The 57,671-nt window shown below is 39.8% G+C and carries 51 protein-coding genes, 5 tRNA genes and 1 riboswitch; of the genes, 42 read left to right on the plus strand and 14 right to left on the minus strand.

What is annotated here, in order from left to right:
- Positions 1-466: 466 nt before the first annotated feature.
- On the plus strand, positions 467-1,651 hold the full coding sequence (locus H4J63_RS05835; protein ID WP_182195208.1) for a polysaccharide lyase family 7 protein: 1,185 nt from the start codon (positions 467-469) through the stop codon (positions 1,649-1,651).
- A gap of 55 nt (positions 1,652-1,706) precedes the next feature.
- On the opposite strand, the gene H4J63_RS05840 is transcribed toward H4J63_RS05835, so the two are convergent.
- Complete coding sequence (locus H4J63_RS05840) at positions 1,707-2,678, minus strand: zinc transporter ZntB (RefSeq protein ID WP_076925088.1); 972 nt, start codon at positions 2,676-2,678, stop codon at positions 1,707-1,709.
- A gap of 285 nt (positions 2,679-2,963) precedes the next feature.
- On the opposite strand from H4J63_RS05840, the gene H4J63_RS05845 reads away from it, so the two are divergent.
- From H4J63_RS05845 to H4J63_RS05855, 3 genes are read left to right on the plus strand one after another with little or no spacing between them, the layout of a single operon-like run.
- Entirely contained in the window at positions 2,964-3,398 is a 435-nt protein-coding gene (locus tag H4J63_RS05845) for an ATP-dependent zinc protease (RefSeq protein ID WP_182195210.1), read from the plus strand.
- 2 nt (positions 3,399-3,400) lie between these two features.
- Entirely contained in the window at positions 3,401-4,306 is a 906-nt protein-coding gene (gene rimK / locus H4J63_RS05850; RefSeq protein WP_002961977.1) for a 30S ribosomal protein S6--L-glutamate ligase, read from the plus strand.
- On the plus strand, positions 4,293-5,351 hold the full coding sequence (locus H4J63_RS05855; protein ID WP_024596237.1) for a succinylglutamate desuccinylase/aspartoacylase family protein: 1,059 nt from the start codon (positions 4,293-4,295) through the stop codon (positions 5,349-5,351). The genes rimK and H4J63_RS05855 overlap by 14 nt, the downstream gene beginning before the upstream one ends.
- Positions 5,352-5,455: 104 nt before the next feature.
- Here H4J63_RS05855 and H4J63_RS05860 read toward each other — a convergent pair whose 3' ends face one another.
- The 4 genes from H4J63_RS05860 to recQ all read right to left on the minus strand — a co-directional run bounded on the left by H4J63_RS05860 (position 5,456) and on the right by recQ (position 10,089).
- A complete protein-coding gene (locus H4J63_RS05860; RefSeq protein ID WP_024605061.1) occupies positions 5,456-6,028 on the minus strand; it encodes a mechanosensitive ion channel domain-containing protein in 573 nt (190 codons plus the stop codon).
- A 64-nt stretch (positions 6,029-6,092) separates the two neighbouring features.
- Complete coding sequence (locus H4J63_RS05865; RefSeq protein ID WP_182195213.1) at positions 6,093-7,802, minus strand: BamA/TamA family outer membrane protein; 1,710 nt, start codon at positions 7,800-7,802, stop codon at positions 6,093-6,095.
- A gap of 171 nt (positions 7,803-7,973) precedes the next feature.
- Entirely contained in the window at positions 7,974-8,258 is a 285-nt protein-coding gene (locus H4J63_RS05870) for a DUF3630 family protein (protein WP_182195215.1), read from the minus strand.
- Positions 8,259-8,265: 7 nt separating this feature from the next.
- Entirely contained in the window at positions 8,266-10,089 is a 1,824-nt protein-coding gene (gene recQ, locus H4J63_RS05875) for a DNA helicase RecQ (RefSeq protein ID WP_182195217.1), read from the minus strand.
- Positions 10,090-10,222: 133 nt separating this feature from the next.
- Between recQ and H4J63_RS05880 the strand changes: the two genes are divergently transcribed.
- Both H4J63_RS05880 and rarD read left to right on the plus strand, forming a co-directional pair.
- Positions 10,223-10,678 carry a thioesterase family protein gene (locus H4J63_RS05880; RefSeq protein ID WP_024596241.1) on the plus strand — a complete coding sequence of 152 codons (456 nt, stop codon included), beginning with the start codon at positions 10,223-10,225 and terminating at the stop codon, positions 10,676-10,678.
- A gap of 51 nt (positions 10,679-10,729) precedes the next feature.
- Positions 10,730-11,647, plus strand: coding sequence for an EamA family transporter RarD (rarD, locus tag H4J63_RS05885; RefSeq protein WP_024596242.1), 918 nt, complete (start codon positions 10,730-10,732; stop codon positions 11,645-11,647).
- A 16-nt stretch (positions 11,648-11,663) separates the two neighbouring features.
- Here rarD and H4J63_RS05890 read toward each other — a convergent pair whose 3' ends face one another.
- Together H4J63_RS05890 and H4J63_RS05895 are read right to left on the minus strand one after the other, a co-directional pair.
- The gene (locus H4J63_RS05890; RefSeq protein ID WP_076925094.1) at positions 11,664-12,899 is read right to left on the minus strand and encodes a response regulator; all 1,236 of its coding nucleotides are present in this window, start codon (positions 12,897-12,899) and stop codon (positions 11,664-11,666) included.
- Positions 12,900-12,984: 85 nt separating this feature from the next.
- On the minus strand, positions 12,985-13,359 hold the full coding sequence (locus tag H4J63_RS05895; protein ID WP_002961378.1) for a DUF413 domain-containing protein: 375 nt from the start codon (positions 13,357-13,359) through the stop codon (positions 12,985-12,987).
- Between the two features lie 91 nt (positions 13,360-13,450).
- Between H4J63_RS05895 and H4J63_RS05900 the strand changes: the two genes are divergently transcribed.
- The 8 genes from H4J63_RS05900 (at position 13,451) to ung (ending at position 21,293) form a co-directional block, all read left to right on the plus strand.
- Positions 13,451-14,323, plus strand: coding sequence for a LysR family transcriptional regulator (locus H4J63_RS05900; protein ID WP_024596245.1), 873 nt, complete (start codon positions 13,451-13,453; stop codon positions 14,321-14,323).
- 166 nt (positions 14,324-14,489) lie between these two features.
- Positions 14,490-15,431, plus strand: coding sequence for a porin (locus tag H4J63_RS05905; protein ID WP_182195219.1), 942 nt, complete (start codon positions 14,490-14,492; stop codon positions 15,429-15,431).
- 62 nt (positions 15,432-15,493) lie between these two features.
- Positions 15,494-15,628: riboswitch (cobalamin riboswitch) on the plus strand.
- 246 nt (positions 15,629-15,874) lie between these two features.
- Positions 15,875-16,687 carry an ABC transporter ATP-binding protein gene (locus H4J63_RS05910; protein WP_182195221.1) on the plus strand — a complete coding sequence of 271 codons (813 nt, stop codon included), beginning with the start codon at positions 15,875-15,877 and terminating at the stop codon, positions 16,685-16,687.
- 1 nt (position 16,688) lies between these two features.
- Positions 16,689-17,693, plus strand: a complete 1,005-nt coding sequence (locus H4J63_RS05915; RefSeq protein WP_182195223.1) for an iron ABC transporter permease — start codon at positions 16,689-16,691, stop codon at positions 17,691-17,693.
- A gap of 4 nt (positions 17,694-17,697) precedes the next feature.
- A complete protein-coding gene (locus H4J63_RS05920) occupies positions 17,698-19,182 on the plus strand; it encodes a cobyric acid synthase (RefSeq protein WP_182195225.1) in 1,485 nt (494 codons plus the stop codon).
- Positions 19,175-19,774 carry a cob(I)yrinic acid a,c-diamide adenosyltransferase gene (gene cobO, locus H4J63_RS05925; RefSeq protein WP_007376484.1) on the plus strand — a complete coding sequence of 200 codons (600 nt, stop codon included), beginning with the start codon at positions 19,175-19,177 and terminating at the stop codon, positions 19,772-19,774. Before H4J63_RS05920 ends, cobO begins: the two co-directional genes overlap by 8 nt.
- The gene (locus H4J63_RS05930; RefSeq protein WP_182195227.1) at positions 19,774-20,634 is read left to right on the plus strand and encodes a cobalamin-binding protein; all 861 of its coding nucleotides are present in this window, start codon (positions 19,774-19,776) and stop codon (positions 20,632-20,634) included. Before cobO ends, H4J63_RS05930 begins: the two co-directional genes overlap by 1 nt.
- A complete protein-coding gene (gene ung, locus H4J63_RS05935; RefSeq protein ID WP_182195229.1) occupies positions 20,631-21,293 on the plus strand; it encodes a uracil-DNA glycosylase in 663 nt (220 codons plus the stop codon). The genes H4J63_RS05930 and ung overlap by 4 nt, the downstream gene beginning before the upstream one ends.
- Positions 21,294-21,400: 107 nt before the next feature.
- On the opposite strand, the gene H4J63_RS05940 is transcribed toward ung, so the two are convergent.
- Together H4J63_RS05940 and tal are read right to left on the minus strand one after the other, a co-directional pair.
- Entirely contained in the window at positions 21,401-21,589 is a 189-nt protein-coding gene (locus tag H4J63_RS05940; protein WP_007583746.1) for a DUF3545 family protein, read from the minus strand.
- A 223-nt stretch (positions 21,590-21,812) separates the two neighbouring features.
- Positions 21,813-22,763, minus strand: coding sequence for a transaldolase (gene tal / locus H4J63_RS05945; protein ID WP_007376481.1), 951 nt, complete (start codon positions 22,761-22,763; stop codon positions 21,813-21,815).
- A 225-nt stretch (positions 22,764-22,988) separates the two neighbouring features.
- On the opposite strand from tal, the gene yaaA reads away from it, so the two are divergent.
- The 4 genes from yaaA (at position 22,989) to H4J63_RS20520 (ending at position 27,173) form a co-directional block, all read left to right on the plus strand.
- Positions 22,989-23,768, plus strand: coding sequence for a peroxide stress protein YaaA (gene yaaA, locus H4J63_RS05950; RefSeq protein WP_182195231.1), 780 nt, complete (start codon positions 22,989-22,991; stop codon positions 23,766-23,768).
- A 121-nt stretch (positions 23,769-23,889) separates the two neighbouring features.
- Positions 23,890-24,846 carry a mechanosensitive ion channel family protein gene (locus H4J63_RS05955; RefSeq protein WP_182195234.1) on the plus strand — a complete coding sequence of 319 codons (957 nt, stop codon included), beginning with the start codon at positions 23,890-23,892 and terminating at the stop codon, positions 24,844-24,846.
- A 596-nt stretch (positions 24,847-25,442) separates the two neighbouring features.
- Complete coding sequence (locus tag H4J63_RS20255; protein ID WP_259365581.1) at positions 25,443-26,081, plus strand: hypothetical protein; 639 nt, start codon at positions 25,443-25,445, stop codon at positions 26,079-26,081.
- A gap of 42 nt (positions 26,082-26,123) precedes the next feature.
- The gene (locus H4J63_RS20520) at positions 26,124-27,173 is read left to right on the plus strand and encodes a methyl-accepting chemotaxis protein (protein WP_310734711.1); all 1,050 of its coding nucleotides are present in this window, start codon (positions 26,124-26,126) and stop codon (positions 27,171-27,173) included.
- A gap of 216 nt (positions 27,174-27,389) precedes the next feature.
- On the opposite strand, the gene H4J63_RS05965 is transcribed toward H4J63_RS20520, so the two are convergent.
- The gene (locus tag H4J63_RS05965; RefSeq protein ID WP_010553266.1) at positions 27,390-27,710 is read right to left on the minus strand and encodes a BON domain-containing protein; all 321 of its coding nucleotides are present in this window, start codon (positions 27,708-27,710) and stop codon (positions 27,390-27,392) included.
- Positions 27,711-27,981: 271 nt separating this feature from the next.
- Positions 27,982-29,208: an ATP-dependent RNA helicase SrmB gene (gene srmB / locus H4J63_RS05970; protein ID WP_007376476.1), complete on the minus strand. Its 1,227-nt coding sequence runs from the start codon at positions 29,206-29,208 to the stop codon at positions 27,982-27,984.
- Between the two features lie 75 nt (positions 29,209-29,283).
- Here srmB and H4J63_RS05975 point away from each other — a divergent pair, with 75 nt between their 5' ends.
- Together H4J63_RS05975 and H4J63_RS05980 are read left to right on the plus strand one after the other, a co-directional pair.
- Complete coding sequence (locus H4J63_RS05975) at positions 29,284-29,982, plus strand: tRNA1(Val) (adenine(37)-N6)-methyltransferase (RefSeq protein ID WP_182195237.1); 699 nt, start codon at positions 29,284-29,286, stop codon at positions 29,980-29,982.
- A gap of 120 nt (positions 29,983-30,102) precedes the next feature.
- The gene (locus H4J63_RS05980; RefSeq protein ID WP_182195240.1) at positions 30,103-30,549 is read left to right on the plus strand and encodes a DUF2147 domain-containing protein; all 447 of its coding nucleotides are present in this window, start codon (positions 30,103-30,105) and stop codon (positions 30,547-30,549) included.
- 2 nt (positions 30,550-30,551) lie between these two features.
- Here H4J63_RS05980 and H4J63_RS05985 read toward each other — a convergent pair whose 3' ends face one another.
- Positions 30,552-31,466, minus strand: a complete 915-nt coding sequence (locus H4J63_RS05985; protein ID WP_182195243.1) for a LysR substrate-binding domain-containing protein — start codon at positions 31,464-31,466, stop codon at positions 30,552-30,554.
- 189 nt (positions 31,467-31,655) lie between these two features.
- Between H4J63_RS05985 and H4J63_RS05990 the strand changes: the two genes are divergently transcribed.
- Entirely contained in the window at positions 31,656-32,579 is a 924-nt protein-coding gene (locus H4J63_RS05990; RefSeq protein WP_182195246.1) for a DMT family transporter, read from the plus strand.
- Between the two features lie 86 nt (positions 32,580-32,665).
- Positions 32,666-33,133, plus strand: coding sequence for a YHS domain-containing (seleno)protein (locus H4J63_RS05995; protein ID WP_182195249.1), 468 nt, complete (start codon positions 32,666-32,668; stop codon positions 33,131-33,133).
- 84 nt (positions 33,134-33,217) lie between these two features.
- On the opposite strand, the gene fldB is transcribed toward H4J63_RS05995, so the two are convergent.
- Entirely contained in the window at positions 33,218-33,739 is a 522-nt protein-coding gene (gene fldB / locus H4J63_RS06000) for a flavodoxin FldB (protein WP_182195295.1), read from the minus strand.
- Positions 33,740-33,833: 94 nt separating this feature from the next.
- On the opposite strand from fldB, the gene xerD reads away from it, so the two are divergent.
- The 16 genes from xerD (at position 33,834) to H4J63_RS06080 (ending at position 50,748) form a co-directional block, all read left to right on the plus strand.
- Positions 33,834-34,760: a site-specific tyrosine recombinase XerD gene (xerD, locus tag H4J63_RS06005; RefSeq protein WP_002961416.1), complete on the plus strand. Its 927-nt coding sequence runs from the start codon at positions 33,834-33,836 to the stop codon at positions 34,758-34,760.
- 63 nt (positions 34,761-34,823) lie between these two features.
- Positions 34,824-35,552, plus strand: a complete 729-nt coding sequence (gene dsbC, locus H4J63_RS06010; protein WP_182195252.1) for a bifunctional protein-disulfide isomerase/oxidoreductase DsbC — start codon at positions 34,824-34,826, stop codon at positions 35,550-35,552.
- Between the two features lie 81 nt (positions 35,553-35,633).
- Positions 35,634-37,355, plus strand: coding sequence for a single-stranded-DNA-specific exonuclease RecJ (gene recJ, locus H4J63_RS06015; RefSeq protein ID WP_182195254.1), 1,722 nt, complete (start codon positions 35,634-35,636; stop codon positions 37,353-37,355).
- A 143-nt stretch (positions 37,356-37,498) separates the two neighbouring features.
- Positions 37,499-38,597, plus strand: a protein-coding gene (gene prfB / locus H4J63_RS06020; protein WP_139016071.1) for a peptide chain release factor 2 whose coding sequence is annotated in 2 segments (ribosomal slippage) — positions 37,499-37,573 and positions 37,575-38,597 — 1,098 coding nt in all. Because the reading frame shifts where the segments join, the coding sequence is not laid out codon by codon here.
- 26 nt (positions 38,598-38,623) lie between these two features.
- Positions 38,624-40,159, plus strand: coding sequence for a lysine--tRNA ligase (gene lysS, locus H4J63_RS06025; protein WP_165735521.1), 1,536 nt, complete (start codon positions 38,624-38,626; stop codon positions 40,157-40,159).
- 323 nt (positions 40,160-40,482) lie between these two features.
- Entirely contained in the window at positions 40,483-40,665 is a 183-nt protein-coding gene (locus H4J63_RS06030; protein WP_024597674.1) for a hypothetical protein, read from the plus strand.
- 128 nt (positions 40,666-40,793) lie between these two features.
- A tRNA-Ser gene (locus H4J63_RS06035) sits at positions 40,794-40,886 on the plus strand.
- Between the two features lie 38 nt (positions 40,887-40,924).
- Positions 40,925-41,001: transfer RNA gene (locus H4J63_RS06040), tRNA-Arg, on the plus strand.
- 74 nt (positions 41,002-41,075) lie between these two features.
- Positions 41,076-41,152 (plus strand) — tRNA-Arg (locus H4J63_RS06045).
- 78 nt (positions 41,153-41,230) lie between these two features.
- Positions 41,231-41,307, plus strand: a tRNA-Arg gene (locus H4J63_RS06050).
- A gap of 116 nt (positions 41,308-41,423) precedes the next feature.
- Positions 41,424-41,500, plus strand: a tRNA-Arg gene (locus H4J63_RS06055).
- Positions 41,501-42,723: 1,223 nt separating this feature from the next.
- Positions 42,724-45,408 carry a TonB-dependent receptor gene (locus H4J63_RS06060; RefSeq protein WP_024606266.1) on the plus strand — a complete coding sequence of 895 codons (2,685 nt, stop codon included), beginning with the start codon at positions 42,724-42,726 and terminating at the stop codon, positions 45,406-45,408.
- Positions 45,409-45,482: 74 nt separating this feature from the next.
- On the plus strand, positions 45,483-46,259 hold the full coding sequence (locus tag H4J63_RS06065) for a family 16 glycosylhydrolase (RefSeq protein ID WP_182195257.1): 777 nt from the start codon (positions 45,483-45,485) through the stop codon (positions 46,257-46,259).
- 49 nt (positions 46,260-46,308) lie between these two features.
- On the plus strand, positions 46,309-48,837 hold the full coding sequence (locus H4J63_RS06070; RefSeq protein ID WP_182195260.1) for a glycoside hydrolase family 3 protein: 2,529 nt from the start codon (positions 46,309-46,311) through the stop codon (positions 48,835-48,837).
- 133 nt (positions 48,838-48,970) lie between these two features.
- Entirely contained in the window at positions 48,971-49,954 is a 984-nt protein-coding gene (locus tag H4J63_RS06075; RefSeq protein ID WP_165744128.1) for a sensor histidine kinase, read from the plus strand.
- Positions 49,954-50,748 (plus strand): LytTR family DNA-binding domain-containing protein, encoded by a 795-nt coding sequence (locus tag H4J63_RS06080; protein ID WP_165744127.1) that lies wholly within the window; start codon positions 49,954-49,956, stop codon positions 50,746-50,748. The genes H4J63_RS06075 and H4J63_RS06080 overlap by 1 nt, the downstream gene beginning before the upstream one ends.
- Before the next feature lie 187 nt (positions 50,749-50,935).
- On the opposite strand, the gene H4J63_RS20635 is transcribed toward H4J63_RS06080, so the two are convergent.
- On the minus strand, positions 50,936-51,073 hold the full coding sequence (locus H4J63_RS20635; RefSeq protein ID WP_409072675.1) for a hypothetical protein: 138 nt from the start codon (positions 51,071-51,073) through the stop codon (positions 50,936-50,938).
- A 69-nt stretch (positions 51,074-51,142) separates the two neighbouring features.
- On the opposite strand from H4J63_RS20635, the gene H4J63_RS06085 reads away from it, so the two are divergent.
- From H4J63_RS06085 to H4J63_RS06100, 4 genes are all read left to right on the plus strand, one after another.
- The gene (locus tag H4J63_RS06085; RefSeq protein WP_182195263.1) at positions 51,143-52,318 is read left to right on the plus strand and encodes an exo-beta-N-acetylmuramidase NamZ domain-containing protein; all 1,176 of its coding nucleotides are present in this window, start codon (positions 51,143-51,145) and stop codon (positions 52,316-52,318) included.
- A 9-nt stretch (positions 52,319-52,327) separates the two neighbouring features.
- The gene (pbp4b, locus tag H4J63_RS06090) at positions 52,328-53,986 is read left to right on the plus strand and encodes a penicillin binding protein PBP4B (protein WP_182195266.1); all 1,659 of its coding nucleotides are present in this window, start codon (positions 52,328-52,330) and stop codon (positions 53,984-53,986) included.
- Between the two features lie 191 nt (positions 53,987-54,177).
- Complete coding sequence (locus tag H4J63_RS06095; protein WP_182195269.1) at positions 54,178-55,554, plus strand: Na+/H+ antiporter NhaC family protein; 1,377 nt, start codon at positions 54,178-54,180, stop codon at positions 55,552-55,554.
- A gap of 237 nt (positions 55,555-55,791) precedes the next feature.
- Positions 55,792-57,534 carry a potassium/proton antiporter gene (locus H4J63_RS06100; protein ID WP_182195271.1) on the plus strand — a complete coding sequence of 581 codons (1,743 nt, stop codon included), beginning with the start codon at positions 55,792-55,794 and terminating at the stop codon, positions 57,532-57,534.
- The last annotated feature ends 137 nt before the right edge of the window (positions 57,535-57,671 follow it).

Consider the following 57,671-nt stretch of genomic DNA (forward strand, 5'->3'; position numbering starts at 1 on the left):
ATACCAGTCTGTTTTGATAACAATTTTATCATGAAATAACGGTGTTTATTCATAAGGCATTAAGTTTTGCGTTAAATATTGGTAATAGTGGTTTTTTTTAGGTACTACTATTTTCTTGAATTTAAAAATTATTACATAGTGTAAATAGAAATCACTACGTTTTTATCATTCTGTTTTTAAAGTGTTTTTTTGTATTTTAAATATATCCATTTAGCGGTTTTATAGTTTTCATGGTAACAATTAACTTGTTGACATATTGGTAACAAAAAATATAGCCTTGTTTTGCCGGTTAGGTGATCGTTTTGGTAATACCAATTTAAAGGTTTTTTATTTTCAAATTTTTTTTTGTTGTTACCAATTTTTTTGGGTTTAAAAGTCTGTTTACATGATGCGATCTAGGTTTGGTTTTTATCGCCAAGCTAAGCTGTAAGGTTGCTTATTATTCAGGTTTAAAGGAATAAAAATAATGGTTAAATTTAAAAAGTTACTTATTTGCTCTGCAGTTGCTGCAAGTACTTCTTTTGTGCACGCTGCCTCGATTGAAAATTCAGGTTTTGAAGGTGGCTGGAGTAATTGGAATGAAACAGAGCCTGCAGCGCTATCTTCAGATTCGTATAAAGGCTCTAAATCACTGAAAATACAAGGTAGCCCAGGGCGTGTTTATCAAAATGTAGATGTAGATCGAAATACTCAGTACACGTTAAGTGCCTATGTACTCGGTAAGGGGCAAATCGGGATCAATGATCTTAATGGTTTGTTTAAAAGTGAGAAATTCAATGTTTCTTCATGGACAAAAGTATCTAAAACTTTCACCACGGCTAACACTGGTTCACTACAAGTATTTGCTAAGCATGATAAGAGTTCAAGCGATGTTCGTTTTGATGACTTTTCGTTAACTAAGGGGAGTTCTTCTGGCGGTGGAGACACAGGTGGTGATACTGGCGGCGGTGATACGGGTAGTGGCTCTGGTATAGCGAGTAACATCACCAACGGTAGTATTTTTGATCTTGAAGGTAATGATCCTCATCCATTAGTAAATAGCGATACTTTGGAGTTTGTTCCTTTAGAAGCGCGTCATATCACTCCAAACGGGAATGGCTGGCGTCATGAATATAAAGTTAAAGAAAGTGCACGTGTTGCAATGACCGAAACCTATGAGGTTTTTGAGGCAACTGTAAAAGTTGAAATGTCAGATGGTGGTAAAACAATTATCTCTCAGCACCATGCTAGCGATACCGGGACAATTTCTAAAGTGTATGTTTCAGATACAGATGAATCTGGGTTTGATGACAGTGTAGCTGGAAATGGCATTTTTGACGTTTATGTTCGTCTGCGAAATACAAGCGGTAACGAAGAAAAATTTGCCCTTGGTACTATTACTAGTGGTGGCTCGTTTACTCTACGTGTTGAAAACAATTATGGCGATGTTGATGTTAGCGCACTAGGTCGCTCATTTGGTATACCTGTAGAAGATGACTCAGAGTCATACTTTAAATTTGGTAATTACCTACAATCACAAGACCCTGATACATTGGATGAGTGTGGGGAATCGGGTAATTCGGATTCTTTCAAAGAGTGCTTTGAAGATTTAGGGATTACAGAATCTAAAGTAACGATGACGAATGTTAGTTATACTCGAGAAACTAATTAATTAGCTACTCAATCATGGCCACTCAATTGAGTGGCCATACTAAAATTGCTTTAATTTATAGCCATTTTTTATTTTTAAAGTACACGCCAATACCACCAGTAAGTACAATTAAAAATATGACAAAAGCACTAAATGCATAAGGGCTTTCGGTACCCGGAATACCCCCTACGTTTACACCTAACAGGCCAGTTAAAAAGCCTAGCGGTAAAAAAAGTGCCGCTACTACTGACATAACATACATTCGCTGGTTTAACTGTTCAGAGACTTGGTTAGTGATTGTCTGCTGAATGATTTGCGCACGCTCAATCGAGCTATCAAGCTCCTCTAAATAACGAATAAGTAAGTTAGTCGTTTCATTAAGTTTTGCTTTATCGTCATCCAACAGCCAGGAATAGTGATTATTTACCATTGAGCTAAGGGCTTCTTTTTGCGGTTTTAAATAGCGTTTTAAGGCAATTGTTTGACGGCGTAACTGTGATAAACCTTGGTTATCAAACCTTTTACTAGGTTCATCTATTTCTTCTTCAAACTCATCGAGTGTTTCATCGAGTGAATCAATAACGCTTTGCATGCGAGAGGTTAGTTTTTGTGTAATGGAGCATACTAGCTCAGAAATATTACATGGACCTTTGTTTTCATTTAAACACGCAAGCGTATCTTGCACCGATAATAAACGGCGCTTACGGGTGGTAATAAGGATATTTTCACTAATAAATAAACGAATTGAAACCATGTCTTCAGGGCTTTGTGCTGGGTTTAAATTTACACCACGTAAAAATAACATGTGCCCATTAGTTGTTGCTGTAATACGTGGTCGTGTTTCATCAGCAATTAAAGAGTCTAATTCGTAATCGTTTAAATGAGGCTGTGCCTTGAGCCACTCAACCGCCTCACTTTGGCTATAGTCCATGTGCACCCAAAGTTTCCCTTGGCTTGGTTGCCAGCTATTTAGCTCATTCGTGCTTTCAATAGGGCGAGCGCCGCCTTGTCCATCAAGTACAAGTGCATGTAGTAAACCATTAATCATAATTATTTCTCATAATAGTGTATTTTTAATACCGTTAACTATAGTGTATCTACTTAAGTATTTTAAACTTACCTTTATTTTTAATAAGTTAAGTTTGAACAACTAAATAAATGCAGAGCCTCGGGGCTGAGCAAAGTAGCATAAAGTACTGTTCAGTAAGGCGTGCATTGTGTGACTAGTTGTTTAAAAAGATCAATTTAATTTACTAATCGACTAGATAAATTTATTTCGTTGGTGTTTTTTTACCTGTAGCGTATAAGTCACTTTTTTATTAAGGGCACATTTATGACAGCAAAGATTACAGTTGGTTGGCGTGAGTGGTTAAGTTTACCTGAGCTTGGTATTAACGATGTAAAAGCAAAAATTGATACAGGCGCTCGCACTTCATGTATTCATGCAATTAACATTGAAGAATACGAAGTTGACTCAGAGAAATGGGTTAAATTTACGGCCCAACCATTGCAGGATGATGAGCAAACGCAAGTCACTTGCAAGGCAAAAGTTAAAAAAATGAAGTACGTAACCAGCTCAAGTGGGCAAAAAGAGTTACGCTATTTTATAGAAACTACATTGCATGCAGGCGAGCATAGTTGGCCGATAGAGCTTACTTTAACAAGCCGTGCAACAATGAAGTTTAGAATGTTATTAGGGCGTACAGCCATGGAAAATCGTATAGTCGTTGACCCGGCTTTATCTCAACTATTAGGTCGTAAGGTTTAACTATGAAAATCGGTATTTTATCTCGCAACAGAAAACTATATTCAACACGTCGCTTAATTGAGGCGGCAGAAGCACGCGGTCACGAAGTTAAGGTGATTGATGCATTACGCTGCTATATGAATATAAACTCGGAGCAACCAGAAATTCACTATCGCGGTGAAAACTTAAAAGAATTTGACGCAATCGTCCCGCGTATTGGTGCATCGGTTACATTTTATGGCTGTTCGGTACTTCGTCAGTTTGAAATGATGGGTGTTTACCCAGTAAACGAATCAGTCGCTATTTCTCGTTCGCGCGATAAATTACGCTCACTTCAGTTACTTTCGCGCAAAGGCGTTGGTATGCCAGTAACAGGTTTTGCGAGCAAACCAGATGATGTAAAAGACTTACTAGAAATGGTAGGCGGTGCACCTGTTGTAATTAAATTACTTGAAGGCACACAAGGTATTGGTGTTGTACTTGCTGAAACACGCAAAGCGGCTGAAAGTGTTATTGAAGCATTTATGGGCTTAAAAGCTAATATTATGGTTCAGGAATACATTAAAGAAGCAGGTGGCGCGGATATACGTTGTTTTGTACTAGGCGATAAAGTAATAGCAGCTATGAAGCGCCAAGCACAAGAAGGTGAGTTCCGCTCTAACCTTCACCGTGGTGGTAGCGCTACGTTAGTTCGCATTACTCCAGAAGAACGTAAAACGGCAGTAGCAGCGGCTAAATCAATGGGCTTAAACGTAGCGGGAGTTGATTTACTTCGCTCATCTCGTGGACCACTTGTGATGGAAGTTAACTCATCACCAGGTTTAGAGGGCATTGAAATAGCAACAGGTAAAGACATTGCAGGCATGGTGATTGATTTCATCGAAAAAAATGCTTCAAGTAAAGGAACAGCAACACGTGGCAAAGGTTAAAATTAACCGTCCTTTTTCCTTATTAGGAGAGAGTGTAGGCGTAGGCGAGCGTAAAACACTTGCCTTAGAGGCAGCTAAACTTTATACCCATTCACCACTTAATATTCCTATTGAAGTGGTTAACGGTGTAATGGAAGGTCCTGTGCTTATGGTGTGTGCAGCGATTCATGGTGATGAGCTAAATGGCGTAGAAGTTGTGCGTCAGTTAATTGCTAAAATAGACCCAAGCCAACTGCGTGGTACGATAATAGCTGTGCCTATTGTGAATGTGTTTGGCTTTATTCATAAATCGCGTTATTTACCAGACCGACGCGATATGAACCGTAGTTTCCCAGGTTCTGAGCGTGGCTCACTTGCTGGGCGTATGGCTTATATGTTTTTTAATCAAGTGGCAGTACATTGTACTCACATTATTGATTTACATACTGGCGCTATTCATCGAACTAACTTACCGCAAATTCGCGCTAATTTAGAAGATGAAGCAACGGCTGATATGGCTAAAGCATTTGGTACACCAGCGGTAATAAATGCATCATTGCGTAATGGCTCATTACGAAGTGAAGCTGCAAACCTAGGTATACCGGTTATAACCTATGAAGCAGGTGAAGCACTGCGTTTTGATCCTATAGCTATTGCGGCAGGTGTGCAGGGTGTTGATTATGTTATGCGTCATTTAAAAATGATCCGTGGCAAGCGTCCTAAAAAGTTACCAGATCCTATCATTGCAGGTTCGACTAGTTGGATACGTGCAGAGGTTGATGGCATTGTGCGTGCACAAGTATCACTAGGTGAGCATGTGACTAAAGGGCAAGTACTTGCTTATATTAGTAGCCCATTAGGCGACTCTGAGCTTGAACTTTTAGCGCCCAAAGGCGGGATTGTTATTGGTCAGCAAACTATGCCATTAGTAAATGAAGGTGACGCGGTATTCCACCTTGCTTACTTTGCAAATGACAATAGTTTAGTAGAGCAGCAACTAGAGAACTTTATTGATGAAATAAATGATTTAGATGACGAGCTTAAAACAGCTGAACTAAATAACTAATAGCTAAACTAAATTCTGTTTAGCTAAGCATTAAAAAGCCGCAGTAGGTAATTACTTACTGCGGCTTTTTTGTGGATATTGCTTTATCAACGATGCTTTTTAAACTATGTTTTTTTAGGACCAATAATACGCTTTATAACAGGGGGTTTAGTTGGCTTTGGTTCTTTATTTAAAACCATGACAGGACGGGTCACAAATAAATTGTTAGGGTAAATTACACGGTGCCCATCAATATGTTCAAGTACTACATTCATTAAGCCCATTTCAACAATGCGCCCTTCAACATGATTCGCACCATCAATAATTCGTACCCAATAACCAACGCGGCAATCGTTTTGAATAAACATCAGTAAAAATGCGGTGAGGTTACTCAATAATGACCAAGCGGCAAAAAGCGCTACCCCTAACATGGCAAATAAAGAAGAGCCTAAAACCAATAAACCACGCAGCTCTATACCCCAAAATACTAAAACCAAACACAGTACTACAAAGGCGAGTATAATTTTTAGTAAAAGCTCTGCACGGTATTTTCGGTGTAAATCTACTTTGCCTTTAATCGCTTTTTCGAGTAGTTTTTTGGTTATTTTTAATAGAAGAGGGAAAACCAAAATAGCGATTATAGTTACAACTAACTTATATTGTGATGCAAACAATTCTAAAACTTCTATTATTTCCACATTAGGTCCTGAACTTTCATAACAATTTAATGCAATTGGTATTAGTTTAACGTGTTTGTATTATTTAAAAAGTGTTTTTAACGCTTACTAGCCACTGGACTGAGTCTACATCGTCGTAGCTATCGACTGGGGCTGCAATATCAATGTGGATCATGGTTCCTGAATTTGCACGACTTGGTGCTAAACGAAGACCCACGCCTATATTTTTTAATACATGTGCGTTTTCGCCATTATCTTTATCGTTAAACCATGCTCTGCCTACATCTACAAAAGCTGCGCCACCCACTTTAAATAATTGTAGTAAGTCGTACTCCCAGTAATAGCGTTTTTCTAGATTAACTAAAAAGCTACGGTCGCCATGTTGATAATCCATAGGGTAACCACGCAGGCCTGTTTCGCCGCCTAAAGTAAGTTGTTGATCAGCAGTCAGGTTTTTTGCGTATTGCACGCGGGCTTTAACATACCAAGATTGGTCTTCACTGGTATTTAAATAATATTGTACTTGGCTGGTGGCCATAAAGTTTTCGAGTTTTTTCTGTTCTTTATTCCAATAGCCATCAATATCAGCACTAAAACGCCATAAGGTATTATCGTTAGTAAAGTGGGCTTTTTTAAAGTTAAAAGAATACACCGCGCGGCTGTCGTCATTACTTAATGACTCATCTGAATAGCCAATTAAGCTTTTAATATTCCAACCTAAATTTAAATCTTCAGTGCGAGATATACTGTCAAAATTGCGTACCTTTATGTAGTTATCTTCAAACCAATGGCCGCTTATAAAGGGGTAACTTAAACTTCTGTCATCGGCAAGTGGTGCAAATGTGGTGTCTATAGCTTCAAAGGTATGCTGCTCGTCGGTATAGCCTAACGTTAGTCGCTGGGTCCAATTATTATTAAGCGCTTTAGAGTGTCCTATAAATACACGGTTTAAATCGGTAGTTTGATCAAATTCGCTAAACTCTTCGCCGCGTTTATATAGTGACTCTTCGCGCTGCTCAGAATAGCTTAAAATACCGTAACTAAAGGGGGTGTCAATTGCGTAAAATGGATAGGTTAGCTCAAGCAAATGGCGCTTGCCGTCGCTGTTATCGGCGTACTCTAAACGGCCTCGGTAGCGAGTAGATAAAATATTAGGATCGTCGTAAACAAATAAGTAACCGCTGCGATCGCTGTCAGTCGTGCGCGAAAAAGAAAGGCGCTTACCCCAGCCAAGCAGGTTAGATTCTCTAAAACCTATACTCGATTTGTTTTCTCCACCGCTCCGACTAAAGTTCACTTCAGGTAAAAGTGTCCATAAATCACGGGTAACCACTTCTACATTAACGTCGCCGTCGCAGTTTTCGGTAGCACTAATTTGTGCATCATATAAGTAGCTTTCTTTGCGAAGTAAACGCTCAGATTCTGCGAGCTTTTTAGCGTCGTACTTGTCACCTGGGGAGAATAATAAAAGGTTATTAATGACATCGGGCTCTGTTTGAATGTGAGCGCGATTAGCAAAACGGAATAAAGCATTATTTTCCTCTTCAAGCTCAGTATTAAATACATTAAGTTGCTTGAGCTTTATTGAGGCTATTTTAGCGTTACTATTACTGTGCGTGAGGGTTGTTTTGTCTTGAACTTCTCGGCGTAAGTTTTTATTTGTGCTTAAATCTGTCTGTTCTACAAGGCAGTTATCAGTTTTCGTTGAAGATTGTTGTGCGAATGCATTAGGCACATAAAAGCTTAAAACCGTTAAGCTAATACAACATTGTGCTATCCATTTCTTGTTCACCATTAAACCTCTTTACTGCTACGTAGCAAATGACTATCGTAATATCAGCTTACATCATTGTTATTATAATGTAAGTAAAAGGTATGGATTTTGAAACTAATTAATTGTTACTCATATTCACTTATGTTAATAACCAACCTGGTTTAGAACCGCCTGTGGGCGGGGTATTAAAAGCTAACTTAAATAAAATGCTAAAGCGGCGAGTAAGTGTTCAGCTTCATGACCTACGGCATTAATCCAAATACTTTGGCTGTAATGCTCATAGTTTAAATTAAAGGTCTGCTGATTATAGGTAAAGCGGACTTGATGGCGATCGGCGCCTGCAGAATACTCATTGAGTGTTACATCGTCCGAGTGTAAAAAGAGTGTGCTCCACAGTTCAAAGTCCTCATCGTGTGGAGGCTCGACTGGCGTAATTAAAATGTATTTATGGGCGTGGTCATATTCTATTTGGGTCATAACATTCTTAATTTGTAGCTAGGTAATTGCGAATTGCAGTTAAAAATTCGCCGCCGTACTTATTTAACTTAGTAAAACCCACACCCGACACTTTTAAAAATTCACTGTCGTTTGTTGGCATAAGCTGCGCCATTTCGGCTAACGTTTTATCATTAAATACCACATAAGGTGGTACATCATCGGCATCAGCAAGTTCTTTACGTAGTGCGCGCAGGCGAGCAAACAGTTTTTTGTCGTAATTAAATTGCGCTAACTTATCTTGATAAACGTGTTTGGCTTGCAGGCGTGGCTCGGCTAATTGCAGTGCGTATTCACCTTTTAAAATTACACGAGCGGCTTCTGTTAATCTAAGTGACGCACCTTGTGTTATATCTTGGCTAAGTAAGCCTTGATGAATAAGTTGGCGTAAAATACTGAGCCAAAACTCACTGCTTTTATCTTTACCTATGCCGTAGGTACTTAACTCATGATGATTATTATCGCGGATGCGGCTCGTGTTTGCACCGCGAAGTAATTCAACAATATAACCAAGTCCAAAACGTTGTCCCGCTCTGTACACACACGAAAGTGCTTGCTGGGCGACTAACGTACCATCAAAGCTTTTTGGCGGATTTAAGCAAATATCGCAGTTGCCGCAAGGTTCGCGTTGATATTCACTAAAGTAGTTAAGTAATATTTGACGACGACATGTTTGCGCTTCGGCAAAGCTTGCCATTGCGTTAAAGCGTTGTTCTTCTACGCGGCGGCGTTGTTCGTCGTCTATGTCTTCAAAAAAGCGCCTTACGCGACCAATATCAGCTGGATCAAAATACATTATAGCTTCTGCGGCAAGTCCATCTCGCCCAGCTCGACCTGTTTCTTGATAGTACGACTCTATACTTTTTGGAATATCGTAATGCAGTACAAAACGCACATTAGGCTTGTTTATGCCCATGCCAAAAGCAACGGTTGCGACCACTATCTGTATATCGTCACGGGCAAACCCGGTTTGTACAAATTGTCGTTGCTCGTTACTCATACCAGCATGATAAGCGGCAGCGTTTAGTCCTGCATCTGCAAGCTTTTCAGCAATGTCGTCTACGCGTTTACGGCTGGTGCAATAAATGATACCGCTTTGGCTTTTTTGCTCCTTTAGGTAGCGAAGCAATTGCACCATAGGTTTAAATTTTTCTTCTATGGTGTAACGAATATTGGGGCGATCAAAGCTGCCAGTATGAATATAAGGCTGTTGTAGTTTTAATTGCTCAACTATATCAAACCGTGTGGCTTTATCGGCGGTGGCGGTTAATGCCATCATTGGGACATGTGCAAAACGTTGCTTTAATTCGTTTAAGCGAAAGTAATGAGGTCTAAAGTCATGACCCCAATGCGACACACAGTGCGCTTCGTCAATAGCAAATAAACTCACATTTAAATGCGATAAACGCTCTAAAAATTCGTGTTGTAATACTTTTTCAGGCGCCACATATAAGAGCTTAATTTGCCCCTGATGAAGCTGTTGATACACCAATTGCTGTTCTTCTCGTGCTAAGCTGTTATTAACGTAAGCGGCTTTTACCCCAAGAGCTTGCAGTTGCGTTACCTGATCTTGCATTAGCGATATAAGCGGAGATATAACAATGGTTACGCCTTCGAGTACTAAAGCAGGGATTTGGTAGCACACCGATTTTCCGCCGCCAGTAGGAAGCAATACAAGCGAGTCTTGACCGTTAATAGCGGCATCAATAACTGCTTTTTGACCGTCGCGAAATTCACTGTAGCCAAACACTTGTTTGAGGACAGTTTCGGGTTTACGCACAAGGGTGCTAGAAGGTGGAGTTGATGTATTCATTGGCGGGTATTTTAGTGGTTTTTTAGTGAGATGTCTTTAGCTGAGTTACTTGATAAATTATTTAAGTGGAGTCTCGTAGTTTTACACTATGTATGTTTTACTCATCTTACCTGTTTTGACATAGAGAATAATAATGAATAAAGAAATGTTAATTGAACAAGTGGGCGCGTTATTTGTAAATGGCATGCCGTTTAACCAGTTTTTACAAATATCGGTTGAGTCGTTAAGCCCTGAACAGGCCAAAATTACGTTCCCGTGGCAGGATGTACTAATTGGTAATCCTGCGCAAAAAATACTCCATGGTGGTGTTATTTCAGCCGTACTTGATAATGTAGGCGGTATGCTCGCTGCAGCAAGTGTAATTGATAAACTCACCGATTTAGATATCACAAGTGTGCAAACAAAATTAGCCACGCTTGGGACTATCGACTTACGTACTGATTATTTGCGCCCTGGTAAAGGAGAGAGCTTTACTGCCAGCGCAACACTTATTCGTTCAGGTAATAAAGTATGTGTATGCAGAATGGAATTACATAACGAACAGTCTGTTCAAATTGCTTTTGGAACCGGTACGTATTTAGTTGGATAAAACGCGCGTGGCAAGTAAACTAGCGGCCTTTTAAATCACTAAGTGTTTATTATGTCGATTGATACCGAGCAGCGTAAAGGTGCTATTTTTGCTTGTCTTGCTTTTTTTATGTGGGGTCTTGCGCCAATATACTTTAAGTTAATTCAGCATGTTACTGCCTTTGAAATTTTAATGCATCGGGTTGTTTGGTCGGTTGTATTTTTAGTACTGGTAGTAAGTATTTTAAAGTATTGGGACAAAGTAAAACGCATCATTGTTCAGCCTAAGCTTTTGCTTATGCTTGTCATTACCTCTGCACTGCTTGGGTTTAACTGGGGTTTATTTATATGGGCTATAAATAATAACCATATGCTTGATGCGAGTTTGGGCTATTACATAAACCCTCTTTTAAATGTATTGCTGGGAATGCTCTTTTTAGGTGAACGCCTGCGTAAGTTTCAAGGCGTAGCAGTAGCACTTGCCTTTAGTGGTGTTGTACTGCAGCTAATTAGTTTTGGCTCGTTTCCGGTAGTTGCATTTTCATTGGCTATATCGTTTGCGCTTTATGGTTTAATACGTAAAAAGTTACCTGTTGAAGCTCTGCCTGGTATTTTACTTGAAGCACTTATATTACTGCCTGTTGCACTCATCTATTGGTGGTTAATGGTGCCTACAGCAACATCAAGCCTCCCAGCCAACGATTGGCATACAAATGCATTACTGATTAGTGCCGGTATTGTAACTACATTACCCCTGCTGTGTTTTACCGGTGCAGCTAAGCGCTTACAATACACTACACTTGGTTTTTTTCAGTACATTGGACCAAGCCTAATGTTTATATTGGCAGTGGTGTTTTACGGTGAAATTTTTGATGCGGAGCGTGTAGTAACGTTTGCATGTATTTGGAGTGCATTAGCTATTTTTAGTTGGGATTCTTATCATCAATCACGTAAACGTAAAAAAGCGGCGATTACAGCCGCAGAAGTATAATTAACTAATAAAATGGTTAACTAACTACTTTATTACGACCAGATTCTTTAGCATCGTAAAGTTTTAAATCGGCCTGTTTTAATAGTTCATCAATTTGATAAACAGGCCCGTTTGAGAAGCCAATAGAGATAGTAAATTTAATTTTAGCTTTACTAAATTCTTGGCTATTCATTTCTATAAAATACCTAAAACCTTCAAGCCTTTTTAGTGCTTCTTGTTTATCAGTGTCGGCAAAGTACACTGCGAATTCTTCACCACCTAAACGCGCTACTAAATACTTTTTAAAATATTTACTAAAGCAAATAGAAAGCCCTTTTAATACTTCGTCGCCTACATCATGTCCGTGTGTGTCATTAATCACTTTAAAATGATCAATATCAAGCATTGCTAAGGATCCTGAACCTTGCTTACTTTTAATCTTTTTAAGTGACTTATTGGTTTCTTCAAAAAAGTAACGGCGATTAGGTAAATTAGTTAAATAATCAGTGTTAGCTTGCCGTTTTATTGTGGCCATGAGCTCTAACATATCGACGTTTTGGCTTAGACGACAATAAAACTCTTCATTATAAAAAGGTTTACGAAGGTAGTCGTTTGCACCATTTTTTAAAAACAACGTTGATAAATCAGACGAGTCTGCGGCAGAAACACCAATAATCACTTTTTCATCGTTGTCATATAAACGACGAATTTCAGTGCATAGTTCATCACCATTCATGTTTGGCATTTCGTTATCAGTAATAATTACAGATATATCAGGTGAGGCTTCAAGCGCGGCTAGTGCTTCTATACCGTCTTCGGCTTGTAGAATTTGATATTTATGACGTGCAAGCAAGCTGCAAATGTAAGTACGTGTAGATGCAGAATCATCAACAACAAGCACTTTTACATTTTCGTTGCGAGTTAATCTAAGTAATTGTCTTTCGAGGTATTGATACGCTTGTTTGTTTTCTTTAATGATGTAATCAATGATTGGATATTTTTCGACTGTATCGCGGGTTTGTTTATCAATATTACCCGTCATTACAATAGTTGGAATGTCAGCCTTAACAGTACACGGTACTGCTTCACCAGATGGGGCATCAGGTAATATAAAGTCGACTACAGCACAAAAGTAGCTATTTTTACTTATAAGCTCTTTTGTTTGTGCTAATGACTCAGCTATATCAACTTCATAACCTGCTTTAAGCGCGATGTGCTTTTGCACTCGCGCCATTGCAGGTGTATCTTCAACTATTAGTATTTTTCGCGTCACGTAACACCTTGTTTATATTTTGCAAAAATATTTGCTTATACAAGTTGTAACTGTTAAAACGCAAAAAAGCAAATAACTTAAGTACTTACAGGTTATCCGCTTCTGAATAATACTCTTGGCTAATTGGTGCTGGCCCTGACATTTTTGAACGGCCAAATAAAGTATGAAATTTAGTTTTACAGGTCGTTAGCTTTAAGTATTTTACCCAAGCTCGTTCGATTGGGTTAGTAGGTTCTTGTGAGCCAGTTACGACTGCTACAAACTGTTCTTGGTGTTCGTTTTGCGGCTCAATTGTTTTACTGTATAAGCCTTTTAAAACAACTCCGTGTTGTTCAAGTATGCTGGCTTCTAATAAGGTGAAGTTTCCGCTGCGGCTAAAGCCTCGTGGAAAGTTTTGATCATCATAAAATTGACGTTGGCTAACAAATGCTTGGCGTAGTAATGAAATGTTATTGCTCATAGCTTTATCCTCATACCTTAGTAATTAGATGGAGTATGATGCAAGTTTGGCAATTTATTAAACAAATTATTTTTATCGTGAGGATAAAAAATTGGATATCGATTTATTAAAAACATTCGTTGAGGTAGTGCGTACGCGTCACTTTGGTAAAGCGGCCGAAAACCTTTATATTACGCAGTCTGCAGTGAGCTTTAGAATTCGCCAATTAGAGCAAGGGCTTGGTGTTAATTTGTTTATTCGCCAGCGTAATAACATTCAACTTACAGCACCTGGCGAGCGCTTATTACCGCACGCGCAAATGATTATTACAGGTATGCAGCGCGCCAAAGTAGATGTTGCGCTTGCCGATAATATGCATAAGCAAATTAGCTTAGCAGGAACGCCTAATATTTGGGATGCTTTTTTACAGTTTGGTATAACAAATATTGTATCGGCGATGCCGGGCGTGTCGTTGGTTGCAGAAGTTAAAGCACAACAAGAAAGCACTCGACTATTATTAGAGCGCACGCTTGATTTGGCAATATTGTTTGATCCACCAAAAGTAGACGAGTTAGTAGTAGAGCGAATTTGTGAGTTGCCAATCATTCCTGTAAGCGGATATGACACAGCAACCAACGAAAACTTTTTTGATAATCAGTATGTATATGTTGATTGGGGAACTACTTTTTCTCTTTGGCATGCACGCCAGTTTACAGGAAAAACGCCACCTTACTTTAGAACTAGCACAGGACGTATTGCACTTGATTTAATACTGCAATGTGGCGGCAGTGCATTTATACCTCAAGTATTGGTAGAAGGGCATTTAGAAAAAGGTGAACTGTTTCATGTTAAAGATGTAGAAAATACCTCGCGAGACGTGTTTATAGCGTATCACAGAGACAACGAGCAAAAAGAGTTAATAGAAACCTTAGTTAATTTACTATCGCAAATGACGCCAAGCTTGTCATTAAAGAAAAGTAAGTAAGTTCGGCCGTTTATTAGGCTTTCATGTTATTTTGATTTCAAATTTAATGCATTTTTATTAACAAAAAAAGACATTAATATTTCCATTGTAATATTACTGTCATTTAGCGGTGACAAAATGCAGCAGTTTTAAAAATTAGTCTTTTGTGATTATCCAAGGAAATAACATGAAATTTGTAAAATCGAGCTTATGCTTAGCACTATTAAGTGGTTTATCTTTTAATGCACTTGCCGACGTAGACATTTACGGTAAAGCGAATGTAACAGTGCAATCATCAGATGATGGCGAAGGGTCTTTTACTGAGATAAAAAGTAATGCATCTCGTCTTGGTGTTAAAGGTTCTGAAAAAATAAATGATAGTTTAGAAGCGGTATATAAGTTTGAGTTTCAAGTTGATGTGTCTGATGCTGATTCAAAAGGCGATAACGACGATAACGACGATAACATTTCTGCGCGTAACCAATACGTTGGTTTAAAAGGTGCGTTTGGCCAAGTGGTTATTGGTCGTAACGATACTGCGCTTAAGCAATCTCAAGGCAAGTTGGATTTATTTAACGACCTTGAAGGCGACATTAAAAATGTATTTAAAGGTGAAAACCGCTTAGGAAATACAGTTAGTTATTCATCAAACTCATACGAAGGCTTTAAAGTACTTGCTACTTTTGTAGCTGAAGATGATGTAGACGCTGATAACGGTTACTCAATGGCAGTGACCTACGGTGACGTGGCACTTAAAAAGAGCGCGGTATACGCCTCTATTGCAGCCGATAGTGAAGTAAATGGCTACGATGTAGTACGCGCGTCAATCCAAGGTAAAGTTGAAAACTTTAAGTTAGGTGCAATGTACCAAACACAAGAAAAAGTTGACGGCAGCGCAGAAGCGGATGGTTATCTATTAAATGCAGCTTACAGCATGGGTAACAACACATTTAAAGTACAATACCAAGACATGGACTTTGACGACAGCGACGATAAGTCAGCAATATCAGTTGGTCTTGATCACAAATTAAATAAAAACATTAAAGTATTTGGCTTTTACTCAAGCTTCGACATGGACAACAACGTTGACCAAGACTACGTAGGCTTAGGTATGGAATACAAGTTTTAACTATTCGCTAAATTAGTTAAAACACTCCCTTTTTAACCGCGCTCTTTTGAGTGCGGTTTTTTTTTGCTTTAAATTATTTACTTAGCCGCCCATAATAGAGCTTCATTTGGAATGAGGTGCGAGTCCTCGACTGTTCCCGCAACTGTAATTAGCGCAAAGCTTTAAGTCAGATACAAATGGTATAATACCAATTTTATTAAAAACATGATCTTTCTAGCGAATTAAATAACTTACTAACTTCGTTAAAAATTATTCATATAGAACAAGTATATGTCATAATTTCCGCCTTGTTATTAAGCTATTTATTTGTCGCTATAATAAATCACTAATTTAATGCAATTGGTATGAATTCTTTTAACGAGCGGCTTTACTCATTTTTTCTTGTAGTGCATTAGTATTTTTATCGCATTTTTAGTGAGTTTAATCCCGTCTAGGACTGACTATTGCACACTCAAACGCCATTAAATACACCATTGCTAAACGTTAAAAACGTATCGTGGGATATTGGCAATAAAACGATTCTCAAAAAAATAAACCTTAAAATAACCACAGGTAAATTTGTTGGTTTGATTGGTCCCAATGGCGCAGGTAAATCGAGCTTATTGCGTTGTCTATATCGTTTTAATAAACCAAGTAATGGCGTTGTAGAATTTAACAGCACAGATATTTGGCAGCTAAAAAGCGATGAGTACGCAAAAAAAGTAGCGGTTGTTTTACAAGAAACCCCGTCGCAATTTAACTTAAGCGTATTTGATGTTATTGCGCTTGGGCTAACGCCTCATAAATCGCTATTTAGCTCAGTAACTAACACTGATAAACAAAAAGTTATTCAAGCTATCAATACCGTTGGGTTAGTAGATCATAGTGATCAAAGCTTTGAATCACTCTCAGGCGGTGAAAAGCAACGTGCCTTGATAGCCCGCGCCATAGTTCAGCAACCTCAACTGTTAATAATGGACGAGCCAACTAGCCATTTAGATGTTAAATACCAAATACAGGTGATGGAGCTTGCTAAATCGTTGGGTGTAACGGTGTTTGCATCGTTTCATGATTTAAACTTAGCCTCTGCAATGTGCGATGAACTAGTGGTTATTAAAAATGGTGAAATTACGCATTCAGGTGCGCCAAGTGAGGTATTAACCGAAAACATTCTAGGTGAGGTTTTTGGTGTCTGCGCTCAAGTAAATAACCACCCGCAAATATCGAAGTCGGGAAATAACATTCCTCATATCACTTACTTTTATGGTTACAAATAATATGAGCACAGTTAATACTCGCCAATCACTTGCGCTATTTATAAGTGCTGCAGCTGCTTTATTTAGCTTATTTGCAGCACTTAGTTTTGGCGCAGCAGATACCTCACTACAAGATGTACTTAATAGTTTTTTGCTCTCAAATGATGCCTCTTTTAATACGCGTATTATTTTTGAACTAAGAATGCCACGCACATTACTCGCTTTTTTAGCAGGCTCTGGCTTAGCCATTGCGGGGCTTATTTTGCAAACGGTAACGCGCAACCCCCTAGCCGACCCTTACTTATTTGGTATATCGTCGGGTGCCTCATTTGGCGTGGTGTTACTTATGGCGCTAGCAGGTATTAGTGCAGGTTTTATGTTATCGGCAGCAGCGTTATTAGGTAGCTTACTCGCTATGAGTTTATTAATTCTTATTGCAGGTAGGCAGCAAAGTGCACAGGTAGAATCAATGCTATTAGCTGGCGTTGCTCTGTCGTTTTTATTTAGTGCGTTTACCAGTTTGTTGCTTTATTGGAGTGACCCTCAGGCGGTAGCCGCTATTTTATTTTGGACACTGGGCAGCTTTGCTCGTGCGCAGTGGGCTACGCTTTGGTTGCCTTTATTGGTAATTACATTGTGTACGTTTGTAATGCTGAGCTTTAGAAGACAACTCAATGCCATGTTACTTGGCGATGAAAGCGCAATTACATTAGGTGTCAGGGTCCAGCGCTTTAGAATACTTATGCTAGTTTTAAGCTCATTAATTACCGCTGTGCTGGTGGCTATGTGTGGTGGTATTGGGTTTGTAGGATTAATGGTACCGCATATTGTGCGCTTTTTTATATCCCAAGGCACCATCGCTGGCTTACTGGTAACCAGCTTGGTGGGCGGTACATTTATGGTGTGGGTTGATGTACTTTCGCGCTCATTGCTGAAAAACCAAGAACTGCCCGTAGGTGTTATTACTGCAGCTATTGGTAGCGTGTTCTTTTTGAGTTTATTGTTTTTTAGAAAGCGAAGGGTGTAATTCCATGAAAACCTTAATGGTGCAAGGCACTACTTCCGACGCAGGTAAAAGTACCCTAGTTGCAGCCCTTTGCAGGGTATTTGCTAAGCTAGGGGTAAAGGTTGCGCCTTTTAAACCACAAAATATGGCACTTAATAGCGCAGTAACAAAAGATGGCGGCGAAATTGGTCGTGCGCAAGCTTTGCAAGCAATAGCGGCTAAAGTAGAGCCCGAAATAGACTTTAATCCTATTTTACTTAAACCTAATAGCGATACGGGCGCACAAGTGATTATTCACGGAAAAGCCATTAGCAATATGGAAGCGGGCAAATATCACGACTATAAAAAAGTGGCGATGGATGCAGTAATTACCTCACATAACCGCTTAGCTAAACGTTTTGATTTACTCCTTGTTGAAGGAGCGGGGAGTCCTGCTGAAATAAACCTGCGTGAAAACGATATTGCCAATATGGGTTACGCCGAAGAGGTAGATTGCCCTGTCATTATTATTGCCGATATAGATAAAGGCGGTGTGTTTGCACATTTGGTAGGTACATTAGCGCTACTAAGCGAGTCAGAACAGGCGCGCGTAAAAGGCTTTGTTATAAACCGCTTTAGAGGCGATATAGGTTTGCTGCAAGGCGGGCTTGATTGGCTTGAAGAATACACAAACAAACCCGTACTTGGCGTATTACCTTATTTGCACGATCTTGCGCTTGATGCCGAAGACGCCGTCGCAATTGATAATAATGTAACCAACGCCACAATTAATATTGCAGTGCTACTTGTTCCCCACATTAGTAACCACACCGATTTTGATGCACTGCGTTTGCACCCAAACATTAATATAAATTACGTGCGCCATACGCAAACGATCCCAGACGTTGATCTGATAATTCTCCCAGGCAGTAAAAATGTGCTGGGCGATTTAAATTTTTTGAAAAATGAAGGCTGGGACACTCAAATTAAGCGCCACTTACGCTATGGTGGCAAAGTACTTGGCATTTGTGGCGGCATGCAAATGCTGGGCAATACAATCAACGATCCAGATGGTATTGAGTCGTCATTAAAACAAGTGAATGGGCTTGCTCTATGCGACTTTGAAACCACGCTGACGGCACAAAAAGTATTAACTAAAATAACCGCTACACTGCTTTTAAATAACCAACAAACACCCTGTAGTGGTTACGAAATACATGCAGGGATTAGCCAAGGTGCAGCGCTTAATAAGCCATTTTTAACCTTTGATGAAAGCCATCCACATGGTTTTACGTTTGATGGCTTTATTAGCGATGATAACGCCATTGCAGGCACCTATTTACATGGTTTATTTGATGAAGCCGATGCTACATCGCAAATTTTAAAATGGGTAAAACCAAGCGCCTCAATTAACCCAATTAGTATTGCCACTCATCGCGAGCAGCAGTTAGAACGATTAGCAACCATGTGCGAAACGCATTTAAACATACAGCAAATTATCTCGATTTATGAAGGACACAATAATGACTGAACAAAACAACGATAAGCACAAGCAGCGCCAACAAAAAGTAAAAGAACAAGTGGATGCGCGCGTTGCTGCAGCACAAGATGTAAAAGGTATTTTTCAGGTAATTACCGGCAATGGTAAAGGTAAATCAACCTCGGGTTTTGGCGTTGTAGCACGCTGCGTAGGGCATGGTAAAAAAGCAGCCGTTTGCCAATATATTAAAGGTACATGGGAATGTGGCGAGCGTAATTTATTACAAGGTGCAGGCGTTGAGTTTGTTGTAATGAACACCGGTTTTACCTGGGATACGCAAAATAAAGAAGCCGATACCGCAGCCGCCCAAGCAACATGGCAAGAGTCAAAACGCATGCTTGCAGATAGCAGTATTGATTTAGTATTACTCGATGAGCTTACGTATATGGTGACCTACGGCTACGTTGATTTAGATGAAGTGGTAACAGCGCTTAATAACCGCCCACCAATGCAGTCAGTTATTATTACAGGGCGTGCAGCGCATCGTACTTTAACCGACCTTGCCGACACAGTAAGCGAAGTACGTAATGTAAAACACGCATTCGACTCAGGCATAAAAGCGCTAGAAGGGTTTGATTACTAATGCTTAAAGCGTTTTTTATTGGGCTGCTGCTTTTTAGTGTATCGGGCAGTGCACTTGCAGAGCAGGATAATGATTCTAAAAAGCTGCGCATAATCGCGCTTGCACCACATATAGTCGAAAACCTATTTGCCATAGGGGCGGGCGATAATATTGTGGGCACAGTTGATTACGCCGACTACCCTGCTGAGGCCCAAAGTATTGAGCGCATAGGCGGTTATTACGGTATCTCGCTTGAAAAAGTATTGGCGCTTAAACCTGATTTAGTAATTGCGTGGAAAAGCGGAAATCAAAGCGAAGATTTAGCCCAAATAGAGCGCCTGGGCATAAAAGTATATTTAAGTAACCCCACCACAATCGCTGGTGTAGCCGACGAGTTACTTACTTTTGGTGGATTTACAGGGAATATTGAGCAAAGCCAGCAAGCGGCAAATGCATTTACACAAAAACTAAACGGTATAGTTAAAAGCCAGCAAGATAAAAAAAATATTACCGGGTTTTATCAGTTATGGGCTGAGCCCATGATGACAGTAAGTAAAAATACGTGGATAAGCCAACTGATTGAAACATGCCATGTAAGTAATGTATTTGCACAGAGCGTTACAGATTACCCGCAAATTAGTATCGAAAATGTCATTGTTACTAAGCCACAAGTTATTATTATCCCTGATGAAAAATCAAAAACATCACAGCCGGTTGTTAATTGGCAAAAGTGGCCAGAAGTGCCAGCCGTTAAAAACGATCAATTTATTAGCGTAAATGCCGATTTATTACATCGTTTTACTCCGCGCATGCTAGATGGACTCGCGGATATGTGTGATAAAATAGACGCATCACGTAAACAGATTAAGAGTACACAATGAGCGATTGGGCTACATTTTTAGAAAGTGAATTACAGCAACCTTACATGCAGCAAACGTTAGAGACTGTGGCTAATCGCCGCAATGAAGGTGTTGCTGTTTATCCGCCTGAACCTCAAGTATTTAGTGCTTTTGATGCCACAGCACTAAATGACATCCGCGTTGTAATTTTAGGACAAGACCCATACCACGGAGAAGGGCAAGCGCATGGCTTGTGTTTTTCGGTATTGCCTGATGTAAAAAAGCTGCCGCCGTCGCTTAAAAATATGTACAAAGAGTTAGCTACCGATATCAGCGGTTTTGCTGTTCCTGAACATGGGTACCTGCAAAGCTGGGCAGATCAGGGCGTGTTTTTACTCAATACAGTATTGACCGTTGAGCAAGGGCAAGCGCATTCTCATAAGCATTTAGGGTGGGAGCAATTTACCGATAATGTAATAGCGCATATTAATAAATACCGCGAAGGTGTGGTATTTATTTTATGGGGTGCACATGCACAAAAAAAAGGTAAAGGCATAGATAGCGCTCGCCATCATGTTTTAAAAGGGCCGCACCCATCACCGCTTTCGGCGCATAGAGGCTTTTTTGGCTGTCAGCATTTTTCAAAAACGAATGAGCTATTACAAGCCCAAGGTGAAAAACCGATTAACTGGCAGGTGTAAATAACCTGAGCTCTGAATAATAAATTTATCTCATGCAGCTCTTTTCAGCGCATTAAAAAAGGCTTCCATATATCGGAAGCCTTTTTGTTTAGTTGGGGCGTATTGAATTAAAAGTCGAGCTCTTCAATTGCAATACTGTCTGTAAAGTAGTCTAGTTCTTGTAGTTCTTTACGTAGGCGCTGTTTGTCTTTTATTGCTTCTATTTCACGCCATTTTCTTTTTTTATTTTTCTGAGAGGTTTTCCTTGTTGTATCTGGTCCTTCTAATATCTCTAATATATCGTTTAGGCTATCCATGAACTTCTCCTATTGATTTTATTGACCTCAAGAATACCTATACCACAGGCCTAGTTAAAATAGAATAAAAAAGTGACAGTTATGTTACATAAGTGTGATTAATTGATGAAGGTTTATACGAAGATTATATGAAGTCGATATGAAGATTATATAGAGGGGTAGCGTATTTTAGGCATAAAAAAACGCCGCTATTGCGACGTTTTTAAAACACGATTATAGCAAATTACATTGCTTTAAAGCGCGCCTCTAGTTGTTCTTGTGCATCAGCAAAAGAGCGAATACCTTCAGCTAGTTTTTCAGTAGCCATAGCATCTTGGTTATGTAACCAACGGAACTGCGCTTCTGTAAGTGGCTCTGGCTTTGGCTCTTGTGGAACATCGCTTTCAAGCAAATATTCTTGTGCGCCTTCAAGGTTGCCTAAATCTTCTAAAAGATTAGGGCTAATAGTTAGCTTGTCACAACCTGTAAGTGCAATAATTTCGCCTGTATTACGGAAACTTGCACCCATCACAACTGTTTTGTAGTCATGGCGTTTGTAAAATTCAAAAATGCTGCGTACAGACTGAACACCTGGATCTTGTAGCGGATCGGTTGGTTTTTCCATACCGTTAGCAACGTGCCAATCTAAAATACGACCAACAAATGGCGAAATTAGAAATACGTTTGCATCGGCACAAGCACGGGCTTGGGCATCGCTAAATAATAAAGTAAGGTTACATTTAGTGCCTTCTTTTTCTAGCTGCTCAGCGGCTTTAATACCTTCCCACGTAGACGCTACTTTAATTAATATTTTGTCTTTGCTTACACCTTCTTTTTCGTAAAGGCTAAGTAGGGTATGTGCTTTATCAATTGTAGCTTGCGTATTAAACGAAAGGCGTGCATCTACTTCAGTAGAAATATAACCAGGTACAATAGCGCTAATTTCTTTACCAAGTAATACGGCAAAGTAATCACATGCTAGTTCAAGTTGTTTAGCAGGCTCTTGCTCGGTTTCTTTTGCGTAGCTCCAAGCTTTATCTAGGTAAGGCTTATATGCTTCAATCTCGCTCGCTTTTAATAAAAGCGATGGGTTTGTAGTTGCATCTTCTGGTTGATGCTTTTTAATAGCTTCAATATCACCAGTATCGGCCACAATAGATGAATGTTGTTTTAGCCTTTGTAGAGCTGAAGTCATTTGCTTTCCTCATTCCAAGCAAGTTAAAAGAAAAATCTAATCACTCTTAATATATACAATCCATACTGCAACAGTGTGACAATGCTTGATAGGTCTTATGTCCTGATCAATAAAAAAACGGCAATGCATGGGTTATTAAGAGAGGATTTATTTAAACAAAACGTGCTTTTCGTTTCATTTAATGTTGAAATTGACACTAAATAAATTACAAGTCAATAGCTAACTATGATCACTGTTATTTCACCTGCAAAAAATCTTGATTACGAAACGCCACCCGCAACAGACAAGTTTACTCAGCCTGAATTACTAGAGCACAGCGAAGAGCTCATGAAAGTATGCCGTGAACTAACACCAGCGCAAATTGGCAGTTTAATGAAAATTAGCGACAAGCTATCTGGGCTTAACGCAGCACGCTTTAGTGAGTGGGCACAGCCGTTTACACAAAGTAATGCTAAACAAGCCGCACTTGCCTTTAATGGCGATGTATATGGCGGTTTAGATGCAAGTACGCTTAAAGCTAGCGAGCTTGATTACGCACAAAACCACTTACGTATCCTTTCGGGTTTATACGGCTTATTAAAACCACTTGATTTAATGCAAGCTTACCGTCTTGAAATGGGCACCAAGCTTGAAAACTCGCGAGGCAAAAACTTATACGAGTTTTGGGACAGCGTAATAGCGAACGAACTAAACGAGGTATTAAAAGCGCAAGATGCACAATATTTAGTTAACCTTGCTTCAAACGAATATTTTAAAGCGGTAGATAAAAAAGTGCTTAATGCACAAATTATTACCCCACACTTTAAAGACTGTAAAAACGGTCAATACAAAGTAATTAGCTTTTACGCTAAAAAAGCACGCGGCATGATGGCGCGCTACATTATCGAAAATAAAGTAACGCAGTTAAGCCAACTTAAAGAGTTTACGGTAGCAGGTTATTACTTTAGCCCAGAGGCAACAGTTAAAGAGCTTGAGCCGGTATTTATGCGCGACGAACAAAGTTAGGTTTATAAGCTTAAATAAAAAATTTAAAAGCCATGCATTGCATGGCTTTTTTGATGTTGGCGTTATATTTGCAATCTCATCTAATATTAATGAGAACACTAATTAAATAGGTGCAAATAAAATGATCAGTATTCCGTCAGTTGGCGAAGCAGAAAAACTAATAGAAGAAAAGCTCGGAGGGTGGTTTGATGTTGTAATAAGCCATATCCCTAATTTTATAGTTGCGATACTGATCGCAATTGTGTTTTCAATATTGGCGCGCTTTGCTGGCAAGCTGATGAAAAACATATTACGCCGCTCACTCGACTCAACACAAATTGCCGACTTAATGGCGTCAATTTTTAAAGTTATTGTGTTGTGTATAGGTTTATTTATAGCGCTCGATTTTGTTGGGCTAAAAGGCACTGTTACCTCGCTACTTGCTGGTGCAGGTATTGTGGGTTTAGCCATTGGTTTTGCGTTTCAAGACATGACCGAAAACCTAATTGCAGGTATAGCAATGGGTGTACGTAAGCCATTTAAAACAGGTGACGTAATAGAAACCGATGATGTGTTTGGTTCAATACATTCTATAAACCTACGTAACACGCTAATAGAGAGCTTTTATGGGCAGTTAATACTGGTTCCAAACAAAGTATTATTTAGAAACGTACTAAAAAATTACACCACGCTAGGTGTTAGACGCATAGAAGTACCCGTAGGTATTTCGTACGGCGACGACATAGAAAAAGCAAAAGACGTTATAGTCGATAAAATTAACGAATTTGACTTTGTAATACGCAAAGATGAAACCGCAGTATACGCCGAAGGTTTTGGTGACAGCAGCATTAACTTACTGGTATGGTTTTGGATTAAATACCCAGGTGAGCCAGACTTTATGACAGTACGCCATAAAGGTGTTGTTGCCGTTAAGCAGGCACTTGATGAAGCTGATATTAGTATTCCATTCCCAATTCGTACTTTAGATTTTGGTATTAAAGGCGGCGAAAAACTCGATGCTATGATAAGCGACAAAATAAGCCAGCAGTCATCAAATAAAGACAGTGGTGAGGGGACTGACTCTAACCAAAGTGAGTAATTTAGTTAAAGCTCATTAGGCAAAAGCATTGGGAAATAGTTACTTACCAACAGCGCGTTTTTACAGAGTAAAACGCGCTTTTTAGACATTTTATAAAATAAAGGATATTTCTAATTTTAAAGTTAAGTCCCTTCATATAAGTATAAATTATCATTTTCCCATAATAGCGCAATAAATAAACTTGTAACCATTATAAATACATAAACAACGAGGTGTTTGGATAATAAATGCATTTTAGTGGTTTATGTTCCTGTTTTGTTTGTTTCCCCCTGTAAATTCGGGTTTTTTGAATAAATAAATTCATTTTTAGCTTTTGGTAGGCTAGATTTAACTTAACTGCTCTTTATTTAGTAAATACAAATGCCAAGCAAGAAAGTTCAGCTTTTCAAACGAGTCATTGGAGTTTAAAAACTAAGCTAACATTAATTTTCCTACTCGTAGGGATAATACCCGCCCTCATAATTACTACAATCTCTACATTACAATCAAAATCACGCGTCGAATACAATATATCTCAGTCGCTTGAGGCGATTAATCAAATAAAAAAAACTCAGATCGAAAATTATTTTAATCAAAAAAGGGCAGATATTGAGCTTTTGGCTTTAATTGTTCCGCAGCTTGAGGAAGACAACTATGATCGCTTTTTTACAGAATATATACAGAAGTATGACTATTACGATGTGTTTTTAATTAATAACAATGGGCTTATTTATTACACTCAAGCTAGAGAATCTGATTATCAAACAAACATATTAAAAGGGAAATATGCGAGTTCAAATTTAGGAGATTTAATTAAAGAGGTTAAACAATCTAAAAGTTTTAGTATTGCTGATTACAAACCGTATGCACCAAGTAATGGAGAACCCGCTGCGTTTATTGCTATACCTGTTGATGGTAGCGATACAATAGTTGCTTTACAGCTTTCGAGCAAAGGGACTAATCAAATAATGGGTGTTCGCGAAGGGATGGGAGAAACTGGTGAGAGTTACCTAGTTGGAGAAGATAAGCTAATGCGTTCTGATTCATATCTTGACCCAGAAGGACATTCACTCAAAGCAAGTTTTGCAGGAACTGTAACAAATAATGGTGCTGATACAGAGGCTGTAAATTTAGCTTTAAATGCTCAACATGGTACTAAAATAATAAAAGATTATAATGGAAATAACGTACTTTCTGCCTTCGATAGTATAAAGATTGGAGATTTTAGCTGGATTATATTAAGTGAAATTGACTAATCAGAAGCATTTGCACCAGTCCATCAGACTGTGCTTTTTAGTGTGATTTCTATAATAGTAGCTGCAATTGTTGTTGTATTTATTGGTGTTTTCTTTTCTCGAAAAATAGCGACTCCAATAATTGTAGCTTCCACTTTTGCTAAAAAAGTGGCGGCAGGAGATCTTAGCAGTAATATCGAAGTTAATTCACACGATGAGGTAGGCATGCTACAAGTTGCATTGCATACCATGTTAGAAAATCTCAGAAAAATGATTGGTGAATTATCTAACGTTGCAGTTCAGCAAGGCAGTACAGCAACAGAGCTTGCCTCAGTTACTGAGCAAACTAGCTTAGCAGTTACCGAGCAGCAAGCACAAACTATACAAGTTGCAGCCGCCACTACCGAAATGACTGAAACAGTAAAAGAGATAGCGAGTACAACTGCTAGTGCATCATTATTATGTGAAAATATTCAAAGAATGGCTCGAGAAGGCTCTGAAAATAATGATAGTACTTACAACGCACTTGTTTCTCTTGGAGAAGCTACAAAAAAATCAGCACATGAAGTGACGGAGTTGAAGCATAATTCAGAAAAAATAGTGAATGTATTAGGCGTTATTAAAAAGATAGCTGATCAGACTAATTTACTTGCTTTGAACGCAGCAATTGAAGCAGCTAGAGCTGGTGAACAAGGGCGTGGTTTTGCTGTTGTTGCTGATGAAGTACGAAGCTTAGCTAAGTCTACGCAAGAGTCTACAATGGAGGTTGAAGTGATCATTGAAGCTGTTGTTAGTGCCAGTAACGCAGCTGTTCAAGCAATGACAGACAATGTAGGACAAACAACTCAAGTTCAGGAAATAGCTAAGAAAGCAAACTTAATCAATAGTAATGTAGGCAAAGCAGTAGATGAAATATTTGATATGGTTGTTCAAATTGCAACCGCCTCTGAACAGCAGGCAACCACCATCGATGAAATATCACGAAATATAGGTGTCATAAATATGGGTATATCAGAGACCGAGCAGGCAGTTAGGGATATTGCACAATCAAGTAGCGAATTGTCTAGGATGGCAAACGGTTTAAATGATGAGGCCCAAAAGTTTAGTCTTTAACTTACTCTATTAATTTAGAAATCTTTGATTTAATGACGCTAATCATACAGATATAACTACGGTAGGATGTTACAGGGACGTACCATAAAAGACGTAAATAAGCGCGTGCCAAATAGTGCACGCGCATAAGTAAATATTAGAGTTGGTGAGACACTCTGCAACCGATGAGCTCGTAAATTACAAACTTCCAACATAATTATGTTTTATTCTAACATGTTAAATAACGCTAATTTTGTTACGAATGATTTTTACGCCATCCATATTTTCTAAAAACTTTTGAGCTAGTGCGCGCTGAAAACCAGTTTGTGCTTCACCATATAAATCTACTTCACCATTTTTTACCTGCACACGAATATCACTTAACGCTAGGTTAGGATTAGTTCGTAGGGTGTTGGTGATAGCTTGTTGTAAGTTAGGTTGAGTGGCTACACTGCTTACTACGGCCATGTTGGTTGCTGCACTTACCTTTGTAGCGCAAGCTAATAAAAATAAACAACAAAATGATACTAAAGCGATAGTTAACTTGAAGCGGTTCATAACTTAATCCTTACATTACGGTGAATAGTGCAGCCACAAAATGGAAATTCCATCGGCTAGGTTATTATTGTAGTTACAATTTCGGTGCCAATATTAACGCCATGAAATATAAGGGGATTTTATTAAGTGGAAATTCAGGTGGGCAAAAATTACATTTAAATGAGTATGAGTTACATGCTTGGGTTACATATGTAACAGGTACAAGTGACAGAGCTATAAAGCTTGCATTAAAAAGCCGACAAAAGCCGGCTTAGTATAAAAATGTTTTAGGTTACTTTTTCTTTTTAACCTTAGCCTTTTTCTTGGCTTTCATTTTTACTGGATCTTTACGCTTTTTAGCTGGTGGCTTCGCTTCTTTATGCTGTGGCTCGACACCTCTAATTACACGGCGTTTTAATTTTTGTTCAACGTAGCGCTCTACTTTATATAAAATACCAATATCGTGTGCTTCAACTAGCGATATTGCTATCCCTTTTTTACCAGCACGGCCAGTACGACCAATACGGTGTACATATACGTCGGCAGTACGCGGCATATCAAAGTTAATAACGTGGCTGATGTCAGATACGTCAATACCACGTGCAGCTACGTCGGTAGCAACTAATATGCTTGTTTTGCCACTGTGGAAGTTTTCCATGGCTTTCATACGTTTGTCTTGTGGCATTTCGCCGCGTAACCACGCTGCTTTTACATCATTAGTTGTAAGTTCGCCAATCAATGTTTCTAAGCGTTCGCGAGTTTTAACAAACACAATCGCTTTAGTTACGTCAGGATTTTTTAGCGTATTAACTAATAATTCAAGTTTGTGATGATAATCGTCGGCTAAATGTACCCATTGGTGAATTTTAGCCTTTTCTTTACGTGACGATTCGGCTTCTAATAGAGCTGGGTCGTTTAATGTTTTTTCAGCAAACCTTTCTACGCTGTCACCTTCAAGTGTTGCTGAGAATAAAAAACATTGGCGACGATTTTTAGCTTCGTCACAAATACGGCTCATTTCTTTTTTGAAACCCATATCTAACATGCGATCTGCTTCATCGATAATAAGCATTTCTACGTGTTCAGCATGAAAGTTTTCGGTTTCTAGGTATTCCATTAATCGACCTGGTGTGGCGATTAAAATATCGTTATTTTTTTCAAAAATTTCTTTATGCGTGCCGTAGTTAATACCGCCTGTTACTACACCAATTTTTAGGTGTGTGCGCTTAGCTAGCAGTTCACATTGTTCATGAATTTGATAAGCCAACTCACGAGTTGGGGTCATAACGAGTACGCGCGCAAAACCAGGGTCACGACGTGGGAAATCCAGTAAGTACTGAATAGCCGGAATTAAAAATGCCGCTGTTTTACCTGTACCAGTAGGCGCAGATGCTAAAATGTCGCGCCCCTGTAGTGCTTCAGGAATAGCTTGTTGTTGAATGCTGGTTGGCGTCTCGTAGCCCATTTTATTAATGGCATCGAGTAGCTTGTTATCAAGATCAAATTCAGAAAATTGCATAGAGTGTCTAAAATAAGGGACAATTACCCTGATTATACGCGCTATGCTGCGCTTGGTGAATGAAAAGGTGAAAAAATGTCTGGTTTTGTATTTAAACAATTTAAAGTTGAACACGACCACTGTGCAATGAAAGTTTCTACCGATGGCATTTTGCTTGGTGCATGGGCTAATTTAAGCGGCGCAAAGTCATTACTTGATATAGGCACCGGCACCGGCTTACTAGCACTAATGTGTAAGCAGCGCAGTAATGAGCTTGATATAACTGCGGTAGAAATTGACGAAAGCGCCTATACCCAAGCATTAAAAAATGTAGCTAATAGTCCGTGGCCAACTATAAGTATTACGCACCAAACTATTCAACGCTTTAGTAGTGAAGTTAAATTTGACGTGGTTATCTCTAATCCACCGTATTTTAATCACAGTTTAAAAGGCGATAATGCTGCGCGTAATGCCGCACGCCATACAGACGGCCTAAGTTTTGAAGAGTTAATTAATGCGTTTAAACGCTTAAGCCATAGCCGCGCTCGCTTTAGCTTAATACTCCCAAGCGTTGAAGGCGCATTATTTATTGAGCTTGCTATTCAAAATGGGCTTTATTTAAATACTCACTGCCAAGTAAAGGCCACGCCCAACAAAGATATTAGCCGCAGTTTAATGACATTTAGCTACGTAAAAAGCGATATAGAATCATCAATCCTGTGTATTAGAAACTTAGATAATACCTACACTGCTGATTATATAGCCCTGTGCAAAGCATTTTATTTGAAAATGTGAAGCAATAAAGTTCAGTGAGCTCTATTGAGTTATTCCTAATTTGAGATGCGCTTTAATAGTGTGTTTATAAATCACCTGATATGATTTAGCCATTAGCCACTTAATTTAAAAGGCAACACAATGAAAAAGTTAAATAAATTAGCATTACTTAGCACGTTAGCAACCACAATTTTTGTAAGCCAAGGCGCGCTTGCAAACATGAGCCCTGTAGGGCTTTGGAAAACCATTGATGAGGATACAAACGAAGCTAAATCGTACGTACGTATTACACAAAACAACAATTTACTAAGCGGCAAGGTAGACTCTATTTTAGACCCCGCTAAGCAAGGTGGCATTTGTAAAGAGTGCGATGGCGCATTAAAAGATCAGCCTATTTTAGGTATGACTATTATCACTGACGTAAAACCAGAAGATGATGGCGTATGGGGAGATGGCGCAATACTCGACCCAACCAATGGCAAAACCTACACCGTGCAACTAACGCCACAAAACGACGGTAAAACGTTAGAAGTTCGCGGTTATATTGGCTTTTTTTATCGTAACCAATATTGGGAGCGCGTAGAGTAACGTTACTCGCTGGCGGTTTTTAAAAACTCACGTTTTAGCCACTCTCTTAATGCACTTACCTGTGGGTGATTAAGCATGGCGTGGCTAGTTGCAAAATAAAACTGCTGATGGGGATTCACTATGCTTTGACCTATTTGAGTGAGCATACCGTGCTTAATATCGTCACGTACAAATTGTTTGTGAGTCACTAAAATACCTAGCTGGCGCATAGCTGCTTGCGTTGCCTGCACCGAAATATTAAACGTTAAATTATTATGCTGTTTAGGCTGCGCTAAATTATTGGCCTCACACCACGTTTGCCAATCGTTTTGCCTACGCGGGTTAGTAACGTATATTGCTTTAAAGCGCTCTAGTAAACTTTGAGGGGTTAACTCATCCTCATTTAACCCAGCTAAAAGCTGCGGGTTACACACTAAAATTAATTGATCGTCAGCTAATTTTTCACAGTGGTATTTTTGCCACTTATCGGGCTGGCCATGAATAATTGCGGCATCAATCCCTTCTCGCTCTAAATCAAACTCACCGACTAAATTAGAAATACGAATATCACTATTTGGAGCCATAAGCTGAAAATCCGCCACGCGGGGGATCCACCAATGTAGCGCCAACGAGTTAACCATATTAAGTGTTAAGTGCGTGTGTTCATTATTTGCGTTACTGGCTTCTTGGCTGGCTGTTAAAATTTCGGCCATGGCTGGGGCTATGCGTTTGTAATAGCGTTCACCTACAGGGTTTAGTTCAACACGCCGACCAATACGATTAAAAAGTGATGTATTAAGCTGCGACTCTAGGGCTTTTATCGATTGGCTAATCGCAGAGTGGCTAATACTTAGTTGCTCTGCAGCTAATACCATACTGCCCGACTCAGCAACGGCTATAAACGTATAGAGTGATTTTAAAGGCGCCGATTTAATCATAGTCACCACATATTACTATTAAGTTTTACTTACAGGTTAGTTTAGTATTATTCGCTTTTATATTTAAAAAGTATACGTAAGATTAGCGCTATAAAAGCACATGCCAATTTTTTAAAAATAATAAATAGATTAAAAAAATTAAGCTTTTAAATCAGTTTTTATTAATTTTTTATTTAAAGGATAACCGCGGTGTCGTTAAATTCTCGTGCTAGTGTGTTTATGTTGCTTTCTACGTTTACTCTGGCGTTAAACAGCTTTATTGCCAAGCTACTAACAGGCTACTTTAGTACCAGTGAAGTGGTTTTTTTACGGGTATTTTTACCCGCCATTATTATGTTGGCACTGGCGGCGGGCATAAAATGGCAACTACCTAATAAGTCGGCATGGCAAACCTTTGCTACCCGCGCAATTTTTATTGTACTGTGCCAAAACTGCTTTTTAGTGGCGCTAAATACCTTAACGCTGGTGGAGGCGGTGATTTTATTTAGCACTGGGCCGTTATTTATTCCACTAATAGAGCGCGTGCTTTTTAAAACAAAACTAAATTGGCTATTGCTACCTACAATGGCGCTTATGTTTGCGGGCGTTATTATTCAAAATATACATAGTGATGGCATTCAGTGGCGCTGGAGCTTATTAATTGGTTTAGGCGCGGGTATTTTTAATGCGTGTTCGCAAATTACCTTATTTAGAGCAAGTAAAATTAATCTCCCTATGATGGTAATAAACGGCTGGAGCTTTGCCTTGGCTTCTTTATTTATGGTACCGGTATTAATGTTTACTACTGGTGAGGCAAGCTTTTACCAAGGCTTTGCAATTGATATGAGTGATCATGGATTATTACTTATGATTGCATTAATTGGTTTTTCGACCGCTGCGACGCAGTTTTTTAGAGGTAAAGCGTATAGGTTAGTTAGTTCTAACTCACAGTTAGCGCCACTTATATATACTAACTTATTATTTGCGTTGTTATTTCAGCTTATATTTTACGATACAACATTAAGCTTGTCGCAAGTAATAGGCTCCGCGCTAATTGTATTAGCATGCACTATTAATACTTTTGCGCCTAGATGGAAATCTAATATTTATACGCATAAATATTTAAAAATTTAGCTACGTATGAAATCATATTTAGCTTATGCCTTTCTTAGTATTTACAACTGATAACGTCACATTGAATAAATAATAAAGGAAAAAAGATGATTAAGTACATAGTTGCTTTAATAATGCTGAGCACACTGTTAATAAGCGGTGGAGCAAGCGCAAAGGATGATGCTGTAAATACGGGTTGGTTTAATAACACGGCTATTAAAGGGTACGACAGCGTTGCATATTTTACGCAAAATAAAGCCGTTAAAGGCAGCGACAAATATACGTTTAGTTATTTAGGTGCTGACTGGCATTTTTCGAGTGAAGAAAATAAAACGGCATTTGCAGAAAACCCAAAGCGTTATGCACCGCAATACGGTGGCTGGTGCGCTTATGCAATGGCTGATGAGGGTAATGCCGTAGGGATAGACCCTGAAGCATTTTATATTCACGAAGATAAGCTTTACTTAAATTATAGCGAAAGCGTGCAGCAAAAATGGTTAAGTAATTTACTACCGTACATTGTTATGGCTGATGGGTACTACCCACAAACAACCAATGTGATGACGTTTCAATAAATTGATTTATATTAATAAAAAAGCGCGTAACTAATTTTATAGTTACGCGCTTTTTTATTTTATTTTTCGGTATTTATAAGTGAATTAAAGCGTTTCGCCGTATTCAGTCATTACCTGTTCAACCCATGTTGCAATGCGGTCGTCGCTTAGCTCGTATTGGCTGTCTTCGTCGAGCGCGAGTCCTACAAACTGTTTACCATCAGGCGTCAATGCTTTTGAAGCTTCAAACTCGTAGCTACTGTCGTTTGGCCAAAAACCAAGTTGAGTAAATGTTTGCGTATTTATTTCGTCGTGTAGCATGCCTAGCGCATCTTGAAACCACTGCCCGTAACCTTGTTGATCGCCCATGCCAAATAAAGCAATGGTTTTACCTTTTAGGTTTACGTCGGCTATGTCGTCCCACTTTGACTCCCAGTCTTCTTGTATTTCACCAAAATCCCATGTTGAAATACCAAAGATGATAAAGTCGTACTGCTCTGCATTTTTTAGTGGCTCGTCTTTAATATTGTGCAGGGTAACTATATCGGCACCAATAATGTCGCGAATCTTTTCTGCTGCCATTTCGGTGTAGCACGTAGTAGAACCAAAAAATAAACCAATTTGCATCGTATTTATCACTGTGTAATTGCCTGATATGATAGGCTCAAGTTTACCGTAAGGTATTTTTAATTGATACCTTAGCAAAGCATGAGAGCATAATGTGACAACGCTATCTGACGATTCTTTTGAAAATAACAGCAGTATGAGCAGTAATAGCGACTACCTAGAAACCTTTTTAGATAGCCTGTACTTAGAACAAGGCGTAAGCGAAAATACATTAAGCGCTTATCGCAGTGATTTAGATAAGTTTTGCCTATTTTTAAAGGGCGAAAATTTAATGACGGTAACGGGGCTCGACATAGAAAGCTATTTAGCGCATCGAGTTGATTTAGGTTTAAAACCACGCAGTACAGCACGTAGCATTAGTGCGCTAAAGCGTTTTTATCAGTATTTTGTGCGCGAAAAAATAATTAGTGATTCGCCCATGCTAAACATAGCTCAACCAAAAGCCGGACAGTCGTTACCTAAAACACTCTCAGAAGCTGAAGTTGAGGCATTATTAAATGCGCCTAACACCGAAGAAGCGATGGGACTGCGCGATAAGGCCATGCTAGAGCTACTTTATGCAACGGGGTTGCGTGTAAGTGAGCTTGTTGGGCTTCGTATGGAACAAATTAATTTGCGCCAAGCGGTTGTGTTTGTAAAAGGCAAGGGTAACAAAGAGCGCTTAGTGCCATTGGGTGAAGAAGCCATGTATTGGCTGGAGCAATTTTTAAAGGGTGGGCGTGCACAAATGATAAAACACGCCACCGATTTTGTGTTCCCATCTAAGCGCGGAGTAGGCATGACGCGACAAACCTTTTGGCATAGAATTAAACACTATGCTATTTTGGCATCAGTTGAGTCTCCATTATCGCCCCATACCATGCGCCATGCTTTTGCTACGCACTTATTAAATCATGGGGCAGATTTACGTGTGGTACAAATGATGTTGGGCCATAGCGATTTATCAACGACGCAAATTTATACCCATGTTGCCAATGAACGGTTAAAGTCGGTACACGCAGAGCATCATCCGCGAGCGTAAGTTTGAAAGTAAATATTATTAAGCCGGTCAATATATTAAGTGTTTTTAGGATAGAGAGAAGTTATGAAAAAATTAATGTTAGCAGGTGCCATGTTGTGCACAAGTATTAGTGCATTTGCAAATGGCGTTGCTGTAACACCAGATACTAATGATCCTATTATTACTAAATTTGCCGAGCTTGGTGTAACTGTAAAGCAAATTAACCCAAGCCCAGTAGCGGGCTTAAAAGAGTTGATCACTAATAAGGGCGTACTTTACGCAAGTCCAGATGGTCAATTTTTAATGCAAGGTACGTTAATCGATTTAAATAATCGTAACAACTTAACAGAGCAAGCATTAAACGGCGTGCGTGTTGAGGGCATTAAAGAATACGAAGATTCGATGATTGTGTACAAAGCACCAAACGAAAAACACAGTATTACCGTATTTACCGACATTAGCTGTGGTTACTGTCGTAAATTACATCGCGAGTTAGACGATTTACTTGATGCGGGTATTACCGTTAAGTACCTTGCGTTTCCACGTGGTGGCTTACAAGGTTCAGGCTACGCCGATTTAATGAACGTATGGTGTGCACGCGATCAGCAAGAAGCACTAACAGAAGCTAAGTCGGGTACAAGCACTAAAGTAGTTGCAGGCTGTAGCGCACCGGTTGCAGAGCATTACCAATTAGGTCAAAGCTTTGGTATTAGCGGCACACCCGCTATTATTTTAGAAGATGGTACGATGATCCCTGGTTACCAGCCAGCAGCAGCATTAAAAGCAGCATTAGAAGCTAACAAAGCGTCGTAATTAAACGCTTAGTTATTATTAAAAAGGCCTTAATGGCCTTTTTTTGTCTTTTTAATACGACTCAATAAGTTAAAACCCTGCATGAAAAAACTAATCATTGCGCGTGAAAACGTTGACGACTCGCATCTGCCGAGTAATTTACACCCTGTAATTAAACAAATTTATGCTAACCGCAATGTATTCAATGCCGAAGAGCTAAATAACAGCGTAGCTACGCTCCACGACTTTAAATTGTTTAAAGACATCGACAAAGCCAGCGACTTATTAATTGAAGCATTAAAAGCGCAAAGCCAAATATTAATAGTTGGCGACTTTGATGCCGATGGCGCAACAAGTACTGCAACTTTAATGCAAGGCCTTGAGATGTTTGGCTTTAAGCATTTAGATTACTTAATTCCTGACAGGTTTAGCTTAGGTTATGGTTTAAGTCCCGCGCTTGCAGAGCAAATAGTACAAATAAAACCTGATTTAGTGATCACCGTAGATAACGGCATATCGTGTATTGCCGGTATTGATATTTTAAAAGCGGTTGGCATAAAAGTGCTGGTAACAGATCACCACTTACAAGGTGAGCAGCTGCCAAATGCCGATGCAATAGTAAACCCAAACAGGCATGAATGTGATTTTCCGTCTAAATCCATTGCTGGCGTTGGCGTTGCTTTTTACTTATTAATAGCACTGAGAAGCGTAATGCGAGACTTAGGTTATTTTGAGCAGCAACCGCCGCCTAATTTAGCTAACTTACTCGACATTGTAGCGCTTGGTACGGTTGCTGACGTGGTCGCACTTGATGCGAACAACCGTACGTTAGTGCATCAAGGTTTAGCACGTATTCGCAGTGGTAAAACACGCCCTGGTATTACCGCGCTTATTGAAGTGGCAAATCGTAATGCTGCTCGTTTAAGTGCCAGTGATTTTGGTTTTTCGCTTGCGCCGCGTTTGAATGCAGCAGGGCGATTGGACGACATGAGTTTGGGTATAGCGTGCTTGCTTAGCACCGATATAAACCAAGCGCGTAGTATAGCGGGCGAACTCGATAGCTTAAACTTTGCAAGGCGCGAAATAGAACAAGGCATGCAATTTGAGGCGCAAGCCGTGCTTGATAGGCTCGCATTTAGCGACGATAACATCCCTGATGCTATTTGTTTGTTTCAAGACGATTGGCATCAAGGTGTTATTGGTATTTTGGCTGGTCGCTTAAAAGAAAAATATCACCGCCCAACTGTTATATTTGCTGGTGGCGAAAATGGTGAAATAAAAGGCTCGTGCCGCTCTATTGAAGGGCTACACATGCGCGATTTACTCGAAGGACTTAATACCGCCGACCCGCATTTAATTAATAAATTTGGTGGCCACGCAATGGCCGCTGGTTTAAGTATTAACGAGCAGCATTTTAACGACTTTAAAAAAGCGTTTGATGCCGCAGTTAGCGCGCAACTAAGTGAAGAAAGTAAGCGCTGCATTGTGTTTACCGACGGCGAGCTGCCAAACGACTGCTTTACAATGGATTTTGCCCAGCTATTAAAGCAGTCGGGCCCGTGGGGTCAGCAATTTCCTGAGCCGGTGTTTGAGCATACCTTTGAAGTAATACAGCAGCGCATAGTAGGCGAAAAGCATTTAAAGCTCGTGTTAAAGCACCAATCTGGTCGATTAGTTGACGCCATTGCTTTTGGTATTGATGTAAAAGAGTGGCCAGATACAGAGGCCAAGTTTGTGAAAGTAGCGTATCAGCTCGATATAAATGAGTTTAGAGGTAAATTTACGCTGCAATTAATAGTTAGAGAGCTTGAAAAAGTACACTAAAAAATATGTAATATCATGCATAAAATGCTAATAAAGCGCGCGGTTTTTTGTTAAAATCGGGCGTTTTTATCATTTGACGATAATTTATTGCGAAAATCCCATTTAAAGGGGCGCAATTACCTAGCCATTTTGGAGTGATGTACATGTTTGAAGTGAATCCTGTGATTAATCAAATCAAGGAAATTCGCGAACGTACTGAATTGCTTCGGGGGTACCTTTGACTACGCTCTTAAACAAGAACGCTTAGAAGAAGTTAACGCCGAGCTTGAAGATTCAGCCGTATGGAATGAGCCTGAACGCGCACAAGCGCTTGGCCGTGAAAAATCAGCATTAGAAGCGGTTGTTGAAACAATCGACAACCTAGTAGCCGGTACTGACGACGTTGAAGGCTTACTTGAGCTAGCTGTAGAAGCTGAAGACGAAGATACCTTTGTTGAAGCGCAAACTGAGCTTGCTGATTTAAACGGACAGTTAGAAGGTTTAGAGTTTCGTCGTATGTTTTCGGGTCCTCATGACTCAAACGATGCTTACCTTGATTTACAATCAGGTTCTGGCGGTACTGAAGCACAAGACTGGTGTAACATTTTACTTCGTATGTATTTACGTTGGGGCGAGGCTAAAGGCTTTAAAGTTGAGCTAGTTGAAGCGACCGACGGTGATGTTGCCGGTATTAAAGGCGCAACTGTCCGCTTTGTTGGCGAATACGCTTACGGTTGGCTACGTACCGAAACTGGCGTACATCGCTTAGTACGTAAAAGCCCATTTGACTCAAGTGGTCGTCGTCATACTTCATTTGCTTCTGCGTTTGTATACCCAGAAGTTGACGATAACATTGAAATTGATATGAATCCGTCAGACTTACGTATAGACGTTTACCGTGCATCGGGCGCGGGTGGTCAGCACGTTAACACCACTGAATCGGCGGTTCGTATTACTCACGTACCAACAAATACCGTAGTGCAGTGTCAAAACGAGCGTTCGCAGCATAAAAATAAAGCCCAAGCGATGAAGCAGTTAAAAGCTAAATTATTTGAGCTTGAGCTACAACAGCAAAATGCTGAAAAACAAACGCAAGAAGACGCTAAATCTGATATTGGTTGGGGTAGTCAAATTCGTTCATACGTACTTGATGACGCACGCATTAAAGATTTACGTACAGGCGTTGAAAACCGCAATACCCAATCGGTACTTGACGGTAACTTAGATAAATTTATTGAAGCCAGCCTTAAATCTGGCCTATAACCACCAAGCTAATAAAGAGCTAAAAAATGACTGATAAAATCCAAGACGAAAACAAGTTAATCGCTGAGCGTCGCGGCAAGTTAGACGCTATACGCGAAAATTGCCCAGCCAACGGTCATCCAAACCAATTCCGTCGTGAGCATTACACGGCTGATTTGCAAGCCCAGTTTGGTGATAAGAGCAAAGAAGAATTAGTAGAGATGCACGAAGTTGTGTCTATCGCTGGCCGTATTTTAGCAAAGCGTGGACCGTTTTTTGTAATTCAAGACATGAAAGGTCGCGTACAAGCGTATGCATCTAAAGATGTTCAAAAAGATCTTAAAGAAAAGTATGGTCAACTAGACACTGGCGATATTATTGGTGTTAAAGGCGCATTAAATAAATCGGGTAAAGGCGATTTATACGTAGAAATGACTGAGTACCAATTATTAACTAAGTCACTTCGTCCGTTGCCTGAAAAATTCCATGGCTTATCAGATCAAGAAACAAAGTACCGCCAACGTTACGTTGATTTAATTACTAACGAAGCAACGCGCGAAACATTCCGCATTCGTTCACAAGTAGTTGAAGGCATTCGTCGCTTTTTAGCAGACCGTGACTTTATGGAAGTAGAAACACCAATGCTACAGGTTATACCTGGCGGTGCATCTGCGCGTCCGTTTGTAACTCACCATAACGCGCTTGATATCGACATGTACTTACGTATAGCGCCTGAGCTTTACTTAAAGCGCTTAGTGGTAGGTGGTTTTGACCGTGTATTCGAAATTAACCGTAACTTCCGTAACGAAGGGTTATCTACGCGTCACAATCCAGAATTCACAATGATTGAATTTTACCAAGCATACGCTGATTACATCGACCTGATGAACATCACCGAGGACATGTTACGTACGGTTGCAGAAAACGTACTAGGTAGTGCAGTTGTAGTTAATACAACTAAAGACGAAAATGGCGAAGTAATTGACTCAGTTGAATACGACTTTGGCCAACCGTTTACACGTTTAAGCATGGCGGACGCAATCTTAAAGTATAACCCTGAGTTTGATGCTGCGGTATTTAACGACCCAGAAAACCACTTTGACGAATTAAAAGCGTACGCTAAACAAGTGCACGTTAAAATTCCTGAAAACTGTGTTTGGGGCCCAGGTAAGTTCTTGTGTGAAATATTTGAAGAAACAGCAGAGCATATGCTTATTCAACCTACGTTTATTACTGGCTACCCGTGGGAAGTTTCTCCACTTGCACGCCGTAACGACGAAAATGCATTTGTTACCGACCGTTTTGAATTTTTTGTTGGCGGTCGTGAACTTGCAAATGGCTTCTCTGAGCTTAACGATGCACAAGACCAAGCAGAGCGCTTTACACGCCAAGTTGAAGAGAAAGACGCAGGCGATGATGAAGCAATGCATTACGATGAAGACTATATACGCGCACTTGAGTACGGCTTACCGCCAACTGCAGGTGAAGGTATTGGTATTGACCGTTTAGTAATGTTGTTTACTGACTCATCTACAATTAAAGACGTTATTTTGTTCCCGCATATGCGCCCGCAAGCTGACTAAGCTTTGAGTAGAGCATAGTAAGTTAATAAACGCCGCTTAATAGCGGCGTTTTTTTATTTTGTATTAGTATTTTAATTAATAAGTACTACACTAAAAATTAAATGTAGTTATTAGTGCTGGTTAATGTGCAATTCAGCTTCACTAATTTATTGTTATTGGTAGTTTTTAATATTAAAACTAACAGTGCTATAACTTTTTAGTATGATTGTTTTTTAAACATATGTTGTATTTATGTAAAGGTTTTAGCTAGAATACGCACGAAATTTACACTGCTTGGTATTTAGCAGTTAAGTATAGATTCTTAAAGGACTTAGAATAATAGTATGAAAGACAAACGAGTAGATGATTTTTCAGAAGAGGGCACATCAGAGCAAGAACGAAATGCTTATTACCGTGCTTGTATTGCTGAATTTCAACAGTTAGGTTACCAAGAACAGTATTTGGCTCAGTTAACTGATGACTTAGTTCCCGTGCTAGGTGTTAATCCTTCAAATAAAAACGCGTAACCCGCTTAAATTTCAAACTAATTACACTTTTAAACCAAGCATATGTGCAATCTATAACCATATAGTCGTTTTTGGTAGAAAAGTGTTTGACATATTTTCTGAAATCTTTATTATACGCCCCACAAGACGGAGAGGTGTCCGAGTGGCCGAAGGAGCTCCCCTGCTAAGGGAGTATAGAGTTTGTAGCTCTATCGAGGGTTCGAATCCCTCCCTCTCCACCATTTCTTTTAATGGCGTGTTTTGTAAAGTTTTAAAGTATGGGTGCATAGCTCAGCTGGATAGAGTACTCGGCTACGAACCGAGCGGTCGGAGGTTCGAATCCTCCTGCGCCCACCATACTTTAATAACTCTGCTTAGAGTATAAATAAGCAAAAACTCTACTTAGAGTTTAAATAAGTAAACTATAAAGTGGGTGCATAGCTCAGCTGGATAGAGTACTCGGCTACGAACCGAGCGGTCGGAGGTTCGAATCCTCCTGCGCCCACCACTTTATAAACTCTGCTTAGAGTATAAATAAGTAAAACTCTTACTTAGAGTAAAAACAAGTAATAGTAAAAATGAAAGTGGGTGCATAGCTCAGCTGGATAGAGTACTCGGCTACGAACCGAGCGGTCGGAGGTTCGAATCCTCCTGCGCCCACCACTTTCATATTTTCATACACTTTTAAGTGTAAGAAAAATAAACCGATGGAAATCGGTTTTTTTTATGCCTGAATTAATACGCTCTGCTTAGAGTTTAAATAAGCAATCTATGAAAGTGGGTGCATAGCTCAGCTGGATAGAGTACTCGGCTACGAACCGAGCGGTCGGAGGTTCGAATCCTCCTGCGCCCACCACTTTCATAAACAAGCCGACATTAAGTCGGTTTTTTTGTGCCTAAAATAAAGTGAAGTGAAGTGAAGTGTAGGTTTAGGTGAATTGAGAACCAAGCAGTCGGAGGTTCACTCTTACAAGATACGTCCTGCGCCCACCACTTTCATACATAAGCCGACACTAAGTCGTTTTTTTTGTGCCTGAAATAAATTAAAGCGTGGATGTGGATAGAGTAACCTACTGCGAACAAAGCAGTCGGAGGTTCACTCTTGCAAGATACGTCCTGCACCCACCACTTTCTATTACTAATAAAGTTAATAGAAAAGAAACCGATGAAAGTCGGTTTTTTTGTGCCTGAAGTTTGAGAAAGTCTTCAGCTATCAGTTAAACCGAACTAAACACCACAGTTAAAATTCCAAGTAGACGTAGAGCTTGCTTACGTTAAAAGCGTCGCTTTTGATTTATAATGTTTTAATCACTTCTCTAAAAGCGCAGCGCCTCTTAACCTCTTTGTGAATAACGCCCTTAAAAACTAAAATGCACAAAGAAAAGTGAAAGAGGGGTAAATGAGAAGTTCAAAATCACCATTTAAAAGCCTGTAAGCTACGGTCTATAAATAATATCACCGCAACTTTTTATGTAGACGTAGGGCTTGCTTACGTTAGAAGCGCAGCTTCTGATTTATAATGTTTTAATCACTTCTCTAAAAGCGCAGCGCCTCTTAACCTCTTTGTGAATAACGCCCTCCCCTTAAAAACTAAAATGCACAAAGAAAAGTGAAAGAGGAGTAAATGAGAAGTCCAAAATCACCATGAGTATTTAAACGCCTTTAAGCTACGATCTACAAATAATACCACCGCCAACTTTTCAATGTAGGCGAAGAGCTTACTCACGTAGAAGTGCCGCTTCTTCTAGCTACGAATCAGACGGTCATAGGTTCACTCTTACAAGATACGTCCTGCGCTTAGCATTTCTATTACTAATTAGGTTAATAGAAAATAAACCGATGAAAGTCGGTTTTTTATTCAAAGTAAACTGTAAAATAAGGCGTAAGTTCGCTTTGAGTTCATAAAATTGAAGGTCTACTGTTTAAAAACTCTAATCCAATACGTTCTAATATCGGCTTGTATTATATCTAACTCGCTTTGGCGTATTTGACTAGTATTCAAAAAAGACCCTATGGATACTGTGAAGCTGTTACATAAAAGTTACAAAATTAACGTTCACACACATCAAAAGGTCGAACATGCACACAATAAATAAAACAGCATTATCAATAGCCGTTGCATTGGCTTGCTCAATGCCACTTCATGCTCAAGAGGCTTCCACTGAAGAAATACAAACACCAGAGAAAAAAGCTAGCTCGTTAGAAATTATTTCTGTAACAGCAACTAAACGTAAAACTAGACTTATGGAAACCCCAGTTGCCATTACGGCATTGACTGAAGCAGAGCTAAGACAAAATGGGGTTAACAGCGTTAAAGATATAGCTAACCTAGTGCCAGGGTTAGATATCTCCACAGCGACGGATCAATCAGCACCAGTTATCTCGATGCGTGGCGTACGTTCTACTAATATTACCGAGCTTGGCGACCCTGCTGTTGGTGTGCACCTTGATAGTGTTTATTCACCAAGAATGCAAGGAGCACTAGCTCTGATGTATGACATTGAACGAGTTGAGGCATTAAGGGGCCCACAAGGAACGTTATTTGGCCGAAATTCAACAGTTGGTAGCATAAATGTTATTTCAGCAAAGCCTGAATTCACTCATTTATATGGCAATGTGAATGTTGAAGCAGGTAAATACAACAGCAAAAATATTGGTGGTGTAATCAATATTCCAATTAATGACGAATTTGCAGTACGGTTTTCTGGCAAAGGTCTAAAACGCGACTCTTATCTCGAAGGTTACTACGATCCCAACCAATATGACTCAAGACGATTAAGCGACGATATACTCAATGCTCCAGTTATATCCGAGGATTCTTATCAAGGTATTGGTCAAACTGTCACGCAGCGAGAAAACTGGTGGATAGATGGCGCAGGAACTGATCCAGAGGCGCAAAAAGTTCGCCAATTAACACCCGCTGAAAAAGATGACTTTTATAACAATGCTAATGAATACTCTTTTAGAATTAGTACACTTTGGGAGCCGTTAGATGGCAGCTTTTCAAATCATACCGTTTTTCAAAAGTATGTTAATAACAGTAATAACAATCTCGATTTAGTTAACTGCGATAAAATTCGTGGTAGAAGTGCTGAGTTGGGTGGCGATTGCACAAACTTTTTACCCAGTGATAATACATATCAAGCTGTTGTGAATGTGCCTGGTAAGCTTAATTTAGATATCACCTATCTTAGAAATACCCTTAACTACGATATAAATGATGAATATTCGCTTGTGTGGCTACTTGGCTATGAGGATATGGAACGCTCTTCAGCACAAGATAGCGAAGTCGGCCTCGATCCTTGGGATGGGGCAACGTACTTTTTAGATGGCACTGGCGCTAAATCATTTTCTACAGAAGTGCAATTACAATCTGACGAATACGGCGATTTTATTTGGATTGTCGGTGCTAACTATTTCCACGAAAAAACCACGACCTTAGGTTATTACGATAACCCGATGGATGATAAAGCCTTTTGGGATCAACCTGATCGCTCCACAGATGCATTCGCTTTGTTTGGTCAAGGTACATACAATTTAACTGAAAAATTACATCTAACACTTGGTTATCGTTTTAGTGATGAAACGAAAGAAGATAAAGGGGGTAAAACATATCGCTGTTCTAATGCCGATGGCTGCGCCGTAGGTTGGTTAAATAGAACTGATCTAAATAATTTGCCAGTTGATTACTACGAAGATCCTTCAATTTATGCATCATATTTTGCAAACGATAATAAAGGAAGTTGGCAGCATCATGATTTTCGTGTTGGTTTAGACTACGACATCTCACCTGAAACTATGATTTATACCTACCTTGCCAGTGGTTTTAAAGCCGGCGGAATTGGTGATGTATATGAGGTCGTAAATGACAGAACCGGTGACGTTACACGCTTTGAAACTAAGTTTGATCCAGAAGAAGTACTTACATGGGAGCTTGGCGCTAAATCGAGCTTTTTTGATAATTCATTAAACCTAAAAGCCGCATTTTTCTACACAGATTACACCGACATGCAATACGCATCAGTGGGCTCAATCGGTAACGTAGAGCGTTTATCTGTGGTAGAAGATGAAGATGGTTCTCCCGTTTTAGATGGAAATGGCGAGCCAGTACTCGATTTTCAAAACAAGCCAGTTATAGCTTATTACACACAAAATGTTCCTAGTTCAACAATCAAAGGTATTGAGCTTGAGTTTGATTGGAAGCCTTACCCAAGCGGGCGTATCACCGGTTATGTAACCTGGACTGATGCTAAAGTGACGGACGATTGGAATACTAAATGGGATTACGATGCTGAGTATCTTTTTGATATTTCTTATGAGGAATCAAAAAACCCTGAAAATACACTGCTATCAACCAACCTTAAAGGTAATAACCTAGCGATGACGCCTAAGTTCACGGCGAACATCAGCTACACACATACGTTTGATTTAGGTGAATATGGTTTTATTCATAGCTGGCTTAATGCGAGCTGGAAAGATGAGTCGTACTCAACAGTATGGAATGTTGATAAACACTTAGATGATATGGACTTTAGCGTATCGGACGAGGCGACAAAATACATTGACGATAGCCGCGATGCGTTTGCCGTATTCAATGCCTCAATCAAGTATGAACCGCAAGGACAAAATTGGTTCGCAGAAGCATTTGTAAATAATGCCTCTGATGAAACGATTCAGTATTGGAACAACACCAGTAAAGGCATTCCTAAAGGCAGCTTTGGCATGCCAAGGTATTACGGTGTAAGAGCTGGTTTTTCATTTTAGATAACCTCACCAAATTACGTCTGTCACAGTAATTATACACTGTGGTAGGCGTGCAATTTAAATAAGGATCAATAATGAAAACTAAGCTTATTAGCACCTTGGTGAGTGGTATTTTATTTATCTCGCCGTGTACATATGCCAATTATTTTAAAGATAATTTTTCGTGGGGTTATGACACATCGATTTGGAATGCGCGAAGTGGCGATAATGGCTCGCCTTTTGGCTGTGAATTTTCCCCTGCAATGATTAACCCAAGCCAACAGGGGATCACGCTTTCATTATCACAAGGCGCATGTGCTGAGCTGCAAAGTAATAATTTCTATGGCTTTGGCAAGGTGCAAGGCAGTGTTAAGTCAGGGAATACGCAAGGCACTGTGTCTTCCATTTTTACTTACACATCGTGGTGGGATTCACCCGGCAGAGCATGGCAAGAGATAGATATTGAGCTTTTACCCTCCCTTGGGAACGTTGTTCATACCAATGTGATTTATCAGCCGCAAGGTGGCACTTATCAAAGCTGGGAAAAGGACATCGACTTAAGTCAGTTTGGGCTTGATTACAGAGAAAACTTATTAACTATTGGCTTTGATTGGTCTAGCAACTCGATTCGTTGGTACTTGTACGACGCTCAAGGAAATGAGCAAACATTAAGAGTGCTCTACAAAGACAATGGCGATGGTCATTTAGCTGAAAATGAAATTCCCGCGTATGCATGGCCGATGGATAATACAAAAATAATGATTAACCAATGGAATGGTGATAACTCAACCGAAGGCTATTACTTCCCTGGTCAATACTATGGCAGCCCTTCGTGGGCGTACTATGATTTTATTGAGTACATTCCCCAATAAAATTAAGAAGTTTGTATCTATAAATAGAATTTAATCTCGAAGGTTTTTAATGTCTCAAATCAAATATTCTAAATTATTATTTTGCTTATTGCCCGTAGTTGGGGCGCTTACTTGTCAATATTCATTCAGTGCAGAGCGTGAGCAAGTCAACTGGCCTTATGTAAACACTAAACTTAAACGTGATCCAGCTGTAGAAGCGCAAATTGAACAACTACTGGCAAAGATGACCATAGAGCAAAAAGTGGCGCAAATGATTCAGCCCGAAATTGGTTATTTAAGTGTTGAACAAATGCGCAAATATGGGTTTGGTTCATACCTAAATGGCGGTAATACAGCCCCCTATGGCGACAAACGCGCTGATCAGGCCACATGGTTAAAATATGCCGATGAAATGTACCTAGCATCAATGGACTCAACGAAAGACGGTATTGCAATACCGACTATTTGGGGTACTGATGCCATGCATGGACATAGTAATGTGTATGGCGCTACGTTATTTCCGCACAATATTGGCTTAGGAGCTGCGCATGATGCCGACTTAATTAAACGCATAGGCCAAGCAACAGCGAAAGAAGTGTCAGCCACTGGGATTGAATGGAGTTTTGCTCCTACTGTCGCTGTAGCCAGAGATGATCGCTGGGGCAGAACCTATGAAAGTTACTCAGAAGACCCTGAATTAGTTAGGCTGTATGCAGGTAGTATGGTGACAGGTATTCAAGGTGATATAGGGGCTGACTTTTTAAAAGGCAGTAACCGTATTGCAACCGCAAAACATTTTGTGGGCGATGGTGGTACAGAGCGAGGCGTTGATCGCGGAAATACGCTTATCGATGAAAAAGGATTAAGAGATATTCACAGCGCAGGTTATTTTTCCGCTATTAATGAAGGTGTGCAATCAGTGATGGCATCCTTTAATAGTTGGAATGGCAAACGTGTGCATGGCGATAAACACTTATTAACGGATGTACTTAAAAACCAACTTGGTTTTGATGGGTTTGTAGTCAGTGATTGGAATGCTCACAAGTTTGTAGAAGGCTGCGATTTAGAGCAATGTGCGCAAGCAATTAACGCCGGCGTTGATGTGATTATGGTACCAGAGCATTTTGAAGCGTTTTATCATAATACTGTTAAGCAAGTGAAAGACGGTGTAATAGCCGAATCAAGAATTAACGATGCCGTTAGACGTTTTTTAAGGGCTAAAATCCGCTGGGGTGTTTTTGTTAAAGGAAAGCCATCTTCACGACCTGAATCACAACACTCACAGTGGTTAGGTGCCTCCCAGCATCGTACGTTAGCAAGAGAAGCTGTTCGTAAGTCACTCGTTCTATTAAAAAACAACGAAAACGTGCTGCCAATCAAAGCGAGTAGCCGCATCTTAGTTGCCGGCAAAGGCGCGAATGCAATTAATATGCAAGCGGGTGGCTGGAGTGTTTCTTGGCAGGGCACAGACAATACCAATAGTGACTTTCCTAATGCGACCTCTATTTATGCAGGTTTAAAGTCGCAAGTATTAAAAGCAGGCGGTGAAATAAGCTTAAGTGAGTCTGGTGAATATAAAACCAAGCCAGATGTAGCCATTGTTGTTATTGGTGAAGAGCCTTATGCTGAGTGGTTTGGTGATATAGAAATGCTAGAGTTTCAGGATGAAAGCAAACATGCCCTTGCACTGCTGAAAAAACTTAAGGCAGACAATATTCCGGTAGTTACCGTATTTTTAAGTGGTCGCCCGCTTTGGGTCAGTAAAGAGCTCAATGCATCGGATGCCTTTGTTGCTGCATGGTTACCAGGCTCTGAGGGTGAGGGGGTTGCAGACGTATTATTAACAGATAAAAACGGTAACAGCCAGTTTGATTTTACCGGTAAGTTGAGTTTTTCGTGGCCTAAATACGACAATCAATTCAGCCTTAACTTAGGGGATGTAGATTACGACCCGCTCTTTGCCTACGGCTACGGGCTAACTTATCATGACGCAATAAATATGCCTATTGTGAGTGAAGCAACGAGCCCTAAAAAAACCGTTAAAAGCGATGCACATCCACTGTTTGTAAAAAGTTTAGCTAAAAATGTCACATGGGCGTTGGCCGATACAACAGCAAAGGTTTTAACTAGTGGTTCATCGGCCACCAGTGGCGATAAAAAAAGTTTGTTAATGCAATCGGTTAATTTATCGTATCAAGAGGATGCAAGGCAGTTTAAGTGGCAATCTCAATCCTCAGATGCAACGCTTAGCCTAAGTTACTTAAAACCTACGCTACTCGAACGCAAATTTAAATCAGGTTACCTTGAGCTAAAAATGCGATTAGATAAAGCTCCAGAGCAAGGTGCACAGTTACAAGTAATGTGTAATTTAGATAACTGTTTAAGAAGTATTGATTTTTCATCGTTTGAAAAAACAATGGCAGATAAGCGCTGGCATACTTTATCAATCGCACTCAATTGCGCCGATAGCGAACTGATTGAACAAACCATGTCAGATGTAATTCGTATTTCAGCTCAGCGTTTAAGTTTAGCAGTTGCAGATATCGCGTTGACTGCAAAACCTAATAATGACGCATTATCAATCACGTGCTCAAAATAAATAAGGCAAAGGCAGTTGATAATAAGTAAGCTATTCAACTGCCTTTAAAGTTGGACGTATTAATTTGAATTCCAAAAATCCCAGAAGTCATCTTTTCTGGTTGTTTCAGAGCTGCGGTTGGATTGTGTATGCAATGTTGACCGAGCTAATGATAAAAATACCAAGCGACGAGCCATGGTCGATACACATTCCGCATTTAATTATTGATGTAGCGTGTGGCTTTTTAATCACCTTACTTTTAAGAAGGGCTTATAACTGCTCAAATAGGCAAGGGATTAAAGTTAAAATAGCACTGCATCTGGTGCTGCTGTTAACTGCCACATTCATTTGGACACAAATTAAATGGGCGTCTTTGCAGTGGTTATATGGCAATTGGTGGCTTTCAATGACATGGTTTGACTTTGGTACATGGACGTCTGCATCGTTAACTATGCTCTCAACGTGGACTGCTTTTTATTACGGGATCAAAATATATCTCGACAATTTAGAGCAAACTCAAAAAGCCGCTGAAGCGACACACCTAGCGAAAGAGTCACAGCTAAAAATGCTTCGATATCAGCTTAATCCGCATTTTATGTTTAACAGCATTAATGCTATTTGCACCTTAATCTTAAAAAAAGAAAGTTTGCAGGCAGTTAATATGCTCGAAAAGCTTTGTGATCTACTGCGCCATAGCTTGTATACCGATCCACTTGAAAAAGTAGCGATTAAAGAAGAAATTGCCATATTAAAAACCTACTTAGATATAGAGCAATGTCGATTTGCCGACCGGTTAGAGGTTAATATTAGCGTTGATGAACCATGCAACGATTTATTAATACCTTCTTTATTAATTCAACCATTGGTAGAAAACGCGTTAAAACATGGTATGCGAGCAGATCAAAAAATGGTGATCACAATTAATGTTGAAAAAACAAAATCCGCATTGCTCATTAAAGTTGCAGATACTGGTAAAGGGTTTGACGACAATAAAAAATCTAAAAGGGGCATTGGCTTGGCTAATTGCGAGCAACGCTTAAAATTAATGTATGGAAATAGTCATCGCATTGAAAAAGGCAATGCCAAATCAGGCGGCGCATGGCTTTGTATTTCTCTTCCTATTAATGGTTTGCAATAATGATTCAATTAAAAACATTACTTGTTGATGATGAATACAGCGCTATTGAAGGCTTGCGTATTCGTTTAGAAGCCTTTGCTGAAATTGAAGTGATTGGCAGTGCACAAAGTGTTGATGAAGCTATTAACGTACTTAACAAACATGACGTTGATTTAGTTTTTCTAGATATAGAAATGCCAACAAAATCAGGCTTTGAACTAATTAAACATTTTCAACCAGAAAGCTGCCCAGCGGTTATTTTTGTTACTGCGTTTCACCAGCATGCCGTTAAAGCATTTGAGGTAAGAGCCCTTGACTACTTACTCAAGCCCGTTAAATTAGCTCGCCTATCAGAAGCCATAGAAAGAGTAGTAAAAACAGAGCAACTCCACAGAAAAAACACATTGATTGAAGTACACCAATCGCTGATAGAAAACGAGCATCAAGAATTAGAAAGCTCAAAAAACTCAGAGTATAAATTTGAAGCCGAAAACTTGGTCATCCAAGATGCTAAAAACCCAATTCAAATAATTCCGTTTAAAGATATTTTATGGATTGATGCCGCAGGCGATTATATGTGTGTTCATACACTGGCTGAAACCCATGTAATGCGAGCGCGTTTAAAAGATCTTGAAAAAAATACCCTGCCAGAAGACTTCTTACGCATACATAAATCAACGATTGTTAATTTAAGCCACATTAAACAGCTCAACCCATTACGTAATTCTGAATATATGGCGGTGTTAGATAACGAAAAAACACTCAAGGTAAGTAGAACGTACAGTAAAAACTTAAAGAGCTTAATAAAACAATAACGGTGGTTTTTTAGTTACACCATCGTCAACATTATCAATGTGGACGTAGTGCTTACTCAAGTTAGAAACACAGTTTCTCATTGCTAAAACCTAAAACCTAAAACCTAAAACCTAAAACCTGCGCGAGGTAAACTCCCGCCAACAATATAAAAATTGCGCTTGCAAAAGGCTCGGTGTTTTATTTTTATTACCTGACCGCTGACCGCTGACCGCTGACCGCTGACCGCTGACCGCTGACCGCTGACCGCTGACCGCTGACCGCTGACCGCTGACCGCTGACCGCTGACCGCTGACCGCTGACCGCTGACCGCTGACCGCTAATTATTAAAACCTAAGCTGCTCTTTAAACTTAGCTATGTTATTTTAAACGCCTTGTTTAAAAGGATATTGCAGTATGTTTAAAACCCTATTTATTACTTTATTTTTTATTTTTAGCGCCATTTTTATTGCAAGCGTGCACGCCCACGAAGTTAATAACTCACTTGTAGTAGGTGCGCAACAATATGCTAAATATTTACCGCAGTTAAAAAATAAACGTGTAGGGCTAGTCGTTAATCAAACATCAATGGTGGGGCAAACTCACTTAGTAGATGCGCTGCTGACTAAAAATATTAATATAACTAAAATTTTTGCACCTGAGCATGGCTTTCGTGGCGATCACGATGCGGGCGCCCATGTGAAAAATGCCGTTGATGGTAAAACAGGTATTCCACTTATTTCTATTTACGGTAAAAATAAAAAACCAAGCCAAGCTGCTTTAGCCGATGTTGATGTGATTATTTTTGACATTCAAGATGTGGGAGTGCGTTTTTATACCTACATAAGCTCTATGCACTACATGATGGAAGCCGCTGCAGAGCAGGGGATAGAATTTTTAGTGCTCGACAGGCCCAACCCAAATATTGCCTACGTTGATGGGCCAATATTAGAGCCAGAATTTAAATCGTTTGTAGGAATGCACCCAATTCCTGTTTTACACGGCATGACCGTTGGCGAACTTGCCAAAATGATCAAGGGCGAGGGCTGGATCAATAAAGCGCCCGATTTAAAATTAACGGTGATCCCTGTTGATCATTACACTCGCAAAAGTACATACAGCTTGCCTGTAAAACCCAGCCCTAACTTACTTAACGATCAAGCCATTGCGCTTTACCCATCACTTTGCTTTTTTGAGGCAACGCCTATTAGCATTGGTAGAGGCACCGACTTTGCATTTCAAGTAATTGGCTATTCGCCAGTAGCATTAGGTGATTTTAATTTTACACCGCGCGCAATTAAAGGCGCTGCTTTAAACCCTAAATTTAAAAACCAAACCGTGCAAGGGCTCGATTTAAGACAAGCAAATATTACAGGTTTAAATTTAACTTACTTAATAAATGCGTACACGGAGCTTAGTAAAAATAACATCTCGTTTTTTGAGCGTGCTGACTTTATGAATAAGCTAGCGGGTACTAATAAATTGCGCTTAGCTATTGAAGCAGGGCAATCAGAAGCGCAAATAAAACAAAGCTGGCAGGCGGGACTTGCACAATTTAAAGCGCAAAGAGCGCCTTACTTGTTATATAAATAAGGGCTAAGCATGTTTATTGCTTTAAAAAATCAAAGGTATGGTTATATCAAACAAGCATTTATAGTGGCATTGAGCTTTATTATTGTGGGTTGTAGTACACCACCTGAGCCTATTAGCTCGGTGCTACCACTTACAAAAAGCCAGCTTGTAGAGCTGCCTAATGCACAAGTGGTTGTAACGTTTCCAGAGGTAAATCCAAGTAGCCGGTTTTATGTAAATAACCGAGGAACGTTTAAAGCTTACAAAGGGCGCGGGCAATTATTAATACAAAACCACAACGCACAAAGCGCCGATATTTACATTAATAATAAAAAGCTCGACGTTAACCAACTAAGCGCCAACACCTTATACAATTACAGTTTGGCAAAAAATACTCACAACGGTGTTAATACCTTTAAAGTTGAAAATATTCTCCCTGCTGGCGCGAGTTTAACGCTGCGTTTTGCATTTCCTACTTTAAGCGATGAACCAAAAAAGCATATAGATTTTACTGAAGTAGACACATTAATTGAACGCGATGTTAAAGCAGGTTTTCCTGGGGCTGTATTGGCCGTTGTTAAAAACGGTGAGCTAATAAAGTTAACCGCCTATGGCGATGCAAAGCAATATCAGCAAAGTGATTTAATGCTACTTCGCCCAGAGCCCATGCAAACTAATACCTTGTTTGATCTTGCCTCAAACACCAAAATATTTGCCACAAACTTTACACTTATGAAATTAGTAAGCGAAGGGTTATTAAATATTAATAAATCCGTACAAAGCTACCTAAGCGAATATAAAGGTGAAGGGCGAGCAAAGCGCACAGTAAAAGACTTACTCACACACAGCGCCGGATACCCGCCAGTATTTGACTTTCATCGTAAAGATGGCAGCTACGGCGACGCGTTTTATTCGCAAAACAGTAAAACCACCAAACAGCTATTACTCACCAGCGTGCCTTTTAGTAGTAAATCATCTAGGCAGCATGTTTACTCAGATATTGATTACATGATTTTAGGCGTACTCATTGAGCGCATAACTGGGCAGCCCCTTGACGAATACCTAGAGCAGCAAGTGTACGCGCCACTAAAATTAACTAACACGTTATTTAATCCACTTAAAAAAGGCTTTAAGCCACAGCAATTTGCAGCTACTGAGCTTAGCGGCAACACACGAGACGGGCGCATTAAGTTTGATAATGTTCGAACTGGGGTTTTACAAGGCCAAGTGCATGATGAGCGCGCTTACTACTCACTTGATGGCGTAGCAGGGCATGCAGGATTATTTAGTAACGCTCACGACTTAGCGGTGCTTTGCCAGCTATTACTAAATAATGGTGGCTACGGCGACCAACAATTATTTAGTGCAAGCGCCTTAGCACAATTTTTAACGCCGCAATCAAGCGATGAGACCTACGCGCTTGGCTTTAGGCTTGCTGGTAATAATCAAGCAAGGCGCTGGCACTTTGGCCCTTATGCAAGTGCGCAGGCTTATGGGCACACAGGTTGGACGGGTACAGTGACCGTAATTGACCCCGCTTACGATTTAGCTATTGTTTTACTTACCAATGCTCGCCATAGCGCAATTAAAGGCTCGCAAAAACGTTACGAATTTACAGGTAAACAATTTGAAACCGCGCAGTACGGATCGGTGGTGTCGCTTATTTATGAAGCGCTACTAAATCAATAAGCTATCGTATAGGTTAAAACGTACTAACAGCATTACTCTAAGTGATTTATTTACAGGTGACTTGAGTAAGGCAATCCATTAAGCTAAGCGGTTTACAAATCTAAGCCAGTTTATGCTGCTAGGCTTAACAAATAAGCGATAAAACGCGTACAAAGCGAGAGTGGCTCGCTAATAATTAAGGTTAACTTTTTATGCATTGGTATTCTATTTTACCGCCGCTAATTGCGATTGCTATCGTGTTTTGGCGAAAAGAAGTGATTATGGCGCTACTTGTTGCTGTTGCTTCTTCTGAGTTTTTACTCGCCTTTCAGGGCGAAGGTAATAGCTTGTTTGACACTTTTTTAAATACCATTGAACGTATTATTTCGGTTGCCAGCTCGCCAGGTAATACACGCATATTAATATTTAGTATTTTAATAGGTGCCTTGCTTGCCTACATTCGCGAATCTGGCGGCGTTGCAGCAACTGTTAATATGTTAATGAACAAAGGAATTGCAAAAAGTAAGCGCCAAGTGGGCTTTTTAACCATGTTTACCGGCATTGCGGTGTTTATAGAATCTAACTTGAGCGTACTTACCTCAGGGATTTTATCGCGTGGCTTATTCGACAAATTTAAAATGAGCCGAGCGCGTCTAGCGTACATTATTGACAGCACCAGTGCGCCAGTGTGTATTTTAATACTACTTAACGGCTGGGGCGCATTTGTACTTGGTTTGTTAGGTAACTATGAGCTAGGTGAGTCGGCTGTATCAGTGTTATGGGGCAGCGTAGGGTATAACTTTTACGCCATAATTACCCTTGCCATTGTTTTTTATACCATCGCGTTTGATAAAGTGCATGGCCCAATGAAAGAAGCCGAAGAAAAACTAGAGCTTCAAACAACTGACTTAAAAGAAGAAGTAAAAGGCTCTAGAGCGCGTTACATGTTAATCCCGCTTATTACGCTTATTACCAGCATGGTTGGCTTTATGTACTACACCGGTAATGGTGTATTAGCCGAGGGCAGCGGCTCTAAATCAGTATTATATGCAACGGTTTTAGCCATTGTTGTCGCTTACTTTTTAATGATTGGTTCTCGTAAATTTACGCACCATCAATTAGTTGATACCGGTTTTAAAGGTATGGGCGAATTAATGCCGCTAGTCGCCATTGTACTGCTTTCGCTTACACTTGGCGCAAGCTTAAAAGAGTTGGGTACTGGCGTATTTGTAGCGTCACTTGTTGGTGACTACTTACCTATTTACCTAATAGTACCGGTGCTGTTTTTAACCGGCGCAGTTATGTCGTTTACTACAGGTACATCGTGGGGTACGTTTGCTATATTAATCCCAATTGGTGTGCCACTTATTCAAGCGCTAGGTTTACCGCCATCGCTTGTTGTTGGTGCTATTTTGGGTGGTGGTATATTTGGCGATCATTGCTCGCCTATATCCGACACCAGCGCTGTATCTGCTATTGCATCGGGGTGTGACTTACTCACCCACGTTAAAACACAGCTACCGTATGCCTTATTTGGTGGCGGCCTTACGTTTTTAGCGTACTTAATAACAAGTATTATTGTTTTATAAAATACAATTGCTTAAATAGTCAAAAGCCTGCTTATTGCAGGCTTTTTTGTTTTTAAATTAAGACCGAGGCTAGTAATACCAAACTTAACGACGCTCTAGCTATTAAATAAACTATTTAAATATAGACTGAAGTACCCGTATTTATATTTTTTAGGTTATTGTATAGCATGAGCTTTAAGCTTTTTGGTAGCTATAAATTCTTACTTTTTAACTCATATAAGGCTGTAAACCCACACTATGTTTGTAATTGATAATATCATTCTCGTTAGTGCCATTTTAATTTTACTTGGAGTGATCTCGAGCAAGTTATCTGCACGCGTTGGCTTACCAGTGCTGGTGCTATTTTTACTTGTAGGTATGCTCGCAGGTGAAGATGGTATTGCAGGTATTTCATTCGACAACGCAGAGGCCGCACATGCTCTGGGTACTCTAGCGCTTGCTATTATTCTATTTGATGGTGGCTTACAAACGCCCACCAGTTCAATTAAACAAGTGTGGAAACCCGCGTCTGCTTTAGCAACCATCGGTGTGTTATTTACCGCTGTAATTACAGGCCTTGTGGCCACTTATATTTTAGACCTACCCATATTACAAGGTGTATTACTGGGCGCTATTGTTGGCTCTACAGATGCCGCAGCCGTGTTTGCACTTTTACGAAGTGCGGGTATTCACTTGAATAAAAAGCTTAAATCGACCCTTGAAATAGAAAGCGCCTCGAACGATCCAATGGCTATTTTTCTAACGGTTGGTTTGCTCGAAATGCTCGTTAATGACATGCCAGTAGGGCTGGGTTTACTACAGTTATTTGCTCAACAAATGGGTGTTGGCGCTATTTGTGGTCTTTTAATTGGTAAAATATCGGTTTGGTTTATTAATCGAATTAAACTAAATGCATCGGGTTTGTATTTAGTGATGGTAACCGCATTTGGACTGCTTTCATTTGGCCTTTCTGCAACGCTTGGCGGCAGTGGCTTTTTAGCTGTATTTATAACGGGTGTTATTTTAGGTAACAGTAAGTTTGTATATAAACGCGGTATTTTTCTGTTTCATGACGGCTTAGCATGGCTTGGGCAAATAACCATGTTTGTTGTATTAGGACTCCTTATTAACCCATCGTCATTGGTTGATGTATGGCTAGAAGGACTGCTTATTGCACTGGCACTCATTTTTGTTGCTCGCCCATTAGCGGTAGCGCCTATTTTAAAACTGTTTGGCTTTAATAATCGCGAAACCCTTTTTGTATCTTGGGTTGGCCTTAGAGGCTCAGTACCCATTATTTTAGCTATATTCCCATTATTATTTGGCCTTTCAGGGGCTGAACTTATTTTTAATGTCGTTTTTTTCGTGGTGTTAATTTCAGCCACGTTACAAGGCTCAACAATGCCGTGGATGGCTAAAAAGCTAAATTTAGTAGAGCCGCCGCCCGACCTAGCCGCTGCAACACTCGAAATCACAGCCCTAAACGATATTGATATAGAAATTGTAGAATATACCTTAAGTGACGTTTCTCGGGTTTCTGGGCGCAGCTTGTCACATGCTGCACTTCCTGAGAGTGTGGTTGTTGCTATGATCACACGGGGTCCGTCAATCATACCGCCACGGGGTTCAACTAAGTTAAAAGCAAACGATCACTTATTTGTTGTTTTAAAACCAGATAACAGACCTTTTGTTGATTTAGTTTTTACAGCAACCGATAAAACAAACCACCAAGATAGCCACTTAGCGCATAACGAACTTAAAGTGAAAGGGGTAACGTTGGTAGGCGATATATTTTACTCTTATCACATGCATATAGACGCCCCAGAGAGCATAAGCTTGGAAGAAGTGATCAACCAAAAGCTTTCAGGAGAAGTCAGTAAAGGCGATATTGTTGTTATTGGTAATGTTCAAATACGCGTTATAACAATGGTACATACACGCATAGTGACCATTGGCTTAAAGTATTTAAACAATCCAGAAAAACGACTTTTAAAGCAGTAATCATTAACAATGATTTATTTAGCGCTAGGCTCACGTTTATTGCGTATGTAGGTGGGTTGAGTGACACGAAACCCAACGGATCGCCAATGCAATGAGCACACCCAAAGCTAGTTATATGTGGTGTTTATTGTGGGCGC

The sequence above is a fragment of the Pseudoalteromonas sp. 5Ae-yellow genome, from assembly GCF_014077565.1.
Lineage (GTDB): Bacteria > Pseudomonadota > Gammaproteobacteria > Enterobacterales > Alteromonadaceae > Pseudoalteromonas.

Coding starts and splice junctions, on each gene's coding strand:
- dsbC (WP_182195252.1), top strand. CDS start 34,824: ATGAAAAAATTAATGTTAGCAGGTGCCATGTTGTGCACAAGTATTAGT.
- H4J63_RS05965 (WP_010553266.1), bottom strand. CDS start 27,710: ATGAACCGCTTCAAGTTAACTATCGCTTTAGTATCATTTTGTTGTTTA.
- yaaA (WP_182195231.1), top strand. CDS start 22,989: ATGATCACTGTTATTTCACCTGCAAAAAATCTTGATTACGAAACGCCA.
- H4J63_RS06070 (WP_182195260.1), top strand. CDS start 46,309: ATGTCTCAAATCAAATATTCTAAATTATTATTTTGCTTATTGCCCGTA.
- H4J63_RS05835 (WP_182195208.1), top strand. CDS start 467: ATGGTTAAATTTAAAAAGTTACTTATTTGCTCTGCAGTTGCTGCAAGT.
- H4J63_RS05980 (WP_182195240.1), top strand. CDS start 30,103: ATGAAAAAGTTAAATAAATTAGCATTACTTAGCACGTTAGCAACCACA.
- rarD (WP_024596242.1), top strand. CDS start 10,730: ATGTCGATTGATACCGAGCAGCGTAAAGGTGCTATTTTTGCTTGTCTT.
- H4J63_RS05940 (WP_007583746.1), bottom strand. CDS start 21,589: ATGGATAGCCTAAACGATATATTAGAGATATTAGAAGGACCAGATACA.
- H4J63_RS06095 (WP_182195269.1), top strand. CDS start 54,178: ATGCATTGGTATTCTATTTTACCGCCGCTAATTGCGATTGCTATCGTG.
- H4J63_RS05865 (WP_182195213.1), bottom strand. CDS start 7,802: ATGGTGAACAAGAAATGGATAGCACAATGTTGTATTAGCTTAACGGTT.
- H4J63_RS05915 (WP_182195223.1), top strand. CDS start 16,689: ATGAGCACAGTTAATACTCGCCAATCACTTGCGCTATTTATAAGTGCT.
- H4J63_RS06080 (WP_165744127.1), top strand. CDS start 49,954: ATGATTCAATTAAAAACATTACTTGTTGATGATGAATACAGCGCTATT.
- recJ (WP_182195254.1), top strand. CDS start 35,634: ATGAAAAAACTAATCATTGCGCGTGAAAACGTTGACGACTCGCATCTG.
- cobO (WP_007376484.1), top strand. CDS start 19,175: ATGACTGAACAAAACAACGATAAGCACAAGCAGCGCCAACAAAAAGTA.
- H4J63_RS05920 (WP_182195225.1), top strand. CDS start 17,698: ATGAAAACCTTAATGGTGCAAGGCACTACTTCCGACGCAGGTAAAAGT.
- H4J63_RS05870 (WP_182195215.1), bottom strand. CDS start 8,258: ATGACCCAAATAGAATATGACCACGCCCATAAATACATTTTAATTACG.
- H4J63_RS05895 (WP_002961378.1), bottom strand. CDS start 13,359: ATGAGCAATAACATTTCATTACTACGCCAAGCATTTGTTAGCCAACGT.
- H4J63_RS06065 (WP_182195257.1), top strand. CDS start 45,483: ATGAAAACTAAGCTTATTAGCACCTTGGTGAGTGGTATTTTATTTATC.
- H4J63_RS05845 (WP_182195210.1), top strand. CDS start 2,964: ATGACAGCAAAGATTACAGTTGGTTGGCGTGAGTGGTTAAGTTTACCT.
- H4J63_RS06030 (WP_024597674.1), top strand. CDS start 40,483: ATGAAAGACAAACGAGTAGATGATTTTTCAGAAGAGGGCACATCAGAG.
- srmB (WP_007376476.1), bottom strand. CDS start 29,208: ATGCAATTTTCTGAATTTGATCTTGATAACAAGCTACTCGATGCCATT.
- H4J63_RS05985 (WP_182195243.1), bottom strand. CDS start 31,466: ATGATTAAATCGGCGCCTTTAAAATCACTCTATACGTTTATAGCCGTT.
- pbp4b (WP_182195266.1), top strand. CDS start 52,328: ATGTTTATTGCTTTAAAAAATCAAAGGTATGGTTATATCAAACAAGCA.
- H4J63_RS05995 (WP_182195249.1), top strand. CDS start 32,666: ATGATTAAGTACATAGTTGCTTTAATAATGCTGAGCACACTGTTAATA.
- recQ (WP_182195217.1), bottom strand. CDS start 10,089: ATGAATACATCAACTCCACCTTCTAGCACCCTTGTGCGTAAACCCGAA.
- fldB (WP_182195295.1), bottom strand. CDS start 33,739: ATGCAAATTGGTTTATTTTTTGGTTCTACTACGTGCTACACCGAAATG.
- ung (WP_182195229.1), top strand. CDS start 20,631: ATGAGCGATTGGGCTACATTTTTAGAAAGTGAATTACAGCAACCTTAC.
- H4J63_RS05930 (WP_182195227.1), top strand. CDS start 19,774: ATGCTTAAAGCGTTTTTTATTGGGCTGCTGCTTTTTAGTGTATCGGGC.
- H4J63_RS06060 (WP_024606266.1), top strand. CDS start 42,724: ATGCACACAATAAATAAAACAGCATTATCAATAGCCGTTGCATTGGCT.
- H4J63_RS06100 (WP_182195271.1), top strand. CDS start 55,792: ATGTTTGTAATTGATAATATCATTCTCGTTAGTGCCATTTTAATTTTA.
- H4J63_RS05880 (WP_024596241.1), top strand. CDS start 10,223: ATGAATAAAGAAATGTTAATTGAACAAGTGGGCGCGTTATTTGTAAAT.
- H4J63_RS05840 (WP_076925088.1), bottom strand. CDS start 2,678: ATGATTAATGGTTTACTACATGCACTTGTACTTGATGGACAAGGCGGC.
- H4J63_RS05905 (WP_182195219.1), top strand. CDS start 14,490: ATGAAATTTGTAAAATCGAGCTTATGCTTAGCACTATTAAGTGGTTTA.
- H4J63_RS05955 (WP_182195234.1), top strand. CDS start 23,890: ATGATCAGTATTCCGTCAGTTGGCGAAGCAGAAAAACTAATAGAAGAA.
- rimK (WP_002961977.1), top strand. CDS start 3,401: ATGAAAATCGGTATTTTATCTCGCAACAGAAAACTATATTCAACACGT.
- H4J63_RS05975 (WP_182195237.1), top strand. CDS start 29,284: ATGTCTGGTTTTGTATTTAAACAATTTAAAGTTGAACACGACCACTGT.
- tal (WP_007376481.1), bottom strand. CDS start 22,763: ATGACTTCAGCTCTACAAAGGCTAAAACAACATTCATCTATTGTGGCC.
- lysS (WP_165735521.1), top strand. CDS start 38,624: ATGACTGATAAAATCCAAGACGAAAACAAGTTAATCGCTGAGCGTCGC.
- H4J63_RS06085 (WP_182195263.1), top strand. CDS start 51,143: ATGTTTAAAACCCTATTTATTACTTTATTTTTTATTTTTAGCGCCATT.
- H4J63_RS06075 (WP_165744128.1), top strand. CDS start 48,971: ATGTTGACCGAGCTAATGATAAAAATACCAAGCGACGAGCCATGGTCG.